The sequence below is a fragment of the Salinibacillus aidingensis genome (genome assembly GCF_055393355.1).
Window position 1 is genome coordinate 456349 of the sequence record NZ_AP043759.1, and the last position, 57671, is coordinate 514019.

Genomic DNA, 57671 nt, shown 5'->3' on the forward strand with positions numbered 1-57671 from the left:
ATTTTTTTCGCGTGATCTAATCGGTAGGGGAGATAATCCACGGCTATGACCCGTTCTGCCCCTTTCTGCCAGGCAAATTTCTGTGCCATTAAACCGATGGGACCGCATCCCAGGACAATAGCAGTATCTCCTGGCTTCATTCCTGAATTTTCTACACTCCAGTAAGCGGTGGGGAGGACATCGGATAAAAAGAGCAGGGATTCATCCTCCATTTCATTTTCTTCCGGAATGACAAAAGGGGTGAAGTTTCCAAAAGGGACGCGTAAGTATTCAGCCTGACCTCCCGGGTAATTCCCGAACTTTTCGGAGTATCCGAAATAACCGCCACTGTCATAGTGGGGATTGGAGTGATCACATTGGGCAACAAGGCCATCATTGCAGTATTGGCAGTGTCCGCATGCGACAGTAAAAGGGATGACAACACGATCCCCTTTTTTTACCTCAGTAACATCCGGGCCAATTTCCTCTATAATTCCCATAGGCTCGTGTCCGATAATATATCCTTCTGGCATGGGCATGTTTTCCTGATATAAGTGCAGATCCGAACCGCAAATGGCGGTGGAGGTAATGCGGACGATAATATCATCATTCTTCTGGATTTCCGGATCAGGTTCTTTTGTAACGTCTACTTTGTATCTTCCCTGATAGGTTACGGCTTTCATTGCTTATCCCTCCAATCGTTTTAATCCTAGTATTTGTTGAAAAAGAAGGGATATGCAGTTGAATAAAGGCATAAAAAAGACCAAATCATAAAAGGATTTGGTCCAATGCTCCTATCTTTAAATAAGAGAACAAGCTAATTCTAATTTACTTCGCGTATCGGCTCTCGTTTAAATAGTTGTTTTATGTCCGGTTCTTCATTGGGTGAACCTGTTTCAACTGGAAGGGGGACATCTTTATCAAGGCCATATTGAATATGGATGTTTCCTGATAATTTATTTTTACTCTTACCGATGGATTTTGCAACAATGGACCCTTTGATATTGGGCTCAGTGCCGCCACCACCTCTTAAATCAAAATGGGCATTTGGCATATAAATGATTTTAGAGTCAGTCGAAGCGTTTCCGTTCAGATTAAAAGAATCTCCACCGCTGAAGATGTGTCCCAGAATCCCGTTTCTGTTATTTTTCCGGGCTCCGGGTTCCAAATTAATATCGGCATCCTCTGCAAATAGAGAACCATTAATCACCTGGTCTCCTTTAAGGGTTATTTTCTTATCAGAACCTTTAAGGTAGATGTTTAACGATTCAGTAGTTCCATTTGTATTGATGGAACCCCGATCGGATCCATGGTGTCTGCCACGAACGAGATTCAAATCGTCAGTGATAAAAATGTCCAGTTTCCCTGTACCTGAAATTTCGATATCATGACCGTTTAAATCCAGCTGTTCCACGACCAATTGTTTATCTGAGTTCAGGGTATTGATATCAAGGTCACTTTTTAGATTGATTTTAGAGAATGAGTAATTCTGATCAAGGGCAAGCTCTGATTGGTTACGATCAAATTCCCGTTCTTTATAGTCCTGGACAGAAGGAAAGGGCGGCATTTCAAGACTTACATCTTCGTCAAGCTGAATATCTTCAAAGACTTCCCCTTTATGGTTGCTTTCTTTTTTTATATCGACTGTGGCAAGTGTGCCAATATCTCCTTCTATAAACGCATCTCCCGTTAAAGTAAAGGGTTCCACTGTGAATAAGGCCATTTCCTCTGGTATGTAAAACGTACTTTCATTTTTCTCCTGCCAGTTTAACGTGAACACCGTTGCTACTGTTCTTGATTGGTTGCCAATTGTACCTGTAGAAGAAATTTTATATTTACGTTCAGAATGGTTTTCTTCCCTGGCCAAATCTTCAATTTTTACCGTTGCAACAGGCTGCTCCCCAAAAGAAGGCTCAAATGTCTTCAATTCACCGGATATTTTATCATCCAGGATTTTTTCAACCTTATTAAAAAATATTGGTGAGGAGGTGGAATCTTCATAGGCGTCCTGAATATTCAGCTTTAATTGTTTTAGTTTATAATTCATGCCCGCCTCAGCAATGTAATACGTGGCTTGGCTGCTGCGTTCACCTGATGTTCGCTGAAGATTGCCTGCTACCGTTCCTAAGAGGCTGACCCCTAATATTAAGAACACAACAAATACCATTAACACACTGACGAGAGCAGCACCTGTTTCGTTGTGGATGGTTTGTTTTTTGTCATAAACGTTCATTGGCTTCACCTACTCCCTGAGATAAATCACAGTAGAAATGGATACGGAATTTCCATGTGGATTGGGAACGCTGATCAAACGCAGTTCAATTTCACTTCCATTTTGTTTAACCGTAAACTCCCGGATATTCGTTGCCAGCTTACGGTTGTTCTTTTTTAGGATCTGGCCATCAAGTCTGTACGTGGTTTCGTGACCGATATGAATTTGATTATTGGCGATGACCACCTGATCGGGATTTGTGCTTCGAATCTCCTTTGTTATATCCTTGGCCGCATATCTTATATCTGACTGTGTCCTGACTTCTTCGGACTGAGTCTGATATTGATTCACCCCAAATAAATGGACAGCGCCAATAAGTAATAAAATGATGGAAATAATGGCGAGGACGGCAAGTAATTCAACCAGGGTCATGCCCTGTTCATTATGTTTTGTGGAGTTCACCTATTCATTCCTCCATGCGAGAATGGTTTCCATTTGTGCCTCAAGTCGTTTTTTATCCTGGTCATAGACTTTAACCAATACATTATATAAATCATCCATATCTTTTTCGGTCTGATTGATCTCAACTGTAATCCAAAAATGGCTGGTTTGCTTCTCCAAATGAAAGGAGTTTTGTCCATCACTTGCTATCGTGTTTGCGAAATTGTGATCTTTCAATTGGGTAATCCCTTGCGCAATAGAATGATCCTTACTTAATTGATAGAGCTTTTCCATTTGTGTCTGGGCCATATAGGTTGCATCGAGAATTTCCTCTGACGTTTGATTGGTCCTGGCTGACTGGGAGAAAAAAGATAATAGGGAAACCAGTATAATTGACAAAATGACAAAGGATACAAGCACTTCTACGAGGGTAACGCCCTGCTCGTTTATCATCTTGTTCTTAAAGCGTGTATTCATATTCGGTCACAGTCCTTTGTGATATAGATACGAACCGTAAAATCTAACAAAAAAGAGAGTTATCCCTAGGAATAACTCTCTATATCATAAAACATATTTCGACAAAATCAAACAAATTTTATTCGAATCTTTCGTCAATTTTCTTCAGGCTAATGTTGTTGACCATTGGGATGCCTTTTGGAGGACTCAGCATCAATTGTTCGTTGTAGTCGATCTGGAGGCGGGATTTTGTGTAGTCGATGCTGTCCTGGTTCTTTTCGACGTAAACCACATCTTTAAAAAGATCTAAAAAGTCGACTGTATCTAAAAATCCTTCGTCAAATAAACCATCATAGGCATAACGATCATAATCACTCTGGTTATAAGTCCCTCCGCCTTCATCTTTTTTAACGCCTTTAACCTTTCCTTTGACAGCATTTAAGGTAATATTTTGTCCGTATAAACCACCGTTGATTTTCATGTTGGACCATACACCGTAAATTTCCAAGTCAGAATTTGTATAAAAGAAAGCATTCATTTCTCTTGGGTTGTCCTGAAACGAGTTATTGTTTTGAACTTTGAGCTCTCCTTCAGTCATTAAGACGAGCGTTCCACCACTGCTGTTGTCTAAATCTTCAACTGTTGCTTTATCATTTGTAATTACAGTTGATCCATTTCCTGCCATGGTAATACTCTCGGAAATGGTGGCTTCCCCATTTGAGTAAACCACACCATCGAGATTCAAATTCTTCATTTCAAATGCACCGTTTATAAATATAGTGGAGTTAACGGTTAAATCACCACTTAGTTCTGTGCGACTGATAAGTCCCTCATCATCAGAATCATCAGCATCTCCGCATACCTGGCCGATAAGAGGAAGAACAATGCATGGATCTGCATAGTTGTTTACATAAATATCGCCGTGGACAGTCAATTCAGATCCACTTTTCATGATTAAATCGTTATTTACGAATAAATCTCCTTTTACCGTTACTGAACTGCCTGAGTTGATTTGTAAAGTATCATAAAGCGTGTCTCCCTCTTTTACGATATGCTGATTTATAATGGCACCACCAATTTCCAGAACCTCTGTGTCATAATCCCCATCTAAGAACTCATTGTCAAAACGGGATTTAGCCTCCGTTACCAGTTGTTCAACATCAAACGGCTCATCATCCAGTTCCCTTTCTACTAACTGGGGTACCTCCTTGTAAAAATAAGGTGCAATTCCTTCCTGTGTAATAGGATTAGTGAGGGTGTGCTGAGTATTCTCTTTCGTGTACTTAAAAGCATTAGGTATGGTCAGGGTTCCGTCTATAGTCGGATAGCTTGTTTCCGCAGCGTAATCGTCACTGGATCTTATGAAATTACTTTTATTAGAAGAGTGAAACTCATCGCCTACATATAAATCCCCTTTGATATAAGATGCACCATTAAGGGATAGATTGCCTGGTGTAACGGATGCATACTTAAATACCTCTGCCAAAGTTGATATTGTATATTCAGTTGTGTATTTTGTGTCTCCTTCAGATGCAGTAATGGTCACATTCATAACTGCATTGCCTGAACCACTCAGATCATTGCTTATCATATTATCGTTTACTTCCACTGGATATTTGGTTTTCAGTTCATTTAATGTGTCTTCAATTTCCTGTACTACGCTTGACCTGTGAACAGAGGAATCATTTAATCCCTGTATCTCTTTCTCTAACCATGCTGTTGCTTCCTTGATAATATTTTCAGCGGCAACCTTTTCTTCTATATTGTTTTCCGCAACGGCAACAAATTTATTTGATTGTAAGACTTTAGCCATTAAAACAGTGGAAAGTAAGGTTAAAAATAAAAAAATCATCAGGACAGACACCAGAACATATCCGCTTTCACGATTCCCCTTATTCAACATCAATTTTCCCCTCCTGTGGAGTAAATCAGGTTAACGTCCTTTGTAACGTGCGTTTTTTCTTGATGCTGAACGGTAAAACGAAGATGAGAATTTTTATTTTGATTGATAAGCTCTGGCTCAGTGATTTGGTAGGATTCAGAATTGATACGTTTGCCATCGATATAAATATTTTCGTTTTGATATTTAAATTCTGCCTCAGCGTTTGTTTGCTTTACCTTACCTGATTCATCAATTGTGGACTTTTGTTTTAAGACTTTAAATTGCAGTGGCTTATCGCTTGAAATATTCACACTATCCGTATTTACAAAGAACTGATTTAACTGTTCGGTAATCAGGATGACTTCGTTACGGATATCGGTAGCTGTACTGGTTCTTTCATCGGCTTTAAGCATAGAAGAGGTAAAACTGTAAACCCCTATAAGAACGATACTGGAAAGAGCTAACACAGCCAGGACTTCCACCAGCGTAACTCCTCGTTCATTCCTCATATCGAGCATGCACCACCTTCACTGGGGGAGACGGCTCCTTCACTTTTAACATATCTTTTCATCTCATAGTGATCATTAATATCACTGTTTCGATTTTCTATTTCAACAGATAAAATAACGACGCGATTTTTTAAGGAATGTTCAGAGATGGTCAGTGATGCTTCTAACCCATTTAGGGCTGGTTGTTCTTCCGACGGGATATTCAGGATGGCTTTGATATCGACAAGGTGGTCCTCTCCAAGACAGTTATGAAGTTCCTTAAAGCTTAATTGTTTATACTCGTTGAGAATGTTATTAGCTATGTAGGCGTTCGATAGTTTCTGCTCGGAAGCGTTGGAGTACTTTGTCCCATTAATGAAAAAACTTCCGACAGATAGAAGGATGATAGAAAGGATGACAATGCCGGCTAAAACTTCTACTAATGTTAAGCCCTTTTCTTCTTTCAGTGGCATAGGTATTCAGCTCCATTCGTATGTGCATTTATTCAACACAGGTTTTCTCTATTCAGTCTGTGTTTTCTTAGATGAACATGATGGAACAAAAAATCTTGTCTGAAAACGAGATTAGGAGTAAATCAGGAGTTCGTTTGTTTCGGAAATGGATAACAGAAATAGACTATTTAAGGATAAATATTACAATTCTTGATATGATGTTACCATATATTCAAAAATTTTTGAATATTCTGCAATAAAAATTAAAAAATAGTGGGGAAAGGTTGTTTTTTAAGCTGAACAATAGTACTATAATAGTTAAAAAATATAAATTATGTAAAAACTTCCTAAAAAACTACTAATCCAACCTCATTCTGCAAGAGTAAATCACTAGTTTATATCTACCACAAACTAGAAAAATTAAACATTCTTCAAAGAATTTCCCTAATTTGTACAAGAACTTTACTGTATAATGTATTATGAAGTCGGTAATTATCATTAAGTATTTGAACATGTATAGGACTTTAGATGGTGTTTGGAGGTATGCATGTGGCCATTAAAAGAAATATGCGTTTAGGTGATCTGTTAGTTGAAAGTGAAATTATTACACAGGAACAGCTTGATCAGGCACTGGAGGAAAAAACACAAAATCAGAAGCTGGGAGATATCCTGGTACAAAAGGGCTATGTAACGGAACTTCAGCTGATTGAAGTTCTGGAGTTTCAATTAGGGATACCAAGAGTAACCCTTTACAATTACCCCTTTGACACATCCCTGTTCAGAATGGTTTCCAAGGAATTTGCCAAACGTCATCTAGTTATGCCTTTGAAAAAAGAAGGAAATAAGCTGTATGTTGCCATGGCTGATCCAATGGACTACTTTGTCATTAATGATTTACGCCTTTCAACAGGATTCAGTATTGAGCCATTAATAGCGACAAAGGATGAGATTATCCGTAACATCAGTAAGTATTATGATGTGGATGATCTAACCGGAATTCCGGCACAGTTGGAGACAGAGCCTGAGGACCAGGAGGATATAGAGGACGAAGATTCACCTATCGTCCATTTTGTGAATCAGATTCTGCAACAGGCAGCCGTGCAGCGGGCCAGTGATATACATATTGACTGTATGGAAACCAAAGTACTGGTACGTTTTCGGGTGGATGGTGCACTCCGCACCGAAAGAAGTCTTCCTAAACATGTTCAAGGCTCCTTAATTACAAGAATTAAAATTATGGCAAACCTTGATATTACGGAGCACCGCGTTCCTCAGGATGGAAGAACCAAGCTCAGTCTTGATCACCGTGAAATGGACTTGCGGATTAGTACCCTTCCGACGGTATATGGGGAGAAAGTTGTTATTCGTCTGCTGGATTTAAGCATGGCACAGAATGATATCAGCCAAATCGGGTTTGAAGAGGAAAATCTTGATAAGTTTAAAAAGCTGATCCAGCAGCCTCACGGGATTGTTCTGTTAACAGGTCCGACCGGTTCGGGTAAATCATCGACTATGTATTCGGCACTTAGCCAATTAAATGATGAAGAAATCAACATCATTACCATTGAAGACCCTGTAGAGTATCAGGTAGAAGGGATTAACCAGATTCAAGTCAATCCGAATGTAGGCCTGACCTTTGCCAGAGGACTGCGAGCCATTTTACGCCAGGACCCTAATATTATCATGATTGGGGAAATTCGGGACCGGGAAACCGCAGATATGGCTGTTCGTGCTTCGATTACCGGTCACCTGGTATTCAGTACACTGCATACCAATGATTCCCTCGGTACGATCAACCGCCTGAAGGACATGGGGGTTGAAGTATTTTTACTTGCCTCCTCCTTAAATGGAGTTGTCTCTCAAAGGCTTGTCCGCAAGATCTGCCGGGACTGTTCCATGGAAAGAGAGGCAACCGTCCGGGAACAGCAGATTTTTTCAAAGTATGGCTATTCCATGGACAAGGTGTATTATGGCAAAGGCTGTTCGACCTGTAATATGACAGGCTATAAAGGACGTACAGCCATTCATGAAGTGCTTGAAATTGATGATGAGATCAAGCAGGCGCTTTTAAATGATGAATCATCTATGAAAATCAGAGAAATAGCCGTCAAAAATGGCTTAAAGTTTTTAGTGGAAGATGGTTTGGAAAAAGTGAAAAATGGAGTTACTACTACAGAAGAAATTCTCCGGGTAGCTCTGGATTAGGAGGTCTACCGTGAGTTACAGCCTAGATGATTTACTGCAAAAGGCAAATCAGGAATTTGCATCAGATGTGCATCTGACTGTTGGCCTTCCACCTGTATTTCGTGTACATGGGAAGTTGAAAATCACAGAAGAACGGCCTTATACAGCACAGGATTTAGCGGTCGTTACCCAATCCATGTTTACCGACTCCCTTAAGAGGCAGTTTCAGCAGGATGGGGAGGTTGATTTTTCCTATGAAGTAGAGGGAGTACTGAGGTGCAGAGTGAATGCGTACAAGCAGCGGGAAGGGATTTCCATTGCCATTCGTCTGATACCCGGCAAAATTCCCACTATTGAGGAATTACGTTTACCATCCATTTTAGAAAAAATTGTGTCCAAGCCTCAGGGACTCATCCTAGTGACCGGTCCAACAGGCAGTGGGAAAACAACAACACTGGCATCTATGATTGATTCCATTAATCAGCACGCACAGAAGCATATCATTACGCTGGAGGATCCCATCGAGTATATTCATTATCATAAAAAATCGATTGTGGATCAGCGGCAAATTGGGCAGGATACTCAAAACTTTGCAACAGGATTGCGTGCTTCGCTGCGGCAGGATCCGGATGTCATCTTCGTTGGAGAAATGCGGGATTTAGAAACCATTTCGACTGCAATTACAGCGGCGGAAACCGGACATTTAGTCCTGGGTACATTGCATACAAATAGTGCGCCCAGTACAATTGAACGGATCGTCGATGTTTTTCCCGCAGCTCAGCAGGGCCAGATTCGCTATCAGCTTTCATCTGTGCTGAAGGCTATCATTTCCCAGCGTTTGTTCCCATTAAAATCCGGGAATGGTCGAATTGCTGCAACAGAAATTATGGTTCAGAATTCAGCGGTCAGCAGTCTGATTCGCAATCAAAAGATTCATCAGTTGCCCAATATTATGCAGACATCACGAGATGCAGGCATGCACACCTTAGAGATGAACATTCAATCCTTGTTAAAAAGACAGCTTGTCGCTTATGAAAGCGTACAAGGTTATCTAGGGGAGAATCGCTATGGCTCAACAATTTAGTTATGTGGCTCGTGATCGGCAGGGGAACAAAAAATCAGGTGTTATACAGGCAGAAACGAAGCAATCCGTTCGCTCCATTTTGCGGGAGCGTGGATTACGGGCTTTAGAGGTTCAGGAGAAAAAACAGACCATATGGAATACCGATATTTACATTGGCAATCCTGTTAAGCTCTCTGATTTTGTCATCTTCTTACGGCAATTTGCCACCTTAATCAAAGCAGGGGTCACCATTGTGGATTCGGTCAGAATTTTAATTGAACAGACCGAAAGCAAGGTGTTAAGGAAAACACTGGCCCAGGTTGAAAATGATTTAAGGGAAGGGAACTCCTTATCTGCATCATTTCAGAAGCACACGAAAGTTTTTTCCGCTTTGTTTACCAATATGATTCACGCGGGAGAGGTAAGTGGCTCCCTGGAAGAAACGCTGGAAGAAATGGCAGATTACTTTGAGAAACAGCATAAGACGAAGGAAAAAGTGAAATCGGCATTATCCTATCCGATCGTTGTCGGTTTGCTGGCTACAGGTGTTGTCATTTTTCTATTAATAAGCATTGTTCCAACATTCGTTAATATGTTCGATCAATTCGGGGGAGAGGTACCGGCCATTACTCAGTTTGTTATCGCGACAAGTGACTGGATGGTTCAATACTGGTACATTCTTGTTTTGCTATTATTAGCTTTTATCGTATCCATATTATTGATTAGACAAAATAAGGAAACGAAAATTTACCTGGATTCTATTCTGTTAAAGCTGCCGATATTTGGGAAGTTGATGAGAAAATCTATCCTGGCGCGCATGTCGAGAACGTTAAGCTCACTGCTGAAAAACTCAGTTCCTATTCTCGAAGCCATGCGCTTAACGGAAAAAGTCATCGAGAACCAGGTCATAGCTAAAGTACTGCGGGAATCCAGGACAACCCTGGAGCGGGGCAGGTCGTTATCGGACCCGATGGCAGACCACTGGGCATTCCCGCCGCTTGTAACCCAAATGATTACCGTCGGCGAACAAACCGGATCGTTAGACCAGATGCTTGGCCGCATCGCCGACTTTTACGAATCAGAAGTTGAAACCGCAACCGACCAGATGAAGTCATTAATTGAACCACTGATGATTATATTGCTCGCAGGAGTGGTCGGTTTTATTGTATTGTCCATTATGGTACCGATGTTCGAGATGTTTCAAAACGTTAACTAATTCGGTTACGATTGTGAGTCCACACGCTCACAGATTAAATAAAAATAAGGGGGAAATACCTGTATGTTAAAAAAGACGTTGAAGAAGGAAAAAGGTTTTACGCTGATTGAGCTATTGGCGGTTATTGTGATTATTGCGATTATTGCAGCAATTGCGATACCGGCGATTGGGAATATTATTCAGAATTCAAGGGAAGATGGTGTGAAGTCTGATGCGTTACAAATATTAGAGGCAGCACAGTTGTATAAGATGGAAGTTAATCCTGCCTCAGCAGATGATGGAACTGATACAACGGTTAAGGCTTCAGAGTTAGAAACACAAGGCTACCTTGAACTAAGTAATGATGATTTTAATGATGCAGAAGTTAATTTATCAGCTCAACCTATCACAATAACAGTTGATGTTCAGGCTGGAAATACTACACTAAGTTTTGACGGTGCTACAAAACAGGAGATTAATGACGATGAAAGTGGGGACGATGCTACAACAATTCCGAATAATACTAATGGATAAATTATTTTATAGTGTGGCTTATTTTTATAAGCTGCACTTCCCCAAATCTAAACCAGAGGACTGAAAACATTGTGGCTAATCTACCTGTACCTATTTATTCTCGGACTCATTTTAGGCTCATTCTTTAATGTAGTCGGTTTACGTGTACCCGAAAAGCAATCGATAGTAAGACCGAGATCAGCCTGTCCCCATTGCCATCACACATTAACCTGGAAGGAATTAATCCCTGTCCTGTCCTATGTGTGGCAGAAGGGGAAATGCTCAAGCTGTTCACAAAAAATCTCACCCATTTACCCGGCCATAGAACTTCTTAGTGGGGGATTATTGGCTTTTTCTTTTTATATCTTTGGATTTGATCCGGAAATTATCGTAGCTTTTACACTCATTTCACTTTTATTAATCATCACCGTCAGCGATTTGGCATACATGCTTATTCCCAATAAAGTACTTATCATTTTTATTATTCTTCTAGGAATTGAACGAGCATTCATTCATTTACATACATGGTACGATCCCTTGCTCGGTTTTCTTACAGGGTTTGTGCTTCTGCTGTTGATCGCTCTGGTAAGTAAAGGCGGAATGGGTGGAGGAGATATTAAATTATTTGCCGTTTTAGGTGTCGCCCTTGGATTCTCAAATCTGCTTGTGGCTATCTTTCTTTCTTCATTAATAGGGGCTGTAGTCGGGCTGATTGGAATAGCGGCAGGAAAGGTGCAACGGAAAAAGCCCGTTCCTTTTGGGCCCTTCATTATGGCAGGAAGCCTGATTGCCTATTTTTATGGCAGTCGTCTTATCGATTGGTACTTCTGTTTCTTTCTACAATATTAATAGAATTAGGTGAAGGATATGGTGTTAGGCAAAAACAAAAAAATCGCGAATATTGAGATTCAGGATTACGTCATTCGCTATGCTGAGATCAAAAGCAGCAACCCCCTTGTGCTCACCCAGTGTAAAGAGCATTATATTCCAAGTGGTGTCATTGAGAATGGTCAGATTATTAATGATGAAGCATTTGCGAAGGTTCTGAAGCAATGTATGGAAAAATGGCAGTTGAAGAACAAACAAATCCGGTTTATAGTGCCTGATTCCTCGGTTATTATCCGCACCGTAGATGTATCCCCTGAGATTGCCGATGATGAACTTACGGGTCACATATATTTTGAACTGGGACACAGCATTCATTTGCCCTTTGATAATCCGATTGTTGAAGCCGTATCGCTCGGCGTTCAGGAGGGAGTCAAAAAGGTTCTGATTGTTGCTTCATCGGAGGAGACAGTGGATATGTACTATGATTATTTCAAGGATGAAAACACAGATCCGGTTGTTGCTGATGTTTCCTCCCTTTGTCAATATAGGCTTTTCCATCATTTTAAGAAAACGAATGAAGAGGATATTTTCATGCTGGCTCAGTTTAATGTAAAGTCTGTCACGAACAGTATTTTTGAACAGCATAAGCCGGTGTTTATGCAGGAAGTGGATGTTTCCTACCCTGAGGATACATGGAAGGTTACACCTGTGAATCAGGACGAGCCGTTAACCCGGGAGCATTTTGATTCCGAAAAGGTTCACGCCGCATTTGAGGAAATCTATACCGAAATGGAACGCTTGCGGCGATTTTATCAATATTCCCTGCATAACGGGGATCAGGAGGTTACCCGTATCTTACTGACAGGTGATCATCCGTACTTGGAAGATTTGTTCCATGAGGTGAAGGACAGGCTAAATATTCCGATTGATATTTTATCGCCGGAGGATGTTCAGGGATCCAAAGATATGAAGATGGGCAGTTCGTTTTATAATGTTATAGGTCTGGCTTTGAAAGAGGGTATGTGATGTTAGTCGAAATCAATTTACTCCAAAAACGTGAACAAAAAAGCAAAGGATTTCAGTGGTTTGTCATCAGTATGATAGGCCTTATTGTTCTTTTAATTGCTGTTGTTTTTCTTTTAACGACTCTTATAAAAAACGATATTGAACGTACCGAATCTGCTCTAAGTGAAATGAAAACCATTCGGGCAGATCTGCAGGGGGAAATGAGTAACTCTGGTTATCAGGATTTACAATCACTTGAGTCTTCGGTTACGAGTTTGAGCAGTTATCCCATTGATAGTGATTTAATCATTACACAACTCAGTGAGCTGTTGCCTGAAAACGGATATTTTGATTCCTATGAGTATACGGGTGACCGTGTGGTATTACAGGTACTGGTTCAGGAGGATGTGGATGCATCCCATTACCTCTATCATTTAAATCAACAGGATTGGATCACCTCCGCAAGTCTTTCAATCGTAAGCAGTGATGAGGCCCAGCTGGACGGAGGCGGCGGAACTGCAGCTAACGGCCTTGACCAGCCACCCTCTTATTTAGCTCAATATGACATTGTCCTCAAACGGGATTCTTTAAGGGAGGGGAGCGAATGAGTTCATTATCAAGAACGAAAAGACTTGTCGCCATTCTATTAATCGGGATTTTCCTTATTGGAGTGGTGTGGGCATACCTTTTCCAAATTCGTCCATTACAGGGAGAGCAGAGAGAGACGCAGGACTCCCTTGAACATGAGACGAGGCTGATGGAAACACTGGAGAGCCGGCTTGAAGAGGTAGAGAATATGGATCTTACCGCTGACTCTGTTGAATTACAGCGTCAGCTACCCTTAAAACCCTTTTATGAGCAGGTATTTTCGATTATTTATGATGCCCAGTCAGAAACAGGCAGCGTGGTGTCAAGCTATGATATCAGCTCCAATGGTACGGCAGAACTCCCGGTTGAAGGTGCGGGTGAAAACCTGCAGGGCATTACCTTTCATCTTGAAGTTCAGTCCCCATCCTATGATGATATGATTGGGTTTATCGACTTTCTGGAAAACAGTGAACGGATTTTATCTGTTGACCAATTTACATTTTCCAGTCCCGGGGAGCAGGATGAGGCAATCCAGTATCAACTGGTCATAAATACGTTCTATCGTGAAGGACTCGATGGACTCCGTGGAACTCAGCCATCAATCGATATTCCGGAAAGTGCTGCTAAACAAAATCCTTTACAGTAAGGATGAGACTGATTTTTAATGCCAGACGAAGCATTGAAAATCAGTCTTTTCGTGGAATGTGTGCTTTAGTGCTTTAAAGCATGTGGGGACAGTCCCAACCTTTGGGAACAATTTGCTTTTTCTCAGCCTTCTGAAGGGAACATTGAATTTCAATTGAAGATACATGCATATTATCATGAAGGATTAGATGGTCTAAGAAATCAACAGCCGGAAGTATCGATTCCAGCTCCGGCTAATTAAGAAGATGAATGGTAATGGCTGATGAGATTTCATCATTGCTGTTATTGAAATCCATAATTGGAAGTGGGGATTGTCGTTGCGCCGGTTTTGGTATTCGTTTTTACCTCTGCTCATATTTGCTGCCTTAGCACTTTTTTATGAATATCAGGGAAATCGTCTATCAGCCCTCATGTTAGGTATATATAGTCTATTTTTCCTGGTTTATTTTTTTATTCCTCTCGTTAAACAACCACTAATCATGTATATGGTCATGTCATTTCTTATCGTTGGTTTAGGATGGCAAAATGGTGCTGTTTTAAATCCATATTTTATGCTCAATGGATTTTTTTTAGTCATCAATAGTATCATAGATTTGTCTTTGAAGTCATTTCGAATCTATTTTTTCTTTCAATTGGGATTGGCGATGCTGTCATTTTATTTACATAATCAGTTTCATATAGCATGGATTCTATTAGCCATAGCCATAAGCTATCCTGTCTTAAAGTGGAATGAAATACAGATAGAGAAGGCAGAACAGCAGGAGATGTACGAAAAGCTGGTCAGTGAGTACCGTAAATTAAAAAGGCAGACTCATGAATCTGAGCGGGCGGCAAGGCTGGAGGAGCGAACGAAAATTGCTCGGAATATCCACGATTCAGTTGGTCATAAGTTAACGGCGTTGCTCATGAGACTGCAGGTGCTTATGATGCAGGAAAGAAGACCGGAATACGAGGAACTAAAGCAGTTGGCTTCTGATAGTTTGGAAGAAACCAGACATGCGGTGAAGACCCTCCAGGCCGAGGAGACAGAGGGCATCTCTTCTGTGTTGCAGCTGATTCGTAAATTGGAAGCAGAAAGTCATATTCACTTAGATTTCACATTAAAACAGGGAGTTCTGTCTGCACATTTAACAAATGACCAGAATATTGCATTGTATCGGGTTTTACAGGAGTCATTAACCAATGCTATGCGACATGCGTATTCACGTGAAATACGGGTTGTGCTGGCATTAAATGCGGCAGAGGATTTGGCCTTCACAGTTAAAAATAGAGTGCATGAAGATAAACCTTGGGAATGGGGATTTGGTTTAAAGAATATGAAAAAGCGAGTGGAAGAACTGGACGGTCAATTACATGTTTACCAGAATGATAACGAATTTGTTGTGGCTGGGACTTTGCCGTTGAGGGAGGAGAACATGGATGCGTTATAACGTATTGCTGGTGGAAGATCAGAGTATTGTCCGTAGTGGGTTGAAAATGATGATTGAACAGGACGAGTCACTGGTAGTAACTGCCGAGGCTGAAAATGGGGAAGCAGCACTTCGGAAAATGGATGAGCATATGATTGATTTAGTGATTATGGATATTCGTCTGCCAGTGATGAACGGAATTGAGGCAACTCATCATATTAAAAAACGCTATCCAAATGTTTATGTATTAATGTTGACGACCTTCAATGATGAGGAATATGCAGAGCAGTCTCTAAGGGAGGGAGCTGACGGGTTTTTGCTAAAAACGGCTGAACCAGAAAAATTACTACAGGCAATACATAGCTGTTTAAATGGCGGGATGACTATCCATGATGAAGTGGCAGCCAAAATGATGCCACGTCTGCTGAAAAAATCTACAATTGAACCCCGCGAACTTCCCCTATCTCCGAGGGAACTTGCCATTACCCGCCTTGTAGGGGAGGGCAAAACAAATAAAGAAATTGCCAATGAACTCTATTTATCGGTCGGAACGGTTAAAAATCATATCACCCAATCCCTTCATAAGCTCGAACTGAGAGACCGGACGCAGCTCGCCATTTTCGCCGTAAAGAACGATTTGGCTTAGGATTGCTTTACCGCTTTAAAGCATGTGGGGACAGTCCCTGTGTTATAATAGAAGTGTACGCATTAGTACTAAAGTAAGGTGACGATCATGAGTAGTCTAAAGAAACTGCTTCTCATTATTGGCGGGACTCTTTCTCTTGCTTTAGGGGTTATAGGGATTGTGCTACCATTAATACCAACCACACCTCTGCTATTACTGGCAGCAGCCTGTTATGTCCGAAGTTCGGAAAGGCTTTACTTATGGCTGATAAATAATAAATGGTTTGGTCCATATATTCGGGATTATCGTGCCGGAAAAGGAATTCCATTAAAGGCGAAAATCATGGGTGTTTCATTAATATGGATCTCAATTGGTTATACAGTCATTTTTGTGGTGCCCTTAATCGCTGTAAAAATATTACTTGTCCTCATTGCCGGTTATTTCACCTGGTTTATATTACATATTAAAACACGAGTTAAAGAGTTTTAGGAGGAAAAGAGCTTGCACAAATATACGAGAACAGGAAATATCATCTTTTGGATTGGAATTGTTATTTTCATAATTGGGGCAGCTATGCACGAAAATATCACAGGTGCCCCGGAGCCTTATACATCCTACGCGAGACCTGTGATGATACTAAGTGTTATTGTCATACTGCTGACCAATTTTTTCAGGAATGATAAGAAAAAATAATGGCTGAAGAGAAATAGGCCTGGATGCATGATATCCAGGCCTTCCTTATGTCCACTTTACTAAATTTGAGAACAGATGAAGTTCGCCCCGTTACAGATAAATAACCTCTATTCATCTCAAGCCACTAAAATCAGACAAATGTCGTCCTTCTCCTATTCAATTTTTCATAATATATCCAACTAACTGTCAGAACCATCACCTTGATTATCTTCTCACGTTGGGATTCCCACATAACTTGCCTACATGACCTCCGTCACATCTCAGGGTCACAATTAGTGACTGCAGGATGATGCGGAGGGTTTTTAAGTTCTATATGATAAGAATAAATAGGGCTGGTTAAACGTTTTAAAATCAGGAGGGAAGTTTTATGCTGGAAGCTTTAGATTTAAAAAAGCAGTTTATGAAGACCAAGGCTGTAGATGGTGTGAATTTATTTATTGAACAGGGCGAAATTGTCGGGCTGCTTGGTCCAAATGGGGCAGGCAAGTCGACCACCATTTCGATCATCTCTTCGCTGCTTTCTCCAACAAGTGGGGATGTTCGCTTTTTTAATGAAAGTATTATTAAACAGCCGCAGTATTTACGGAAACATCTTGGGGTTGTTCCTCAGGAAATTGCATTATATGAAAATCTGACTGCAATGGAAAACCTGCAATTTTTCGGAAAAATTTATCGTCTTTCTTCTGATGTGATGAGTACAAAAATTAAGGAAGTGCTGGAGATTATCGGACTTCAGGAGAAACAACATGATCTTGTGAAGACTTTTTCTGGTGGGATGAAAAGGCGATTAAATATTGGTGTGGCCTTGCTGCATGAACCGAAGCTGATTTTTATGGATGAGCCAACGGTGGGGATTGATCCACAATCAAGAAAATATATTTTAGATACCGTTAAACGGTTAAATCGGGAGCAGAACCTAACCATTCTTTATACGAGTCACTATATGGAGGAAGCGGAGTACTTATGCGATCGGATTTATATTATGGATCAAGGTCATATTATTGCCTCTGGAAATAAAAACGAAATTAAAGGGATTCTGTCAGCTGAGCAAACGGTTGTGATTGAGGTCGAAACAATGGAGGAGACCTTTTTAAACACGTTGAAGGACCATCCTTCTGTGAGGCAAATCGATAATCAGGATAAATCAGTCAGTGTGATTGTTCCTCGTGAGATTGATTTTTTTCAAACCATTATAAATATAGCCAATGAAAACGGGACAATCTTAAAATCTGTTCAAATTCAACCCCCGTCATTGGAAGATGTATTTCTTCATCTAACAGGAAAGGGCTTACGGGATTAGGAGGGGTTTATATGTTGTTTGCGTTTATGAAAAAACAGCTGCTTTTAATGATCAGGGACAGGACCAATTTCACACTTTTACTCGTAATGCCTATTATTCTTGTTTTTATCATTAATTTTGCGATTGGCGATTTAATGACGGAAGATACACCTGAGATTGATGCAAAAGTAGCCATCGTAGAGCATACAAGTGAGGAATCTCAATTAAATCAAATCAAAGAAGAAATAAATGAGATGTCCATTCCTGAAGATGCCAGAAATGATATGGTCCAAGGAATCACTGAGTTTCAACCGATTCAGATATTAAAACAAGACGTCCTGGGTGGTCCTAAGCATCAGGAAATGGTGGATGTTAAGGAAATCGGTGTGGAAGAAATGAATACTGCAAAAGTAAACAAACAATACGCAGCTATTATTGAAGTTCCGGAGAATTTTTCTTATAGACTTGTGAAATCTATTTTTTTAGGTGAAGGAGAACCACCAGAATTGTCATTATATGTGAATCAGGAGGAAGAATTAGCAGGTCAGGTTATAGAAGATTTACTGGTAGCCTATCAGGAACAATTACAGACTTCGACGATTTTAGAGCAAAATGGACTTGGTGAATTAAGGATTACCTCTCAGGATGTGAAAGGGGAAACAGTGGCTATATCAGGGATGAATCCTATTACGAATACGACCTATTATGTAGTGGGTATGAGTGTGATGTTTGTTTTATATATTGCCTCTACAATGGGTGCATATGCTTACGAGGAAAAAAGAGATCATTTATTTAATAGGATTCTCATAGCAAATGTTTCTAGATGGGTTTACTTTTTAAGTATATTCATCTCCAGTTCATTTACAGGGTTTATTCAATTAATGATATTGTTTAGTGTCTCCGTTACGATTTTTGATGTTACTTTACCGAACTTTCCCTCATTTTTGGCAACATCAATTTTATTAAGCTTTTCGGTTGGAGGTATTGCGTCACTTTTAACTTCTATCAATTATCGCCTTAACTCAGATCAGGCATCTGCCATTTTTGGAAGCGCAATTGTTACGTTATTTGCCTTTTTTGGTGGGAGCTTTTTCCCTATAGGAGGAGATGTGATAAATACTCTCGGAAAGTTAACACCAAATGGATCTGGGCTGACAGCTTTTTTGTCTGCATTTCAAGGGTATGGAATGGAGGATATTAGCGGCTATTTGTTTTATCTGGGCGGACTTACACTTGTGACTCTCGTAATGGCTGTTGTTATTTTTCCGAAAAGGGGGAAGGCGGTATGAAGGGGATTCTGTATGCACAATTCAAACTACTATTACGGAGACCGTCCACATTTCTTTTAATGACAGGGGTAAGTATATTATTTGCGTTATTTTTTGGTCTCAGCTCATTTGGTCAAGCCAATCTGCCTGTGTATAGTGATATGTCTAAGGAAAATACAGAGCTGGTGATGAATCATCTTGAAGAAGCGGATACTCAGAGTTTTGAAATGGTAGAAAAAGAGGAGTTGTATAAAAGCATTCGTGAGGGAAATGCAGAAGCAGGATTACATCTATACGAAGATCACTATGAAGTTGTCATTGCATCAGAAACGCCTGCAAAGGTCATCCTCGAACAGAATATCCAGAAGGCTTTTGCATATTACTTGCAGGATAAAAAGATTGCTTCGGCTGATGGTAACCAGACAAAGGTGATGGAGCAGCTTGAGGCACCTATGTTCTCTATTGAAACGAGCACTTTGGCGGATGAAGATAGCTTTGCATATGATGCCGAGCTCCAGGCGATATTCGGAATGACCGTCTTTTTTGTTATATATACAGTAGCTTATAATGTCATTCAAATTTTAGTGGCAAAACAACAAAAGATTTGGGACCGATTTATTTTGTCGCCCGTTAAGAAATGGGAGATGTATGCAGGGATTTTAAGCTATGCCTTTATTCTTGGCTATATTCAGGTTGTAATGGTATTTAGCATCATGAAATTCGGGTTTGATGTAAATTTTTACGGTAGTTTTCCGGAGACTCTGATTCTGCTGATTCCCTATGTGTTAGCCATTGTCTCTTTATCGTTATTGATTGCTGCCATCTCGAAAAACTATCAAACGTTTAACGCTATTACCTCACTGACAGCGGTTAGCATGGCAATGGTTGGAGGATCCTACTGGCCAATTGAAATTGTAAGCAACAAAGGTATGCTGGCACTGTCTCATATCGATCCTGTCACATATATAATGGATGCCCTGAAATCCGTTACCATCTACGGACAGACTCTGAGCGAGACAATGTTCCCGGTAAGCATCCTCCTACTGATGACCGTCATCATAATGGGAATCGGCCTAAATCTGATGGAAAGAAAATAATTAAGCTAGGGACAGTCCCCACATTCACTAACGCGTTAACGCTTTAAAGGATGTGGGGACAGTCCCGCCCTCTTATTGAAAAATTCTAAAAAATTGGTAAAATGGAGAAAAACGGAAAGGGGATGAGTGTTTGTATCAGGATGAGTTAATTGCTCCGCAGAAATATAATATTGTGTCGGAATTTGAGTGTTTTGCTGATGATCCAGCCCGATTGGCGATCAAGTGGGAGGATGATCAGGGACAGACAGCTGAGATTACATATAAGAAACTGATTCAAAATGCCAATAAAATTGGAAACGCTTTCTTGAATCTGGGGCTTCAGAAGGGGGACAAAATTCTTGTTATGGTCCCTAAGAGAATTGAAGCTTACCAGATTTATATTGCTGCTTTAAAAATTGGGGTTGTGGTGATCCCCAGTTCGGAAATGCTCCGGGCGAAAGACATTGAGTATCGGCTGAGTCACGGGGAAGCAAAGGCTGTCATCAGCTATTATCCATTTACCGATGAATTTGATCAAGTAAGCAGCATTAACAATGTGAAGAAGCTCGTTGTTGGACAGGAGAAGGAAGGCTGGGTATTGCTGGATTCATTAATGGATGCTGAGAGTGATCAGCTGGAAATCGCGAACACTTCACGGGATGACATGTCCTTTCTCTCTTATACATCAGGCACAACCGGCAATCCAAAAGGCGTTGTACATACCCATGGGTGGGGCTATGCCCATTTGAAAACAGCGGCGAGCAACTGGCTTAGCATTGAAGAGAACGACACAGTTTGGGCGACAGCAGGACCTGGATGGGCCAAGTGGCTCTGGAGTCCATTCCTGTCAGTATTAGGATCAGGGGCGACTGGTTTTGTTTATGCCGGGAAATTTGACCCGCAAAAATATTTACAGCTACTCGATCAGTATGAAGTCAATGTGTTATGCTGCACACCAACAGAATACCGGCTTATGGCCAAAGTTGATAATCTCTCAGACTATCATTTAACTCACCTTCACAGCGCAGTCTCTGCAGGTGAGCCCTTAAATCGTGAAGTCATTGATACCTTCCGAAGCCATTTTGATGTGACTGTCAGGGACGGCTATGGCCAGACGGAAAATACTCTCTTGGTCGGTGTTACGAAGCGTATGGAGGTTAAACCAGGTTCGATGGGCAAGCCTACACCTGGCAATCTGGTTGAAATCATTGATGAAAATGGCGAACCGGTCAAACCGGGGCAGGTAGGGGATATTGCCGTCCATCTGGATACACCTGCTTTATTTAAGCACTACTATAAAGAGCCTGAAAAAACAAAGGCATCAAGGCGTGGAGACTACTATTTGACAGGTGATCAGGCATCCAAAGATGAGGACGGTTACTTCTGGTTTGAAGGTCGCAGCGATGATATTATCATAAGTTCGGGCTATACAATTGGGCCTTTCGAGGTTGAGGATGCCCTGGTGAAGCATCCATCAGTACAGGAGTGTGCAGTTGTAGCAAGCCCTGATCCTGATCGTGGGGCTGTTGTCAAAGCGTTTGTGGTTTTAAAAGGAGAGGTTCCTGCTGATGAAGAAGCACTCATAAAACAACTGCAGGATCATGTGAAAAAGCAGACGGCGCCTTATAAATATCCACGCAAAATTGAGTTTATTGAGGAACTGCCTAAAACCACTTCAGGGAAAATTCGCCGCATAGAGCTGCGCAAACGGGAACAAACTGTCTAAACATAAGTAAACCTCCAGGATACCTGGGGGTTTCTTTTGGTTTATGAGTTCTTAAAGTAGTTAATGGTATGTAAATCCTTAACATGACTTGATTTTAAATCATAGCCGATATGTGTGTTAGCCGGATCCATAGCCATCCCTGATTTTTTTGTCAGCCACATCCATAACGTTTTTGACTCTTCATCATCAAAATAAAAGGTGACCTCATAATCGTGCGTTCGGATATCCATTACACCATTTAATTTTTCCGCTTCCTGAAACGCCTGCTTCAGCATTTGAATTTCTTCCTCATCAGTCGTTGTATAAGTCTTTTGATCGTCCGTCTTCTTCACCACTACTTTTTCAATGGGATGATGAGGCAATAAGTTTGAAGAGCTGCAGCCGGATATTAGAAGAAAAAAGATGCCAATTCCACCCAGAACCTTTCTCATGACGTTTCCCTCCCTGTATAAATAGACGATTTTAAGGTGGAAAATGTTTCAAATTTTTGTATAAAAATTTAATGGAAGGATTACAGACCTCTCGTATGTAATATATAAATAGACACAAAATTTTTCCTGTTAGGGGGATTCGAACATGGCAATCGTTCGTTTTGGGATTTTAAGTACAGCAGGAATTGCACAAAAACAACTCATTCCTGCCATCAGTCGAGCAGAGAATGCGGAAGTCCGGGCCATAGCAAGCGGCAGTGATTCGGGAAAGGCCATGGATGTGGCTTCTCAGCTTCACATTCCTAAAGTCCATGAAAGCTATGAGGCTTTATTAGATGATCCGGAAATTGATGCGGTATATATTCCTGTACCTAACCATTTACATAAGGAGTGGGTAATCAAGGCGGCGGAAAAAGGAAAGCATGTCCTATCTGAAAAGCCAGCTGCCATTAATGCTGTTGAAACAAAAGAATTAGTGGAGGCCTGCGAAAAAAACGGGGTCAAATATATGGAAGGCTTCATGTATCAGTTTCATAGTCAACATGATCGGGTGAAGGAAATCATCGCTTCAGGGGAAATTGGAGAGGTGCAGCTGATGAAGGCGAGCTTTTCTTTTTTGCTGGATAAGCCAGAAGGAAATATTCGTATGGATCCAACCAAAGGGGGCGGCAGTATTTATGATATCGGCTGCTACTGTATTCATTCCATTCGCCACATCTTAGAAGATGAGCCTGAAAGTGTCCACGTGGAGGCGGATGTTGACCCTGAGTTTGGGGTGGATACGTCGGCATACGGAATTTTTCATATGAAAAGCGGGATAAAGGCGGTATTTGATTGCAGCTTTAAAATGCCTTTTCGTTCCAAATATGAGGTAGTAGGTACAGAGGGAATCATTACGGTACCTCGTGCTTATCGACCAGATAATTATAATCATAAGGGAATTGTCAGAGTTGAAAAAGAAGGAGAAGTTCGGGAAGAGACACTTATTAAGGATCAGTATAAGGCAGAAGTAGAGCATTTTTCACAGGCGGTTCTGGAGGACGGGGAGCCGTTCTATACAGGGAGGGATACCATTCGTAATATGGAGGCTATTGACAGGTGTTATTCCTTTGTAAATTAAGGTTTCGCGAAGACTAAGGAGGCGAAAAAATGAACTATCGTCAATTGGGAAATACAGATTTAAAGGTTAGTGAATTAAGCTTCGGAACCTGGGCGATAGGTGGAGCATGGGGAAAAACGTCAGATAAGGAAGCCCTGCAGGCACTGGATGTTGCAATGGATGCTGGAGTCAACTTTTTTGATACAGCGGATGTTTATGGCGATGGCCACAGTGAAGAATTACTGGCTAAGGCAACAAAAGGGAAGGAAGACCGTATCCACATTGCTTCCAAATTTTGCAGAGCAGGCGATATTCATGACCCGGACAACTATTCGGAAGAGCAGGTGCGTACCTATTTGGAAAATACGTTGAAGCGACTGAACCGTGAACGCCTGGATCTTTATCAGATTCATTGCCCGCCAATGGAGATATTAAAGGATGGTAAAGTATTTGAGGTGCTTGATAAGCTGCAGGAGAAAGGGAAAATCAGGTACTACGGTGTCAGTGTGGAAACCGTAGAAGAAGGACTGCTCTGTCTGGAAAATCCAAATGTGCGTACGCTTCAGGTAATTTTTAATATTTTCCGGCAAAAGCCTTTAGAAGAACTGCTGCCTAAAGCCAAGAAGCAGGGTGTCGGGATTCTGGCACGAGTTCCCCTGGCCAGTGGTCTGCTGACGGGTAAATTTACCAAAAATCATCAATTTGAATCGGATGATCACCGCCGATTTAATCAGAACGGAGAAGAGTTTAATGTCGGGGAAACCTTTGCCGGTCTGGAATTTGCAAAAGGTGTGGAACTGAGTGAGAAGCTCAGCTGGATTGCGAATAACCGGGAAAATATGACCAGAGCAGCTTTACGGTGGATATTGGATCAGAATGAAATTTCCTGCGTCATCCCGGGGTTCAAAAACATAAAACAGGTGGAGGATAACCTCGGAGCTTTATCTGTTCCATCTTTTAGTACGGATGAGGCGAATCAGTTGAAGGAATTTTATCGGAATGAGGTTCATCCCCATATACGCGGGGCTTATTGATGGAAGGGGAGCTTAACGCTTTCCTTCTTATTTTTCTATAAAAAGGAGTGACCACGTTGTTTCTTGTATATTTGCTTCTTTTCTTTGCCTTGATTGTTTCTATTGGTTTTCTTTTTGACCGGAAGCATAAGGTGAAGGATCCACAGAAAATGAAGGAACAGGATCAGAGTCGTGATCGTGCACTGGCTGAGACAGAACGACAGACGATGAATAAGACGTTTCAGGATCACAGTCATTGGTAGGGACGTTTTTTTAGACCAGAAAGGAGCATTCCCATTCAGGGGATGCTCCTTTTTTTGCCTGGAGCCACAGCTGAACAAACGGAGCTTCCGCCTTTGTTCCGCGTATCATTTGTCGATAGCTTGTTAGTATTTAGAATGTTTTGACAATTTTTGTCAATAAGCTTGATTTTTTAATTTTAGCTTATTATTGTAGTTAATAAGATTGACTTATAATTACAAAATTTAACAATACACCCACGAATTTTACTACATTTTCAATAATCATATTCTGCAGGGAACCACTGAAATATTCCTCTATGAAAATACTTCAGACACAAATTCAATTGATAGTAAAAGTTATGAAGAATCATGGAACACATTGTTTTTTAAAACGATTAGAAAATAGTGTAACCATTAAAAAGGGAGGAACCTTGATGAAAAATTATAATTACAAACGGAAGCTTAAGAGGTTAAATGACGTAAAAATGCAGAGAACCAAAAAGATGATTGCTTCATCAGCCGTTGCTACATATTTGGTTGTGGGGACCCCGGGAGCCCCATTAGGGAATCTGTTAATTGATCCCAGCTACACGGTTGAAGCAGCAAGCCTGTCCGATGTGAAATTATTAAACGATGTTTCTGTTGATGCTAAGTTAACGGAGCAATCGTCATCCTACACTCTTTCTTTAGGAATGACGGGAACAGGAGCGGCGGATGCTGAAATTTTAACTCCAAATCGAACGGTTGTATTTTATGCACCTGAATTGGCAGGGAAACTGACAGCAGATGGTACTGCCGATGTATCTGTAGAGATTTTACCAATTGCGATGGAAGACTTACCAGCTTTAGATTCTGCTATCAGTGATCTAACCGCGAATTTAAATAAGTTAACTAAGGGTCTGGAATCCGGGATTGATGGAGCGGTTAATGACACGCCTATAGCTAATCTGGTTAAAGTTAATGGTTTAAAAGAGCTGAATAAAGCTATTGATAATTTTAATCATTTAGATGAATCTTTAAATGGTTTGTCAAAATACCAGGATTCAGTGTCTGCTACTGTAAACCCTGATGGAACAGTTGTTGTTGAATTCTCTGATGGATTAGGAAACCATCTGGCGCCATTAATACAGGATGTCGTAAAATCAGCTGTTCAGGATGTTCTGAAAGCAGTGGATAATATAGACGTTGAATTGCTAAGCGGAGACCCAACAGGAATGTTGAGTGGTTCATTAAATGGATTTGTTATCGATCCAATTGTTGAACCTTTAATTGGAGCTGTAACGAAAAGCGCAAACGACGTTGTTGATCAATTATTAAGTAATACCACAGTTATTACAAACGAATTGGCAGGAGCACAAGTGATTGGAAACACCACTGTAAATGTTGATGTAAGTGTGGAAAAACCAGCAGGAGTTGATGGAAGTACAAAAGTATTTGCAGCAGGCTTAACCGACTCGACTATTGATGTCCCATTACTTAGTAGTTTGTCTGATAGTACAGAAGTTACATTTAATGAAGATGATGATACGGACGCCGACGCCGATGCGGACGCTGACGCGGATGCCGATGCTGACGCGGATGCGGACGCTGACGCGGATGCCGATGCTGACGCGGATGCGGATGCAGATGCGGACGCCGATGCAGATGCGGACGCCGATGCAGATGCGGACGCCGATGCCGATGCGGACGCCGATGCAGACGCCGATGCGGATGCTGACACGGATGCGGATGCCGATGCGGATGCTGACGCGGATGCGGATGCGGACGCCGATGCAGACACCGGCACGGATATTAGCCAAGATGTTACAGGAGATACAGAGCTTCCGGATACAGCAACAGGCATGTGGACGACAGGTTTAATAGGTGCGGGTGCTGTTCTTGCTGGTATTCTTGCCCGACTTTTTGCCAGACGTAAGAGTTCATGATGAGAAGCAAATGCCTTCCGGGTATTTGCTTCTTACCTTTAAATCGTACCGGGGGTTATGGATATGGAATCTGTAAAGCCTAGTGAAAAGAAACAATCCTTTCGTGATCAGGCTGACCGTTTATATATGTATATTCGAACATCCGATTTTTATCATGAGCTTGTTCATTATCCGTCCGTGCATGTATTTCTCACCGTGGGCTTTCAACACCGTCGTGCTACAGTTTTACATGTCAATAAAACAGGATTTGAAGAAACATGGAAAGCACTCGTTAAACAAGCGGAAGGCTCTATTCATCAAACGCCTGATTACTTGAAGGCCGATATTGTTACGCATAAGAAACCTATCGACATCCTTTCATTCATTGATTTAATAACGAAAACCAAAAAGAATTATTTCCGTTTTGGCGTTAGTTTGGACAGGAGTTTCCGACAGGCCTTCCTTGAACAGGAAGTAAACGGAAATGCCATGATTCAGTTTGATTCCAGGAAGAAGCGTGGATATTTAAAAGAGGTAAACATACAGAACTACATCAAAAAACACCGGCCTGACATGAAGCCTGTTGATTTCAGGAAGGTGACGAACCTTTATTTATTTTCAACAAAAGGTTTTTTTATGGATGACAAACGCTGTTATGAGTTAAAGGATACCTGGCTTGACAATGGGCGCAGAGATACTGGACTGGATGGTGACGAAATTCATGAGCTGGTTACGTCCGGACAAACGTATTTAACGTCTTTAAATCAGGATAATGGCAAATTTATTTACGGTTATTTTGCATGCTTTGATAAAGAAATTCATTTTTATAATATGTTACGTCATGCCAGTACGGTATATTCCATGATTGAAGCTTATGAATTTAACTCAACAGCGGAGGCTGAAAACGCCATAAAACGTGCGCTGCAATTTCTGAAAACAGAGGGGATATATTTTGCTGACAAACAAAGGGCCTATGTCGTGGATGGCCCGAATTCAAAAAACAAAGAAATTAAATTAGGTGCAAACGCTGCTGCCATTTTAGCCCTTACAAAGTATACAGAGGTGTTTGGTGACGATCGATATATGGAACTGGCCCAATCCCTTGCCAAAGGAATGCGGTCCCTGCAAAACGAGGATGGAAGCTTTGTACATGTACTGCAATACCCGTCTCTGACCATAAAAGAGAAATTCCGTATTGTCTATTATGATGGGGAAGCTGCTCTTGCTTTCATGCGGCTGTACAAACTTGATAAGGACCCTCAGTGGCTGGCGGCTGTAGAAAAAGCCTTTGATTATTTTATACATAATCAATATTGGAAGCACCATGACCATTGGCTAAGCTACTGCACAAATGATTTAACCATCTATCGCCCTGAGGAAAGGTACTTTGAGTTTGGGCTGAAAAATACAAAAGACAAATTGAGTTTTATCGAAAAGCGGGAAACCACATATCCCACGTTTTTAGAACTGACCATAGCTGCATACCAAATGATTAAACGTATGAAAGAACAGGGGTATGATCATTTACTGGACTCTTTTGATGAGGAATATCTGGAGTCTGTGATCCATAAACGTGCCGAATACCAGCGCAATGGGTTTTTTTATCCTGAACTGGCCATCTATTATAAAAATCCAGCCAGAATTACGGGAAGCTTTTTTATCAGACATCATTCTTTTCGTACCCGCATAGATGATATTGAACATTATTTATCAGGTTATATTGCTTACTATCAAACCTTTATGGGTTGAATAAGGGGGGATTCCTATTGAAGTTCCTTAGTAATGTGCTGATTATTACAGGAATCTTATTCATCGGCTATTTCGGCTATCAATTTCTGTCATTCGAAATCGGACAAAATCAGACGCTGGCAGAGGCGCAGGTGCTCATCGACCGTTATCAGCAAATGAATGGCAAATCCGGTGGAGAGGCAAACTTTCAAGCAGACCACATGGATGCGTTTGGTACACTAGAAATTCCGCGTCTGAAAAAAACGATCGGTATTGTAGAAGGGGCAGATGAAGAGGCGCTGGCAAAAGGTGTGGGGCATATGTCACAAACTTCTTTTCCCGGACAGAATGAACAAATTGTATTATCCGGACACAGGGACACCGTTTTTCGCGATTTTGGGGAACTGAATATCGGTGATCAGTTTGTTGTCCATATGCCTTATGGTGACTACACTTATGAAATTCGTAAAACAGAAATTGTCCCGGAAGATGATACATCGGTTGTAGGAAAAGCAGGTAAGGAGGAGCTCGTTGTTTCTACGTGCTATCCGTTTCATTATGTCGGAAATGCCCCGGAACGTTTCGTTGCCTATGCCTATCCGGTTGAAAATAGTAAAAAGTGATAACATGCGGTTTGGAATCGTCTGATGGGGGCAGGGCGAATTTAAGGCCTGCTGCAGTGTTTCGTACACAGAAAACCTTAGATCGAAATCAGCCCTTAAAAATTTATCACGCATTAACTGGCTGTAATACCCCCACTGATGGAAGTTTCCCTTTATAATTCTTTACGTTTTAATATTTCAACTGCAGCAAACAGCATTCCGATGATCAGAACGATGGTTGTGCCAATAGCCCCCCACATTTCTCCGGTTAAAGTGCCTGTAAAAAGATAGGTACTGATGTAGGAAGAAATATGACCGGGGCTCCAGGTTAGGATGTGACCGAATGCACTCGTTAAAAGATTGACAAGAACAATCAGTAAAATGGACAAGAATAGAACCATACCCGGGCTCTTAAACCAGGTATTTACAAGGACCGCAATCGTTATAAAAAATATCAGATAAATCCCATAGATGAGAAATGCAGTCAGAAATTTATCAAAGCCCAAATCCCCGAATAAAATATTTGTATAATACCACCCGGCCAGCAGTCCTGTGAACAGAGATACCAGGACTAATGTTGAAAGGGCCGCCCATTTTGCCGTGACATAGTTGGCAAACTTAACGGGTTTGGACAAAACCAACTCATATACGCCGTTTTTAAGCTCGCCTGCAATCAGTCCCATTGAGATTAAGCCGATAATCAGGATTCCAAGAGAATTCATTTCGTTTATACTTAAAAAGAAGGCTTCAGCTGGAGGAGGAGTAGGGATATTGATTTCGGCTCCTTCTGGCATACCACCTGTCGCATCAATAATCTTTGGTAAATAATACATCGTGATCTGATCCATAATCCCAAAGATGAAAAAGACAATCGGAACCCAGATCCATTTTATATTACGGGCGTATTCCATCATTTCACGTTTATAAATAACCGACCATTTCATCAGGAATTCACCACCTTCATAAACACATCTTCCAATGTTGTTTTCGCCTGCTCAAATTTGGTAAGCGGCCACTCATTTACAGTAACGAGCTGTAATATCTCTTTCCTCGCTTCATCCATGTCACGTACGACAACTTCTACTCCTTGTCCAACCGGGCGTACATGCTGAATGGACGATAGGTTTTCCAGTTCTGATTCCAGATTCTCCGGATAGACAGCAAAATTTAATTGTATTTTTCCGGTTTGATCCAGATGATTCAGTTTTTCCAGTGATCCGTGTTCCACAAGCTCTCCGTTGTGAAGCATCAGCAGTTCATCACTGACTTCCTCTGCGTCATTTAAAATGTGAGTCGAGAACAAAATGGTCGATTCCTTTTTCAGTTCCCGCATAAGGTCCAAAACTTCACGCCTTCCGATCGGATCAAGGGCTGAAACAGGTTCATCAAGGATAATCAGCTTAGGATCATTTATGAGAGCCTGAGCGATTCCCAGACGCTGCTTCATTCCCCCTGAATATTTTTTGATTCTCTGCTTTTTCGCATCCTCCAAACCAACTCTCTTAAGTAATTCATTGGCACGCTCCGTGGCTTCTGCTTTGGTTAAGTAGGAAAGCTGTCCAACGTAAACGAGAAATTCTAATCCACTCATCCAATTATGAAAGGAAGGAAACTGCGGCAGGTAGCCTGTGTATTGACGAATGTCTTCAGATAGGGACTGCTGATCAAAACTGATTTGCCCATCAGTCGGACGGCTAAATCCAGCGAGCATACGAAGCGTCGTCGTCTTCCCGGCGCCATTAGGACCGAGGAGTGCTACACATGTTCCAGGCTGTAATTCAAAGGACACATCGCTGACCACTGTTTTTCCATCAAATGCTTTCGTTAATCCCTGAACATCCATTAACGACATGTCTATTGCCTCCTTCCAAAAACAAAGTAAAGTACAGGTCCCAAGATACTTATAAAAATACAAACAACTGCCCATACCCATTTCGGGCCATTGGTCTCATCAATTCGTATTAAATCAATAAGTGCGACAATCATCAAAATCAATTCCACAATGAGCAGGGGAGCGATTAATGCCCAGTTTATGTCCGGCATGTCACTCATCTCCTTTCTTTACATTTACGTTTTCCCATTTGGATAGGTTTCATAAAGTTATGCAGTTAGCAGTTCAACCCAAAAAAGCTCCCAGTCTAATCCAATTTATGATTGGATTAAACCGGCAGCGATTTGGACTTGTTCCTGATGGCGGGGGTTTATTTGTCCATCCTTGTGGCGAGTGCTGTTTTTAAAATGAATGTCGGTATGCCCGTTGAAATGATTATCTTTTATATATTGAACATCATGGGGCATGGATGTCATGGACCCGGCGATTTTATGACCGTTCACTTCTACCAGCACAGCACGCTCCTTCCAACTGAAAGATCCTCCCCATACTTCTTTAATAATGGCTGTATCTTTAGCAGTTGCGGGCTCAACGTCGGCGTGGTTGGCCCCTATCGTGCGGGTGACATAAAAGGATTTTCCTGTAGCAAAGTCGGTAACCTTTGCTGTTGAATCAATCGTAAAGACGTATTGTGCTTCTGTCCACCAATCTAAAAATTCACCATGTTTTTCGCTGACCGTTGGCTGTACGGCGATTTCATGCACAGGTATACGGAGCTCCTGTCCAATGGATAAAGCTGACTGGGTGGTCAGGTTGTTGGCTCTTAACAGCTCTGCTTGGGGAATGCCGTATTCTTTACTTAAAGCCCAAATGTTATCTCCTGCTTCTACAGTGTGTGTTTTATAGACAATTCGATTTTGCGTAGTTGCTGCCGTTTCATTAAGTCTTAACGTCTGGCCAATGTACAGGGTGTCACTTGTTAAATGGTTAATGGACTTAAGCTCACTCACACTTAAACCAAAACGATTTCCTATAGAGGATAAAGAATCCCCGGACTGTACTGTATAAATGACCGGTCGGTTGGCAGCCTGCTCAGCTTCTGTTTGCGTATTCTGCATATCACTTTCTGTTACAGGGGCGTTATCTGGTATAGTTAAAATCTGTCCTGCCCGAATCGTATCAGAAGTTAGCCCGTTTGCTTCCTTAATAGCGTCTACTGTTGTGTTGTGAAAGGAAGCAATCCCGATGAGTGTGTCTCCGGATTTTACCGTGTAGGTATCCAGTTCGTCATCGGTTAAGACTGGCTGCTTAATTTGTGTTTCAGCACCAGGGATGGTGAGCTCCTGTCCAACACGAATGAGGTCAGATGATAATCCGTTTGTTTGTTTAATTTGATCGACTGTCGTTCCAAACTTTTTCGCAATGAGTGAAAGGGAATCTCCAGCCTGCACAGTATAGTTGACAGTTTGAGCGGACTGAGTAGGACTTTCCGTATCCTGAGCTTTTGGAATCGCCAGTGTTTGTCCAATCACTATTGTATATGAACTCAGACCATTTGCATGTTGGAGCTGATCCACTGAAACTCCGTATTGATTCGCGATCCCGTAGAGCGTTTCTCCGGCCTCAACGGTGTGGGAGGTATCAACCAAAACTGGTCGGGGAGCTGCTTCCTCTTCCGCCTGGATCGAAGTCGGAATCAGCAGGGTCTGACCTGCAAAAATGGTTGGCTCATGTAAATGATTGGCCTTCATAATCACATCAACGTTCGTTTGATGGTCCCTGGCAATACGATAAAGGGTATCACCGGCTTTAACGGTGTAGGATGCTGCCGGAATCGTTAAGGACTGGCCGGCTTTAATCGTATCGCCCGGAAGATTGTTTGCAGCTTTTATATCATCAACATCAATATCGTATTTTTGAGCGATGGAAAAAAGGGTATCCCCGCTTTCGATGGTATAAGTTAAGTTTTGATTTTCCACCTTGGTAATGCTGCTTGCTTCAACAGGGTTTGCAAACATCCCTTGTGTCAGAGGAATGGAGGCAATAATCATGGAACCGAGCATTACCTTAACAACATTTACTCTCAGATTAGGAACCTTTGTCCGTAGATAGTGAATAGCCCCTTTTTTTAAATCTGTTTCCAAATTCGAATCATCCTTGGTTCCTAATTCTTTTGCAAATTCTGTCTGATTTGGTTCAAGATATAAAATGACGTTATAACCATCTTTTGTCTGTTCTAATCTATGGTGTTGAAACATGATGTTCATTCTCCCCTTCTTAAGTGGATGGTACTTTTATTGTTACCACTAATGAAGGGGTTGAAAGGGCTAAAATATTGGAAATGCAGTGGCTGAAAATGGGAAAAATGCAAGAAATTATTCTGGATGTTCAGGCTATTATTAAAAGAGGAATCATAAATAAAGCAGAGGCGGATTGTTTAAATAATTTTGTTTTGATTACGGATGGTGTTTGCACGATCTTAAATAAAAAAGAAACCCTGAAATCAGGGTTTCTTTCAAGTTTATAGATGGAGCATAGCGGGCTCGAACCGCTGACCTCTACACTGCCAGTGTAGCGCTCTCCCAACTGAGCTAATGCCCCGTGTTTTTCAGCGATTATTATTTTAACTTGATTTTTGGAGTTTGTAAAGGATTTAATCATAAAAAATAGCGGCTGATATTGATCAGCCGCAAAATCGAGTCAATGATTGTCAATGGGGACTATATGGTTAAAGGGGAGGAATCTCTTGCCGATCTAAATCGACAAACATAGATCATTGACAATCACTTATTAACATTATTGTCCACATATTCACTGCTTTATACATACAATTTTTAAAAGTTATACACATTATCCACAGATAAATCGTGAGTTATGCACATATTTTTGTTCACAGGAAGGATATTGTTATAAACGCATTCACAACGTTTATACACATTGTGCACAATGCTGTGGAAAACTTTTGTTCACAGGGTATCAGGATTTAGTCCTGTTTTGTTTAAATACTTTGTCTGCCTGTTTAAATTCCCTCTGATATAATACCTGTTGCGTTTTCGAAAGGTTGAAACGCTTTTCTTCGTTTGTTCTTTGCTGTTTACCCATGAATACCACCAGCCTTATAGAAGAATTTGCCTTCCATTAGTAATCTTTCCAAGGGTTAAATAAAATATGTACAGCTTTCCGGTTTAATGCTTTAAAGCATGTGGGGACAGTCCCCAAGATGTGTTATAATGGCCGGAGAGGGGGAAGATGCTTTGGCTAAAATCTCCAAAATTACCACTCAAAAGAAAAGGAAAAATCGCTTTAACATTTTTATAGAGGAAGGTAAGGGTGAATCCTATGCCTTCAGTGTGGATGAGGATATCCTTGTGAAATATGCCTTGCGAAAAGGTATGGAAGTTGATCAGGCAACAATGGAGTCCTTGAAAGCACAGGATGAAATACATAAGTTTTACGGGATGGCTGTAAACCTGCTCAGCTACCGGATACGCTCTGAAAAGGAGCTGACCGATTATTTGCGCAAGAAGGAGGCTGAGGAGGAACAGATACAACAAGTCCTTAACAAACTGAAGCAGGAAGGCTATGTTGACGATCGTGAATTTGCCTATACGTTTGTAAGGTCGAGGATGAATACGTCGAGTAAGGGACCTTTACTTTTAAAAAAGGAATTGCTTGAAAAAGGAATTACCGCCGCTATAGCCGAAGAAGCCATTGCCGTCTATTCACCGGAAACGCAAAGAGAAAAAGTGCTAAAGCTGATTGAAAAAAAGCTTAGTTCGCGTTCGAAAAAATCCTTCCAGCAGCAAATTCAGTCTGTACAGGCCACACTTGTTCAAAAAGGGTTCTCGACTGACGTGATCCGTGATAGCTTACAGGAAGCCAGTGCTACGTATCGCGATCAGGATGCTGAGAAGGAGGCTGTGATGCATCAGGGGCTGAAGCTTTTAGGGAAATATCAGCACAAGGCAGAGGGCTATGAGCTTAAACAGAAAATAAAGGCAGGCCTGTATCGAAAGGGCTTTGAAATGGACAAGATTGAAGCTTTTATCGATGAGCATGTGGAGTCAAAGGCATAACAAAGGGGAGAGATGACAGAATGGAAATGAGATACAGTGATATGACCGTGGAGCAGCTGCGCGAGGAAATTGCAAGACTTACGGAAAAAGCGCAAAAGGCCGAGCAATTAGGCATGGTTAATGAGTATGCAGTCTATGAGCGTAAAATGATGATGGCAAAAGCATATATGATGGATCCTGCAGCCTATGAAGCCGGCGATATTTATGAAATTGAAAATACACCTAATCATTACTTCAAAATTGATTACAGGAATGGAGTTTTTGTCTGGGGAAAGCGAACCGACCGTGAAGGGAACCCCATTGCCATAGATACCGAACAGGAAGCATTACCTATCTCGATGCTGGGGAATTATATGCCACCGGAAAAATAGGGCTGGTGCCTGTCACCACCCGGATAAGCTCGAAAATTGTCGAAAAAACAACCTCTGGCATCTGCTTGAGAGCCAGAGGTCGTTCGACAAATTTCGGGTGGTGACAGGCACCACCACCTCTACGTCCGTTTGCTCACCTGAATGGCGTTGATGATTTCGGTTTGTGTTCGTCTGGTTTCGCCGCCTACCTGGTTGCTGGCATGCTTGACTTTGGCATGCGGTGCCTGGAAGGGTGTGTTTTTCAGATATTTTTGCTTTTTAAAACCCATGCTTATTCCACCTCATTTTCATTTTGTTGAGATGATTTCGCCATTCTCTCCTGTGGATGGGTATTGATGGTCCCATCAGCCCGCTTGGAAGAGAATTTTGCTTTTGCATGTGGTTTTTCCTCGTAACGCTGGATAGGAAAATTCTTAGCTTTATTCCGGACCATTTGCGTTACTCCTTTATAATCGAATTGCACGGTGTCAAAAACCGTGCTTTTATAGTGTTTGTCAGGAAGGCTGTTGTATACGGAACGACTCTTAGGTAATAAGAGGAAGCCCTTATTCCGTAACTCAAATGACTAGTTCGGAACGGGGTGCAGTTTCTTCTGCAGCTTTTCCTCCGAATAAATCCAACCGGTATAGGAATTCTTAATGTTATAATCATGGTCCAGCTTGACAACCGCCACAAATGGATAATGCCCCTTGGAACGATAGCGTAAATCAATGAAGCGTACTTCCGTATAGCGGTCTAATTCTTCAATTTCCCAACGGTAGACAGGTGAAAAGGAGATAAATGCTTTGACATTCCGGTCCTGCAGCGCCTTTTTCATAGCTGGGTGGTCCGGGAGTTTTTTGCGAATAAAGGTATCCACAACTTTAATTTCCCCATTTTCAGCCTGGGCGACATAAAAATGGTCATCGGTGGTTATCGCCAGCTTCCAAAAATTATGCCTAATGGTTGGCGAAGTAACAATCTGCTCCACATCATCAAATTGCTGATTAATTTTGGTTATGATGTCCTGCTTGTCATAGTACCTTTTCAAATAGTACAAAAACAGGACAAAATAGAGAATGAGAAAAGTAAATCCGGGATCAGCATCGAAAATCAGCCAGGCAATAATTCCAATGATATGGAGGGCAAATATATATGGATCAAACGTATTGATCCAGCCGAGTGCTATCCAATTCTGGTTAAACGGCCGGGCTGCCTGAGTCCCATAAGCATTAAAAATATCGACAAATACATGTAAAATCACAGCCAGGAGCGTCCAGAAAAACAAGTGCCAAAAAGCGGTCTCAGGTACGAATGTATGGATGGTCGTTGAAATGGCAGCTCCCCAGGCTAAAACTGCTGGCACGGAATGGGTAATTCCCCGATGGTTTCGAATATACAATGCATTATTTTTAAATTTCAGGATGGTATCAAAGTCAGGAGCATTGGAACCTAAAAGTGTCCCGACTATTATGGATTGAAATACTATGGAATCCTGCTGAACCACAGGATCGAGTGTTGAGAGGCCGCCCAGAGCGACTCCCATCGTGATGTGTGTGGCTGTATCCATCGTATCATCCCTTCAAAGATTTTGTTTTGCAGTAAGGAAGGAGTCATTCATTATGTACGATTATCAATCCCGCGTTGAAGAATTGGATATAGAAGCTTTTCAAACGAATCTAATACAATGGTTTTCGGAAAAACACCGTGATCTTCCCTGGAGGCAGGATCCGACTCCCTATCACGTCTGGGTATCTGAAATTATGCTTCAGCAGACCCGAGTGGACACGGTGATTCCGTATTATCAGCGCTTTATGGAAAAGTTCCCTACACCTGATGCGCTGGCAAAAGCTGATGAACAGGACGTTCTTAAGGTGTGGGAGGGCTTAGGATATTATTCCCGTGCCCGTAATCTTCAAACCGCTGTACAAGAGGTAGTTGAAGAATACAATGGTAAAGTTCCTGATAATCCTAAAGAGCTCGGTAATTTAAAAGGAGTTGGCCCTTACACAAAAGGGGCCATTTTGAGTATCGCCTATCAGCAGCCAGAACCGGCTGTTGATGGAAATGTTATGCGTGTTATATCCCGTATTTTAAGAGTAGAAGAAGACATTGCCAAGCAGAAAACAAGAAAATTGGTTGAAGGTATCATTAGCGATATCATTTCCCGGGAAGATCCGTCGTCGTTTAACCAGGGTCTGATGGAATTAGGTGCATTAGTCTGTAAACCGAAAAATCCTGTTTGTTACGAATGTCCTCTTCAAGATCATTGTCAGGCGTATAAGCATGATTTGCAGGAAACCCTGCCGATTAAGTCATCCAAAAAGAAACAAAAAAGAAAACCATATGCTGTCCTGATAATTAGAAATGAAAAAGGAGAAATCCTTGTGCAAAAAAGGCCTGAAAAAGGGCTTCTGGCCAACCTCTGGCAATTTCCGATGATTTCATTGGAAGAGGTTGATTTCTCCAGCATCATCCAATGGTTCCGGAATGAGTACGGTCTTCAACTTGAGCTTGATCAACAGGTAACGAATATTAAACATGTGTTTTCCCATCTTGTATGGCAGCTGGATGTATATGCAGCTACGGTCAAGGATGGGACACTTGCGCAAGATAAGGGTGTTTTTCTGGATTATAGCGACTTAATACAGCTTCCTTTTCCAGTGTCCCATCAGAAAATGATCCCGTTTATATAAAGAGATAAACGGATCCTTTACAGTAGCCATTTCTTATTTTGCCTCCAATAAGAAATTCCATTCACGTGAGGAATTATTTGGTAACCAGGAATCAGGATATTGGTCTGGGTTATGGTTACATTAAGTAGTGCGGAGGTGATAAGGATGGCTAACAAGAAAACCCAATCTGGCACTAATGTGCAGCATGTAAAACAACAAAACCAACAAGCTGCACAAGGCCAAAGCCAACAGCAAGGTCAACAGCAGTTTGGTGCTGAATTCGCTTCTGAAACGGATGTGCAACGCGTAAAACAACAAAACCAAAAGTCTCAACAAAACAAAAAATAACCCCCAATCCTCGTTGAGACCATGAAGAGCAGAGCACTCCAGATGATGCTGGAGTGCTCTTTTTCGTGGAGTGTATTCTGTTTTCATTTGGCTCGATGTATGGGTATAATATATACAGGACATGCGTTTGAGCGGAGAAAGGGAGATTTTATGATAATTCCCGAGCCGGGTCAGAAAATAGAAATTCAAAGCTATAAGCATAATGGACAGTTGCATCGAGTTTGGGACAAAACAACGGTTTTAAAAGCGAACCACAATGTATTAATTGGCGGAAATGATCGGACCCAGGTGACCGAAAGTGATGGGCGGACATGGATCACCAGGGAACCCGCGATTTGTTATTTCCATGCAAAGTATTGGTTTAATGTCATTGGCATGATTCGTACAGATGGACTTTATTATTATTGTAATTTAGGATCTCCGTTTGCTTTTGACGAAGAAGCGTTAAAATATATTGATTATGATCTGGATATTAAAGTTTTCCCGGATATGACATTCACGCTGCTGGATGAGGATGAATATGAGCAACATAAACAAGAGATGAATTACCCCCAGGTCATTGACTCGATTTTGCAAAACCAGCTTACGATTCTGCAGCGGTGGATTCGACAGCGTAAAGGGCCGTTTGCTCCGGAGTTTGTGGATCAGTGGTACGAGCGCTATTTAACATATTTAACATAAGAAGAAATAAATTATAGTAATGACACGTTTAAGGCCTGCCTGAGTCTTCAGCAGGCTTTCGTTCATGTTTTGGGGGTGCATGCTGCAAGACTTCATAATTTTTTTAAACAAACACAGGATATGCACATGGGAGTGAGCAGTTTTGGGAGTTATTAAACGTTATTTACAGTTCGTAAAACCCTATAAATGGCGATTAATTCTAACCATTTTTATAGGGATATTAAAATTTGGAATACCGCTATTATTACCTTTAATTATAAAATATGTCATCGATGACGTTATCGGTGCTGAGCAATTATCACAGGCTGAAAAAATTGATCAGTTATTAATGATTATGGGTATTGCGTTCTTCGTCTTCCTAATCATTCGCCCGCCGATTGAATACTTCCGCCAGTATTTAGCACAATGGATCGGAAGCAAGATTTTATATGATATTCGGGATAAACTGTTTGACCATATTCAGAAATTAAGTCTGCGCTTCTATTCCCAGACGAAAACCGGTGAGGTCATTTCCAGGGTCATTCATGACGTAGAGCAGACCAAACAGTTTGTAATTACAGGACTAATGAACATCTGGCTGGATATGATGACGATCGCCATTGCGGTTTCCATCATGTTTACGCTCGATGTCTGGTTAACGTTGATATCCATCGTTCTGTTCCCGCTATTCGGTTTTTCCGTAAAGTATTTTTATTCCCGTTTACGCCGACTTACACGGGAAAGATCCCAGGCACTGGCAGAGGTTCAGGGTTATTTGCATGAACGGGTTCAGGGAATGCCTGTCATTCGCAGCTTTGCCCTTGAAGACCATGAACAAAAGCAATTTGATCAACAGAACCATAAACATTTGCAAAAATCCCTGGAGCATACAGCGTGGAACGCAAAGGCCTATACCGCAACTCACACCATCACCGACTTGGCCCCATTATTAGTGGTAGGCCTTGGTGGGTATCTGGTAATCAGCTGGGGCCTTTCCATTGGGACGATGGTTGCTTTCGTTGGGTATATGGACCGGGTGTATAATCCGCTGCGACGCTTAGTTAATTCAGCGACCATCCTTACCCAAGCTCTTGCATCGATGGATCGTGTTTTTGAGTTTCTTGACGAAGAATATGATATTGTCGATAAAAAGGATGCCAAAAAATTAACGAACGTAAATGGAAACATTCAATTTGATCATGTTTCCTTCAAGTATGAAAAGGAAGAGGAAAACGTCCTGAAAGATATTTCCCTGGATGTGAAAGAAGGAGAGACGATTGCATTTGTCGGAATGAGCGGGGGCGGAAAGTCGACGCTCGTCAGTCTGATTCCGCGTTTTTATGACGTTTCGGATGGAAAAATTTTATTGGATGGCAAGGATATCCGGAAATATAAGGTGCGATCCGTACGTGATAATATTGGAATGGTGCTTCAGGATAACATTTTATTTAGTGATTCTGTTGCCATGAATATCCGTATGGGGAACCCGGATGCGACCGATGAAGAGGTAATTGCAGCAGCCAAGGCAGCGAATGCCCATGACTTTATCATGGATCTGTCTGATGGCTATGACACCCTGGTTGGTGAGAGGGGCGTAAAATTATCCGGGGGACAAAAGCAGCGTGTGGCGATTGCCAGAGTGTTTCTGAAAAACCCGCGGCTTCTTATCCTTGATGAAGCAACGTCTGCACTTGATCTGGAAAGTGAACATTTAATTCAGGAAGCACTGGAAAAATTGGCCCATGACCGAACAACCTTTATTGTTGCCCATCGACTGGCGACCATCACTCACGCCGATCGCATTGTTCTGATTGAGGATGGGGAGATTAAAGAAATCGGCAGCCATGAGCAATTAATGGCGAAAAAAGGTCATTATTACGAGTTGTTCCAGGTTCAGCATTTAGACCAAATAGAGACTAGTACCATTTAAATACTATTACAAAAAGGTCATCCATGTTGCCGAAAATGCAGCATGGATTTTTTTATTGCGGCGTAATCTTCCTTAGATTCCCCCTCAATACTTAAAGGAGCAGGGATGTATAGGTGGGAGATAAAGAACGCTAATACCCCGATTCATTCAACTAACAATCAGTATGAGGTGAATAGAACTCCCACTGATTGAGGTTTCACTTTATAGGTCACTGATTGTCTTGCCAAATTGGCTTGATAGGGATCCCTAATAAACAAAACAACCAGAATTCATTCAATGCTCAACCTCCATCACAATTCATTACTTTCCGTTTTAATACTCTCCTGCTTATGATACTGCTGGTAGCTTCCCAGGAGTTTTTTTAAATGTTCCAGCTGATTTTCATAATCCATCAATTTTCCGGCAAGAGGGAGAAACTGCCATGCATCGCTTTTATTTTGTGTAAACGCAATGATATCTTCCAGAAGGGCTGTGATATCCTCTCCCTCATCAGGATGGACAACCTGTTCATCATCTTCCCTTATTTTCCCCATGCACATCATAATAAGTTTTTCGTGGATATGAACGACTTCATCAATTTGCTTTACAATCCGTGTCTTGAGGTCATGGGATAAATGACCAAGTGTCTGATCATAGCGCTGCAGCGTACGTAAAACTTCCAGGGATTTTTTAGCTGTATGAATCAACTGTCGAAATAAGACTTGTTTTCTTGCCTTTGTGTACCGGCGTTTGCGGGAATACGTACGTTCCTCGGAAAATAATAAGTACGTATGATCAAGCTTTGTGATATCTTCAATTAGTTTTTCAATTTCTTCTTTTAAAGCGGGCTGATCGGATAAGTGTCTGGATGAAAGGCGAATCCACTGTAAAATTTCATTGGAGGTCTGCTCGATTTGTTTAAATAATCTTGTTTCATATTTTGGCGGCAGAAAGACAAGGTTAACAAGCAGAGCCGAAAAAATTCCGATAAAAACGGATGACACTCTGGTAACAGCAAATTCTACAAAGGGCATATCGGTGGTTTCCATAATCGCAATAACTGTTACAACTGCAAGCATGACGATTTCCTGTTTCATACCGAAGCCAATACAGATGGCCATAACTAAAATAATCGTAAAGCCAATAATGACCGGATCATTTCCCAGCATTGACACCATAACAATGGCAATAACGGCTCCGAGCAAATTCGCCTCGATTTGCTGCAAAACCTTCTGATAGGACCGGTATATGGAGGGCTGTATGGAAAAAACAGCAGCAATACCGGCAAAAACAGCAGCTGTAAAGTCAAAAAGTAAAGCCGCATACATTGCGATGGACACGGCCAATCCGGTTTTCAACACTCTGGCACCAAATTTCATTGTTCCATTCCTTCCTGAAATAAACCTTTATCACTGATGTATTATAACGCATTTAAGGGAAAACAGAAGAATATCATTGAAAACTTTATGAACGATTTTTCGACAAAATACGAACAATTTATTTATGTGTAGTCATAAAGTGCGAATATAGTCGGAATTTGTCTGTTTTACAGAGATTTTACTGAATATTTACACCTAATTAACGAATGATGTATTGACCAGGAAGGATACGTTGTCTACTATAAAAGAGAAGGGTTTTTAATTGAAAAATAGGAGGGGAATCATGAAGAAATTTGTGTCGAACAAACTTTTAAATGTGCTCATTGTATGGACCATTGTGTTCGCCAACTTTTTCACATTGTTCGGAAATCCAGTGAGTGCGGAAAGTGAACAAGGTGACGACTTATTTATTTCAGAGTATGTTGAAGGGTCGTCCTACAACAAAGCCGTTGAAATTTATAATGGGACAGGACAGGCAGTAGATCTCTCTCAGTATACACTGGAGCTTTACAGCAATGGCAATGAGACACCGAATCAAACCTTGAATTTATCAGGAAGCCTGTCTGCTGGAGATGTTTATGTCGTTGCTCACTCCAGTGCATCAGCCGAGATTTTAAACGTAGCAGATGTAACAGCAGGTGTGATTAATTTTAATGGCAACGATGCGTTTACCCTGACGAAAAATGATACTCCAATTGACATCTTAGGTACCGTTGGACAGGATGGTGATTATGCCAAAGATGTCACCCTTGTACGAAAAGCCTCCATTACATCAGGAAACACCACATACACAGAAACAGAATGGAATTCCCACGGAAAAGACACATTTGAATATTTAGGCAGCCACTCTATGGACGGGGAACCATCAGATCCTGGAGACCCTGGTGATCCTGTTGATCCAGGTGAGTCTGTAAGTATTGAAGAAGCGCGAAGCTTAGCAGTTGGCACTGAAGTAACTGTAGAAGGCGTCGTTACAGCCGATAATGCAGCCATTGGCGGTGGGCAACTATCGACATACATACAGGATGAAACCGCTGGAATCAATGTCTTTAATTTTGATGCTACCGGTTACCCCGTATTGGAAAAAGGGGACCGTGTGCAGCTGACAGGGACGATCGATGAATATCAGGGACTGCTTGAAGTTGTGCCAAACAACAGTGATTCTGTAGAAGTATTAAGCGAAAATCAACCATTGCCTGCACCACAGGAAATTACACTGGCAGATATGCAGGATAGTTCAATCGCCGAACCTTTGGAAGGATCCCGTGTTCAGGTGAATGGCTATATTTCCTCCATTCCTGAAAGCCCTGCAGGCGGGGGATACAATATTTCCTTAATTGATGAAGAATTTAATGGAACCACTTTAAGAGTCATGGAAGGGGCCCTTGATGTATCCCAGCTTGAAGAAGGAACATGGTATGACATTACGGCGATTTTGAGTCAGTATAATTCCTACCAGCTCATTCCGACAGAGGCCGCAGATATTAAAGTAGCTGATGAGCAGCCGGAGCCGCCATCTGCCGCCGGGGAATATACCTCAACCGTGGAATATGTGACAGATGGAGATACCATTCGTCTTGAAACCCCTGTATTAGGTTCGGACCGGGTGCGCTTTGTCAACATCGATACGCCGGAAACCGATATGGGATCAGCAAACGGTGCGCATGGTGAAAATCAGGATGAGCATGGCGAGGCCGCTAAAACCTACCTGCAATCACTACTGCAACCAGGAGATGAAGTGACCTTAAAAATTGGGGATGAGCCTACCGATAATTATGGCCGTCTTTTGGCTCAGGTGATCAATAAGGATGGTATCAATACCAATCTTGAGATGGTTCGGGAAGGCTATGCTGCCACATACTTTCTATGGCCATTTGGAGAAAATGCTCAATATGACACGTATCAGTCAGCCGTGAAAGCAGCAAAGGATGCAGGAAAAGGTATCTGGAATCCGGATAACCCATTAATTGAGCTTCCTTTTGAATACCGGGCGATTTTAGAAGGTGGCGACTTTGATAAATTTGTTGGAAATTCAGATACCAGAGAATATGTGGAACCTACTGAATTTGAGCAGGTTCCGGTGCATAAGCGGATCTTTTTCTGGAGCGAAAGTGATGCGATTGAAGCCGGTTATACTGCGGCAGATGATAGTGGAGGAGAGCCGGTAAATCCAGGAGAGACCGTTTCTGTACAGTTCTTAGGCTTAAATGATTTGCACGGAAAAATTGATCAGGAATATGAACTGGACATAGATGGTGATGGCCAAATGGATGGAATGTTTGGCCGGATGGATTATGTTGCCAGCTATTTAGAAGAGCGAGAGCAGGAAAATCCGAATACGTTAAAAGTACATGCCGGTGATATGATCGGAGCAAGCTCCCCTGTGTCTGCGCTTTATCAGGATGAGCCAACCGTGGAAATTATGGAGGAAATGGGCTTTGATGTTGGTACGGTCGGCAACCACGAATTTGACGAAGGTACAGAAGAGCTCATGCGAATGGTGAATGGTGGAGATCATCCTGAAGGAACAGAAAACTATGATGGTATGAACTTTGATGTCCTTTGTGCCAACTGTGTCGATAAAAATACCGGTGAAACCATCCTTCCGCCATATGCCGTGAAAGAAGTAGCCGGACAGCAAATTGGCTTTATCGGTGTAACCACTCAGGAAACACCGGAAATGGTGATGCCGGATGGGATTCAGAATATGGACTTTACGGACGAGCAGGAGGCGATTGATCAGGCAGTTGATGAGTTAACCTCTCAGGGGATTGAATCGATTGTCGTACTATCCCACGTTCCCGGCAGCCAGTCTGGTGAAGCATCAGCAACCGGTGCAGTCGCAGATTTAGCGAGATCCATTGATGATGAAGTCGATATGATTTTTGCTGCTCATAATCATCAGGTCGTAAATGGAGTGGTTGATGACAAACTTATCGTACAGGCGTATGAGTATGGAAAAGCATTTGCGGATATTGACCTTGAAATTGACACGGAAACCGGCGATATTGTCGACAAGCAGGCGGAAATTGTATATACCGATCAAAGCAAGCTGGAGCCTGATACGGAAGTTGCCTCGATTTTAGATAAGTATTCTACTCTTATTGAAGAAAAAATGAATGAGGTCCTTGGTTATAATGCCTATGATCTAACGGGTGATTACTCCAACGATGGAGATCATGGTTTAGGAAATTTTCTTGCTGACGGCATGAAATGGGCCATGGACAGTGACTTTGCAATGATGAACGGTGGCGGAATCCGTGATGATTTATTAGCCGGCGAAGTGACCTGGGGAGATCTGTTTAACATTCAGCCGTTTGGAAATGTCTTAATGAAATTTGACATTAAGGGTGAGGATCTCTATCCGATTCTGAATGCACAGCTGTCTTCCCAGTACGGTCCGGATTACAGTATCAGCGGATTCCACTATACATGGGACCCTGAAACCACTGAGGTCGTGGACATTACACTGCCAGATGGAACACCAATTGATGAAAACAAAACCTATACATTAACAGTAAATAATTATATGGGCACCTCCCAGGGAGAGAAATACCGTCCTATTGGCGAGCTCGGACAAAATCCGGTCATGGGCCCTGAAGATATTGAAGCTACGGTAGACTTCATGAATCACTTAAATACAACAGAGGAAGATCCTCTGAATTATCATCCTGATGGGGAAGGCAGAATTACAGAAGGAAGCGCCATTGATTATCAGGATGTTACAATGGCTGAAGCCCGTGATGCAGCTGTTGGCAGTGGGGTCATTCTGGAAGGAATCGTGACCTATGTGGACGGAAATAACTTTTACGTTCAGGATGAAACCGGTGGAATGGTCGTTCGTTCAGCTAATTTAGAAGCAGAAGCGGGCGATAAAATTCAGGCTAAAGGGGTAACCAGTGAGTATTACGGACTTCTTCAGGTTGTGACAGAGGATGCGGAAGTAACAGAAACCAATGCTGGTGAACCTGAAGCTGTAACCGTTCAGGCAGCTGATGTTGGTGAAGCTGTTGAAGGACAGCTGGTAGAACTCGAATACGTGACAACCCAATCGGTAAATGAATTCAATGAATATCAGGCTGAAGATGTTTCAGGCGAAGTTGTACTGGCAGATGAAGAGAATCTATTAGCAGAAGGCCAGAACTATAAGAGTTTAATAGGAGTTGTCACTTACAGTTTCGGGGGGTACAAAGTTATTCCGCGTAAACCGGAAGATGTTACGAAACTTTTCTTCGTTCATGAAGATGGAGCTGTAGAAGATGCTGCTGAAACTCTGGTTGAATCCAGTAATCTACTGGGGCTGGACAGAGTTAAAGAATTACTAAAGGAACAGCTGACAGAAGTCGTAGAAACAAAAGGAAATACAAAACAGCACATTAAATCAGTGGTCCATCATGTTTCCAAGTCTCTAAGCAAAATTGAACAGGGCAAAGGAAATCGTGCTGTTGAGCTGAAGAAGATTGAGCGTGAGTTGAATAAATGGTTTTAAAATGAACTCCATGCGGGTGGGGAGCCCGTATGGAGTTTTTACTGGATTGTAAATCAAATCCAGGAATCATTTGGTGTTTTGTCGCAAGATTTATCTGGAATTAATTAAAGATTAAGCTCTGCCCCATATTTCAGTGAAACGGCCAAAGCAATCATTTATCACGCATTAACTGGCCGTAATACCCCCCACTTCAAGTTCTGAGGTTACCCCAGCAAGACAAAGTGGGGGATAAACGGCCAGTAAAATCCTGATAAGTTCAACTAACCATCAGTGGGGGATGGAGAACCCCCCCACTGATGGTTAGTTGAACTTTATAAAAAATTTATTGACAATTTAATTACCAATCTGTTATAGTTATCTCAAGTTAAAATTAAACGAATTCGAGATATTATATTTTAATATTTTTTGCATAAGTATCTCGAATTAATAATAATGAAAATGGGAGGAATTTAAAATGGCAAAGTACGCAGTTGATCAGGCACATTCTGAAATTGGCTTTGAAGTCAAACACATGATGGTTTCAAAAGTAAAGGGAGTTTTTGAATCTTACACGGCAGAGGTGGAAGCTGACGATTTATCAGATCTAACAACCGCTGATATTTCATTCAAATTTGATGTGGCAAGCATTAACACCCGTAATGAGGACCGTGATAACCACTTGAAATCTCAAGACTTCTTTGATGTGGAAAAACACCCAACGATTGAATTTACGTCAACAAACATCACGAAAGACGGCGATGATTACAAAGTGGCTGGAGACTTAACCATTACTGGTGTTACAAAGCCTGTAACCTTTGATGTTGAATTTGGTGGACAGGGAACAGATCCATGGGGCGGAACAGTTTACGGTTTTGAAGCAGAAGGAAAAATTGACCGTGAAGATTTTGACCTGACATGGAATGCACCACTGGAAACCGGCGGCGTTCTCGTTGGTAAAGAGATTAAAATCAAACTGGAATTAGAGTTAAACCCGGCAGAATAATAAAGGTTCAAATATAAATTCTAAGCAGTTCAGTTTTGGAGTACAAATATTGAGGCAGTAATAAAAATGAGCATCTAATGACAATATAATTGATGCTCATTTTTTACGTTATACGAACAGTTAACATGAAAATACATATCGAAATGATGCCTGAAATGCAGGTGTATTTACAGGAATGAATTTTAATGCAGGGTACGAATTCGCGTGTGCTATTTTAAGCAGATACTTTCACTTACTAATCATTTCTCTAATAGGAGAACGAAGCTAATATCCGTATGTTTCTCCTTCTTTTAAATTTAAGGTGCGATTGTTAATTTCTATAGTGCTATCATTCTTCCATTCCACTTCAACATGCTCTTCTGTATCACGATAATAAATTCGTTTTTTAAACCAAAGTGGTCCATTTAATTCTCCTCTTATTCCAAATGAACCAGCCGCCCCCGCATCATAACGATAAAAATCAATGGAGTAATTGCCATCAGGAGATTGTACTGTTTTAATGTGTTCATTCGCTCCAAATGAAGAAGCGAATAACGATAACATAATCGCCAGAAAAAGAATGATAGACAATAAAATTGAGTTAATTACAGTTAACCAGCTTCTGGTTTTCGTTCGCCAATTTCTTTTATCTTTAAAACCAGTAATTCCTAAAATCAAAGCTAACAAACTAAACATAAACAAAATATAATTTGGAGGGGCAATCAACCAAGTATGACTAAGATTAGAATATAATGAGTAGACAGCCAATCCTAAACAAACAAGGATTAAATAAAAAGAGCCTAAGCTGTATCCCTTTTTCACAAAGTTCTCCCCCTGTCTTTCTTCTTGCATTCTCCTGTCAGTTAGTTGTATGAGCATGTCTGTCCTCAAGTATATTATAAAATTAACATAAAATATAATATCCTTTTCAATAACAATTTTAACCGAAAAGTATCTTTGAGTAATTGGGTATATCATTTCTAATGTTTTACTGAATGACAGACAAATCATTTCTGAGGTCAAAAAAAGAGCTTTCGCAATGTCTGCGAAAGCCAAATAGTGAAAACTAGAAAGGAAGGGAGTCCTGAGCAAATCAACTGCTCAAGTCTAAAAAGGGTAAGAAATGAACGAAAGAATTTGTCCGGCTTCAGCTCCCAGTTCAAACCCACATAAGTATAAGCTATTACGCTTAACTGGTTACTTCCACCTTTACTGAAGACAAATTTTCTGAATTGTTTATAATGTTAACATAAACATTATGCGAAGGCAAATAAATATTCAAGTAAATGTATGAAAATTCGCAAAAACTCTTTCCTTACCCTCTAACAATGCTATTTTCCAGGGGTTTCATAAATTCATCTCAACCATTTTAGAAAAGGGAATGCATAAAAGATACGCCATTTTAAAAGAAATTATTAAAATCTAACAGTTATTTCAGAGGGAACCCGATTCTATTAAAAACTGGTTCATGCGTAACTTTGGATAAGAGCTATGGTTAAAAAAGTAAGTGACAGTATAAGGAATTTTATCAAGGAGTATTTGATGAAGTTTTCCTCATTTTTCACCCTTTTTTAAACCCAAAACAATTGATATAGATTTATTTAAACCAAGTTCATATCCAAGTAATAATGAAATTATAGAGGATTGTGAAATAATTTCCTGGGAGAAATTCTTGAAATTGTCGGGAATAAGAAGTTTTAAGCAGTTAGATATAGGATTACAAACTGGGATTTTGCGATTAAAAGAAGAATATCAGGATAAAAAAACAGTACAATTAATTGAAAATACTTGTATCAAGGAAGGAATTATAGAGCCTGTTGAAGGCCTATTTCCTCCTCTGGTTATGAACAAATTACTTAAAAGTATAAAAAGACTAGGATATAACTGGATGTGGATAGGTGATGAATTTGGGACAGAAAGAAAATTAGAATATATTGACGATTTTGTTAGCCATAGCGATATGTTAAACAAAGGAAAAAATTTATTTACACATAATCATAATATCTTGATTACTACCCATTGGGATCGTCATTTATCACTATTATGTTCGGATAAAAAAACTGTAGAGTATTTAGTAGAGTCATGTAGCTTAGAAGGTTTTTATTGTAACAAAAGTACACAAATAAATTGGAGTATGCAATAAAGGGAAACTTCCATCAGTGGGGGTATTACGGCCAGTTCATGCGTTATAAATTTGCTAGGGTCTCATTGAGTTTTTCAAATAAAAATTGAAAAGGCCGGGACAGTCCCCAGCCTTTAAAAGGTATATATTCTCAGACAGCCATTTTTTCAAATGCATGGTCAGCAGCTTCCAACGTCTCTTCAATATCTTCATCTGTATGGGCAATGGTGAGGAACCAGGCCTCAAATTTGGATGGAGCTAAGTTAATGCCCTGCTCCAGCATCAGCTTGAAGAATGTTCCGAACTGATCCTGGTTTGTTGCTTCTGCTTGATCGTAATTCTCAACCTTTTCATCCGTGAAGAAAACGGTAAGAGCACCTTTTAATCGATTAATGGTAATCTGTATGCCATGTTTTTCTGCCTGTTCAAGCAGCCCATGTTCAAGTTTTTCTCCTAATCGATCTAATTTTTCATAAACACCTTCTTCTTGAAGAACCTCAAGGCAGGCAATTCCGGAAGCCATAGATGCCGGGTTTCCGGCCATCGTACCGGCCTGATATGCGGGTCCCAGAGGTGCCACTTGTTCCATAATATCTACACGGCCACCATAGGCTCCAATAGGAAGACCGCCGCCAATGATTTTTCCTAAAGCGGTCATGTCCGGTTCAACGTTTAACAACTGCTGAGCGCTTCCGTATGTAAAGCGGAATCCTGTAATGACCTCATCAAAAATAAGCAGGGCGCCAGCATTATGGGTTAATTCTTTCACTTCTTCCAGGAAGCCTTCTTTTGGCTCAACGATTCCGAAGTTACCGACAATCGGCTCTGCCAGGACAGCCGCTACCTGATCGCCCCATTTTTCCAAGGCCTCTTTGAAGGGCTCAATATCATTAAATGGAACCGTGATTACGTCTTCAGCGATGGAAGCAGGAATCCCGGCTGAATCCGGTGTACCCAAAGTTGACGGTCCGGAGCCTGCCGCAACCAGCACTAAATCAGAATGGCCGTGATAGGAGCCGGCAAACTTAATGATCTTATTACGGTTTGTATAGGCACGGGCGACACGGATGGTTGTCATAACAGCCTCTGTTCCTGAGTTTACAAATCGCACCTTCTCCATTGATGGAATAGCCTCTTTCAGCATTTTGGCAAATTTATTTTCCAAGGCGGTTGGAGTACCATATAAAACGCCGTTGTGCGCTGCGTCCGTAATGGCTTCAGCAATATGCGGATGTCCGTGACCAGTGATGATCGGACCATAGGCACCTAAGTAATCAATATACTTATTGCCATCCACATCCCAGAAATGTGCCCCCTTTGCTTTCTCCATAAAGATTGGTGTACCACCACCAACCCCTTTATACGCACGGGAAGGAGAATTCACTCCCCCAACAATATGTTCTTTCGCTTCTTTATATAACTTCTCGGAATTTGTTATATCCATACAAATACCTCCCATTTCGAAAATCCTCTATTATTGTAGCACAAACAGAATTTTGGGACAGTCCCCACATGCTTTAAAGCATGTGGGGACTGTCCCGCTCCGCTTTAAAGCACAAAAGTATTTGTACCTGGAGGAAATATCACGTATTAACTGGCCGTTTATCCCCCACAAGACTAAGTGGGGGATAAACGGCCAGTAAATTCCTGATAAGTTCAACTAACCATCAGTGGGGGTTGGAGAAAACCCCCACTGATGGTTAGTTGAACTTTATAGTAAACTATATATAATGGGAACCTTTTCGTATAAAATGGAGTCTTAGAGATAAAGAAGGAGGGGGAAATGTGTCTGATGAGAAAGATGTGGCCCTGGCTCAGGATGGGGATAAAGAGGCCTTTAGCCGTCTGATTAAACGACATCGGCATTCCATGTATCGGGTTGCAAAAGGGATTTTAAAAGCAGATGCCGATTGTGCAGATGCCATTCAGGAATCGATTATAAAAAGCTATCAATCTATACGTCAGGTCAAAAACGCAAAATCTTTTAAATCCTGGCTGATGCGCATTGTCGTGAACCAGTGCTATGACATGATAAAAAAGCAAAAACGGGTCGTACCTATGGAATCCGTTGAATCCGTCCATCATCATCAAGAAGCAGGTCCAGCCTATGATTTATATGATGAGCTACAACAGTTAAAAAGCAATTATAGAATTGTGATTATGCTTTATTATTATGAGCAGTATTCTATTGAAGAAATTTCTAAGATTTTACGAATCAGGAAAGGCACGGTGAAATCCCGTTTAAACCGCGGGCGTCGAAAGCTTACAGAAATCATAAACCTGAACGAACTGGAAAGGGGGAATGAAAGTGGATGACAAAAAGCTGGATCAGTTGCTTAGAGAACACGCTGAAAGAGTAGAGGAGGAATTACCTTATAGTGTTGAGAAAAGAATCGATCAGACTCTGGAAGACCTCCCTGATTCAGTGCCAGACAAACAACGGGGGTTTTGGTCAGCGTGGATGAGGTATGTATTAACGGGGATTGCAAGCGTGATTTTTGTGGTAATAGCCTTGTCTTATTATCAAATATCAAATACACCAGTTGATAAGACAGCCAATCCTGATGAATCCTCTCAAAAATTTGATAAGACGTTTAGTCATGAGGAGCCTCCTTTTGAACATGAAGAACTGACCGAACAAATGGAAGATCTATTAGCAAAACAATATCCAATTGATGTGACAAATCTTGAAATTACCTTTGCCTTTCCTGTACAGAATCGATGGCTTGTCATGACAAATTTTACAGAAGAAGCACTTTTAACAGAAGTAACTGCTTTATTTGAAGTCAAGCGTTCTCAGCAAGATACCGACGTTAATTTTTTGACAGTAAATAACAAAGTTGATGCCCACTGGTATAATGAAGACCATTATGTAGGGTTCGGGTCGATAAACAGCTTAAACCGGTTCATTGAAAAGGTAAGAATAAAAACAGAGAATCATAAGTTTATCAGTAATATTCATAATAAAAACTATATGTATGTAAGTGCAGAAAAACCGGAAAAAGTAGAGTTCTTAACCTCTGAGGGAACAGTTATCAGGACGTTAGAAACCTTTAACTTTGATGAGCAGTATCCTTTAATTGCCCAAGTAGAAGGACAATATGGATTGTTGGTTGTAGGAAATGATCAAGTAGTAATTTCAGAGTTTCTGGATAAACACGGGATTCGGAATGTGAGCAATTATTCCGTCATGAATTCCCTGAAATCTGCAAATGACAGATTTACCTTTCTGAATTCAGAAAAAGCCCCGGTCTATGTCGTCTTTGATGACAAAGAAATGGTATATAAAACCCATAACCGAAATGATCTAATAAAATTTTTAAAGGAAAACTAACTGCGTCGGGACTGTCCCCAACTCTTTTAAAGCGCTAAAGCGATAAAATTTCTTATTGACATTTTCTTGTTTGGACACTATCATAATAATCAATCAATTCGAACAACGGAAATATTCGGCGTTGATGAAGAGGAGTAGCTTTTGTTGAAGCTTCAGAGAGCTGGTGGCCGCTGCGAACCAGTGCGGAGACATAAGTGAATGGACTTCTGAGCCTCCAAACCGAACTCCGACGTGTGGATAGTAGGCTTTGGCGAAGATCTCATCGTTACAGGAGATAGGCATTGAAGCAGTATTTTGCGTAGATGCTGATAGAGTGAATTGCTGATTTGGCAATTAATAAAGGTGGTACCACGGGTTCCTCGTCCTTTTGGATGGGGAACCCTTTTTGTATGTTAAGGGTTTTTCTATACCACGTTTCTAAAAAGTAAATACCTGAAATCATTGAGTAAGAGGAGTAGGCCTATCCGATTCATCCCAGAGAACCGGGGCACGGTGAGAGCCCGGTATGATAGGATTTGCTGAATGGACTTACGAGAGTCTTCCCGAACGGAAACCGTCAATAAAGTAGGGAAGAACGGCCTTCACCGTTATCCGGATAGGGTATAGGCAATCCTGTGCCCGAAATGAGCGGGATCCTTAAGACATCACTTAAGGTCCAATGCGAGGTGGCACCGCGGTGAATCGTCCTCCAATTGCACAGGTTATATGTGCAGTTGGAGGTTTTTTTATAGTCAAAAGTCATTTGAGCACAGAGTCTTAAGCTGAGAAGAGGAGGTTAGCAGAGATGAGTACACAGGCAGGGGCCAGTTCAGGCCGGAAGATTCAGGTAAAGATAAGGGAAATTAAAGGTGATACACTTACGCCTATTTCCATATTTCACCGGCTGAAGGGTCCGAAGAAATTTTTACTGGAAAGCTCCCTTAAGCATGAAGATGCAGGGCGTTTTTCCATGATTGGCTCTGACCCTTATTTATCAATTAAAGGCACAGGTGAAAAAAGCACGATGCAGCATTTTCATCAGGAGCTTCACACTACACAGGAATATAACGAATCAGCCCTGCGCCTGATCCAGGAGCAGCTGGGCGACATTGAAACTGATGCGCCGATTCCCTTCCACGGTGGGGCAGTTGGCTACGCAGGTTATGATACCGTTCGTCAATTTGAACAAATAGGTAAGGTTCCACCTGACAGCCTGAAGATGCCGGACATTCATTTTCAGTTTTATGAAAAGGCAGTAGTCATGGATCACAAGCTGCAGAAGGTTTACTTAGTCGTCCTGAATTTATCAGGCGCACAGAAAGAAGAGGGAATGGAAGCGGAACTTAACGCAATGGAAGAACAGCTGAAGACTCCTTCACAAAATGAATTTCAGACAAAATCCATAAAAACAGGTGATTTCACAAGCAATGTAACGAAACAGGAATACGAAGAAAAGGTGAAAAGGATTCAGCAGCATATCAGGCAGGGAGACATTTTTCAGGCTGTTTTATCCCAGCGGCTGCAGGCTGAATTTTATGGAGATGCTTTTTCCTTCTACCGCAAACTCCGAACGGAAAATCCATCGCCCTATATGTTTTACATTGATTTTGAAGATTACCTGATCCTTGGAGCGTCACCGGAAAGCCTGATCAAAGTTCAACATCAGCAGGCCATCACCAATCCAATTGCCGGCACGAGAAAACGGGGCCGGACCGAAGAAGAAGATTTAAATTTAGAAAAAGACCTTCTCGCCGATGAGAAAGAGCTGGCAGAGCACCGAATGCTGGTGGATCTCGGACGCAATGACATCGGCAGAGTATCTGAAATAGGTTCTGTAGAAGTTTCAAGGTATATGGAGATTGAGCGCTACCAGCATGTGATGCACATCGTCTCAGAGGTCAAGGGGCAGCTAAGACCGGATGTCAGCAGTCTGGATGCATTAACGGCATGCCTGCCAGCCGGAACGGTATCCGGGGCACCCAAAATCAGGGCCATGCAGATTTTAAATGACCTGGAACCGACCAAACGCGGCCCATACTCAGGTGCCGTTGGCTACATCAATGTAAATGGCGACCTTGACCTGGGGCTGGCCATTCGGACGATGATCATCAAAAATCAAACGGCGTACGTACAGGCCGGAGCCGGTGTTGTTATGGACTCTGTTCCCAAAAATGAATATGAAGAGACACTGCAGAAAGCGAAGGCGCTGTTGGAGGTGGAGCGATGATTCTGTTAATCGATAACTATGATTCCTTTACGTATAACCTGTATCAGTACTTGGGTGAGCACAAAAAGGAGGTCATCGTGCGGCGAAATGACCAGATTACCACCGACGACATTCACCAACTACAGCCGGAAGCTATCGTTCTTTCGCCAGGGCCCGGTTACCCGGAGGATGCAGGAAATTGTATCGAAATCATTCAGACCTTTTATCAGCAAATTCCGATGCTTGGGATCTGTCTGGGCCACCAGGCGATTGGCTCAGCTTTCGGGGCCATAATCACTCCGGCTCAGCAAATGAAACACGGGAAAACTTCATCTCTTAAGCATGAGGGAAAAGGCCTGTTTCAATCGATTACAGTGCCCATCGAAGTGATGCGCTACCACTCTTTGGTCATTGAAAAACAGACGTTACCGGAACCGTTTGAGGTGATGGCAACAGCCATGGATGATGAAGAGATTATGGCTTTTCAGCATCCGGAATACCCACTTTATGCGCTGCAATTTCATCCTGAATCGATTGGGACGGAAGCTGGAAAACAGATGCTTCGTAATTTTCTAAGGGAAGTAAAAACAGGTGTTTAGAAATTCATTTTTGAAAGGGGAAATCGAAAGTGAAAAGCTATCTTGAAGCGTTAGCCAACGGTGAAAATTTAGGTGTATCCGAAATGAGTGAAGCTGCAGGTCTTCTCTTTGAGGACTCTGTTTCAGACAGTGAAATCGCTGCTCTTCTTATGGGGCTGAAAATGAAGGGAGAAACCTCTGAGGAGATCGCTGGATTCGTGGAAGCCCTCCGCCGCCATGCGCTTACGTTTTCAAAAACCTACCCGGGCATTATTGATAACTGCGGGACCGGCGGGGATGGCTCACACAGCTTTAATATCAGTACCACCTCTGCATTTGTCCTGGCAGGAGCAGGTCTTAAAGTTGCGAAACATGGAAATCGCAGTGTCTCCAGTAAAACCGGAAGCGCGGATGTCCTCGATGCACTGGGAGTTGCGCTTGATTTTACCGTGGAAGAGGTTGATGAGCTTTTGGAGGATAATGGAATCTCCTTCTTATTTGCTCCGCATGTTCATCCAAAAATTAAACGCATTATGAAAGTCAGAAAGGATCTGAAAGTGCCTACTGTCTTTAATCTGTTAGGACCACTCATTAATCCTGTTGAGCTTGATACCCAGCTGCTCGGAATCTATCAGCGGGAAGGACTGGAGATGATGGCCCAGGCGCTTCATCACTTAGGACGTAAACGTGCAGTGGTTTTAAATGGAGCAGGATATATGGATGAAGCCTCTCTGGCCGGAGAAAATCATGCCATCCTGTTGGCGGATGGAAAGCTCGAGCGGTTTACCTTTCATCCGGAAGAGCTCGGGTTAAACACGTACCCGCTGGAAGCCATTAAAGGCGGAAATGCTCATGACAATGCAGAGATTTTACTTCGTGTCCTAAAAGGGGAAAAAGGAGCGCCCTATCAAACAGTGCTGTTAAACAGCAGTCTTGCGCTCTTAGCCCATGGAACGGCAGCTGATCTGAAAGAGGGTATCGCACTGGCAGAGGAAAGTATTCAGTCAGGTGCAGCTCTTTCCAAACTAAACTACCTTATTGAATTCAGTCAGAAGCGTAAGAAGGGAGTAAAAGAGGCATGACAACTATACTGGATGATATTTTAAAAGAAAAAGCAAAAGAGGTTCAAAAATTAAAAGACAGTGGAGCCGTTGAGCCGGCGTCAGATACCACTGTCCATTCGCTATACGATTCCTTTATGAACAGTGATCTTTTAAGTGTGATTGGGGAAGTGAAACGGGCTTCCCCATCCAAGGGTGATATCGATAACCAGGTCAATCCTGTTGAGCAGGCCAAGGCTTATGTGGAGGCAGGAGCAAAAGCGATATCGGTCTTAACAGATACCCCGTTTTTTAAAGGGACCATGGATGACCTGGCTCAAATTAGAAAAGCGGTGGACGTCCCGATTTTGTGTAAGGATTTTATTATCGATCCAATACAGATAAGGCGGGCAAAGGCACATGGGGCGGATGTCATTTTACTCATTGCCAGTGCACTGCCAAAGAATGAGCTTGTGTCATTATATAACGAAGCCAGGCGAAACCATTTAGAGGTGCTGTTTGAGGTGCATAATGAAGATGAGTTAACGATTGCGCTTGATATGGATGTGGATATTATAGGGATTAACAACCGGAACCTCAAAACCTTTGACGTGAGTCTTGATGTGACAGAGACCTTAGCTGAAAAAATAAGGGCTGAGGAGACGCTGGTCATCAGCGAAAGCGGAATTAAATCAAAAGGGGATGCAA

Annotated in this window: 57 protein-coding genes, 1 tRNA gene and 2 other annotated features (2 of these 60 only partly in view); of the genes, 38 read left to right on the top strand and 20 right to left on the bottom strand. The window is 41.6% G+C overall.

All coding sequences use genetic code 11. The features are described from left to right. The 7 genes from ACZ5OK_RS02570 to ACZ5OK_RS02600 form a co-directional block, all read right to left on the bottom strand. Positions 1-662 carry the 5' portion of a zinc-dependent alcohol dehydrogenase gene (locus ACZ5OK_RS02570; RefSeq protein ID WP_343842014.1) on the bottom strand. 472 nt of this gene lie to the left of the window's left edge, so the window shows 662 of its 1134 coding nt (coding positions 1-662); it begins with the start codon at positions 660-662; the stop codon falls past the left edge of the window. Between the two features lie 140 nt (positions 663-802). Continuing rightward, entirely contained in the window at positions 803-2212 is a 1410-nt protein-coding gene (locus ACZ5OK_RS02575; protein WP_343842017.1) for a pilus assembly PilX N-terminal domain-containing protein, read from the bottom strand. 9 nt (positions 2213-2221) lie between these two features. Next, entirely contained in the window at positions 2222-2653 is a 432-nt protein-coding gene (locus ACZ5OK_RS02580) for a prepilin-type N-terminal cleavage/methylation domain-containing protein (protein ID WP_343842020.1), read from the bottom strand. Next, positions 2654-3085, bottom strand: a complete 432-nt coding sequence (locus ACZ5OK_RS02585) for a type IV pilus modification PilV family protein (RefSeq protein WP_343842022.1) — start codon at positions 3083-3085, stop codon at positions 2654-2656. Positions 3086-3227: 142 nt separating this feature from the next. After that, positions 3228-4994: a hypothetical protein gene (locus ACZ5OK_RS02590; protein ID WP_464758372.1), complete on the bottom strand. Its 1767-nt coding sequence runs from the start codon at positions 4992-4994 to the stop codon at positions 3228-3230. Continuing rightward, positions 4991-5479, bottom strand: coding sequence for a PulJ/GspJ family protein (locus ACZ5OK_RS02595; RefSeq protein WP_343842025.1), 489 nt, complete (start codon positions 5477-5479; stop codon positions 4991-4993). The genes ACZ5OK_RS02590 and ACZ5OK_RS02595 overlap by 4 nt, the downstream gene beginning before the upstream one ends. Continuing rightward, a complete protein-coding gene (locus ACZ5OK_RS02600; RefSeq protein WP_343842027.1) occupies positions 5476-5931 on the bottom strand; it encodes a type IV pilus modification PilV family protein in 456 nt (151 codons plus the stop codon). The genes ACZ5OK_RS02595 and ACZ5OK_RS02600 overlap by 4 nt, the downstream gene beginning before the upstream one ends. Positions 5932-6477: 546 nt before the next feature. On the opposite strand from ACZ5OK_RS02600, the gene ACZ5OK_RS02605 reads away from it, so the two are divergent. The 16 genes from ACZ5OK_RS02605 to mbcS all read left to right on the top strand — a co-directional run bounded on the left by ACZ5OK_RS02605 (position 6478) and on the right by mbcS (position 22007). Beyond that, positions 6478-8115: a GspE/PulE family protein gene (locus ACZ5OK_RS02605; protein ID WP_343842216.1), complete on the top strand. Its 1638-nt coding sequence runs from the start codon at positions 6478-6480 to the stop codon at positions 8113-8115. 10 nt (positions 8116-8125) lie between these two features. Next, entirely contained in the window at positions 8126-9178 is a 1053-nt protein-coding gene (locus tag ACZ5OK_RS02610) for a type IV pilus twitching motility protein PilT (protein WP_343842030.1), read from the top strand. Next, a complete protein-coding gene (locus tag ACZ5OK_RS02615; RefSeq protein ID WP_343842032.1) occupies positions 9162-10373 on the top strand; it encodes a type II secretion system F family protein in 1212 nt (403 codons plus the stop codon). The genes ACZ5OK_RS02610 and ACZ5OK_RS02615 overlap by 17 nt, the downstream gene beginning before the upstream one ends. Before the next feature lie 63 nt (positions 10374-10436). After that, the gene (locus tag ACZ5OK_RS02620; RefSeq protein ID WP_343842035.1) at positions 10437-10886 is read left to right on the top strand and encodes a prepilin-type N-terminal cleavage/methylation domain-containing protein; all 450 of its coding nucleotides are present in this window, start codon (positions 10437-10439) and stop codon (positions 10884-10886) included. A gap of 69 nt (positions 10887-10955) precedes the next feature. Beyond that, on the top strand, positions 10956-11714 hold the full coding sequence (locus tag ACZ5OK_RS02625; protein ID WP_343842037.1) for a prepilin peptidase: 759 nt from the start codon (positions 10956-10958) through the stop codon (positions 11712-11714). A gap of 18 nt (positions 11715-11732) precedes the next feature. Next, entirely contained in the window at positions 11733-12719 is a 987-nt protein-coding gene (pilM, locus tag ACZ5OK_RS02630) for a type IV pilus biogenesis protein PilM (RefSeq protein WP_464758373.1), read from the top strand. Further along, entirely contained in the window at positions 12719-13306 is a 588-nt protein-coding gene (locus tag ACZ5OK_RS02635) for a PilN domain-containing protein (RefSeq protein ID WP_343842043.1), read from the top strand. The genes pilM and ACZ5OK_RS02635 overlap by 1 nt, the downstream gene beginning before the upstream one ends. Then, positions 13303-13932, top strand: a complete 630-nt coding sequence (locus ACZ5OK_RS02640; RefSeq protein WP_343842046.1) for a hypothetical protein — start codon at positions 13303-13305, stop codon at positions 13930-13932. The genes ACZ5OK_RS02635 and ACZ5OK_RS02640 overlap by 4 nt, the downstream gene beginning before the upstream one ends. A gap of 409 nt (positions 13933-14341) precedes the next feature. Next, positions 14342-15361 carry a sensor histidine kinase gene (locus ACZ5OK_RS02645; protein WP_343842049.1) on the top strand — a complete coding sequence of 340 codons (1020 nt, stop codon included), beginning with the start codon at positions 14342-14344 and terminating at the stop codon, positions 15359-15361. Beyond that, positions 15351-15986, top strand: a complete 636-nt coding sequence (locus tag ACZ5OK_RS02650) for a response regulator transcription factor (RefSeq protein WP_343842052.1) — start codon at positions 15351-15353, stop codon at positions 15984-15986. The genes ACZ5OK_RS02645 and ACZ5OK_RS02650 overlap by 11 nt, the downstream gene beginning before the upstream one ends. Positions 15987-16073: 87 nt before the next feature. Continuing rightward, positions 16074-16454 (top strand): YbaN family protein, encoded by a 381-nt coding sequence (locus ACZ5OK_RS02655; protein ID WP_343842055.1) that lies wholly within the window; start codon positions 16074-16076, stop codon positions 16452-16454. A gap of 12 nt (positions 16455-16466) precedes the next feature. After that, positions 16467-16658 carry a hypothetical protein gene (locus ACZ5OK_RS02660; RefSeq protein WP_343842058.1) on the top strand — a complete coding sequence of 64 codons (192 nt, stop codon included), beginning with the start codon at positions 16467-16469 and terminating at the stop codon, positions 16656-16658. A gap of 367 nt (positions 16659-17025) precedes the next feature. Continuing rightward, positions 17026-17958, top strand: coding sequence for an ABC transporter ATP-binding protein (locus ACZ5OK_RS02665; protein WP_343842060.1), 933 nt, complete (start codon positions 17026-17028; stop codon positions 17956-17958). Between the two features lie 11 nt (positions 17959-17969). Continuing rightward, positions 17970-19226 carry an ABC transporter permease gene (locus ACZ5OK_RS02670; protein WP_343842062.1) on the top strand — a complete coding sequence of 419 codons (1257 nt, stop codon included), beginning with the start codon at positions 17970-17972 and terminating at the stop codon, positions 19224-19226. Then, a complete protein-coding gene (locus ACZ5OK_RS02675) occupies positions 19223-20302 on the top strand; it encodes an ABC transporter permease (RefSeq protein WP_343842065.1) in 1080 nt (359 codons plus the stop codon). The genes ACZ5OK_RS02670 and ACZ5OK_RS02675 overlap by 4 nt, the downstream gene beginning before the upstream one ends. Positions 20303-20432: 130 nt before the next feature. Then, a complete protein-coding gene (gene mbcS, locus ACZ5OK_RS02680; RefSeq protein WP_343842067.1) occupies positions 20433-22007 on the top strand; it encodes an acyl-CoA synthetase MbcS in 1575 nt (524 codons plus the stop codon). A gap of 41 nt (positions 22008-22048) precedes the next feature. Here mbcS and ACZ5OK_RS02685 read toward each other — a convergent pair whose 3' ends face one another. Continuing rightward, entirely contained in the window at positions 22049-22438 is a 390-nt protein-coding gene (locus ACZ5OK_RS02685) for a YhfM domain-containing protein (protein WP_343842069.1), read from the bottom strand. A gap of 145 nt (positions 22439-22583) precedes the next feature. Between ACZ5OK_RS02685 and ACZ5OK_RS02690 the strand changes: the two genes are divergently transcribed. From ACZ5OK_RS02690 to ACZ5OK_RS02715, 6 genes are all read left to right on the top strand, one after another. After that, the gene (locus ACZ5OK_RS02690; protein ID WP_343842071.1) at positions 22584-23558 is read left to right on the top strand and encodes a Gfo/Idh/MocA family protein; all 975 of its coding nucleotides are present in this window, start codon (positions 22584-22586) and stop codon (positions 23556-23558) included. A 29-nt stretch (positions 23559-23587) separates the two neighbouring features. Then, entirely contained in the window at positions 23588-24571 is a 984-nt protein-coding gene (locus ACZ5OK_RS02695; protein WP_343842074.1) for an aldo/keto reductase, read from the top strand. Between the two features lie 56 nt (positions 24572-24627). Then, positions 24628-24813: a hypothetical protein gene (locus ACZ5OK_RS02700; RefSeq protein WP_343842077.1), complete on the top strand. Its 186-nt coding sequence runs from the start codon at positions 24628-24630 to the stop codon at positions 24811-24813. Between the two features lie 413 nt (positions 24814-25226). Further along, on the top strand, positions 25227-26717 hold the full coding sequence (locus ACZ5OK_RS02705) for an adhesive domain-containing protein (protein WP_464758374.1): 1491 nt from the start codon (positions 25227-25229) through the stop codon (positions 26715-26717). Positions 26718-26780: 63 nt separating this feature from the next. Further along, positions 26781-28445 (top strand): hypothetical protein, encoded by a 1665-nt coding sequence (locus ACZ5OK_RS02710; RefSeq protein ID WP_343842083.1) that lies wholly within the window; start codon positions 26781-26783, stop codon positions 28443-28445. A 17-nt stretch (positions 28446-28462) separates the two neighbouring features. Continuing rightward, positions 28463-29047 carry a class D sortase gene (locus tag ACZ5OK_RS02715; protein WP_343842086.1) on the top strand — a complete coding sequence of 195 codons (585 nt, stop codon included), beginning with the start codon at positions 28463-28465 and terminating at the stop codon, positions 29045-29047. 152 nt (positions 29048-29199) lie between these two features. Here ACZ5OK_RS02715 and ACZ5OK_RS02720 read toward each other — a convergent pair whose 3' ends face one another. From ACZ5OK_RS02720 to ACZ5OK_RS02735, 4 genes are all read right to left on the bottom strand, one after another. Beyond that, on the bottom strand, positions 29200-29970 hold the full coding sequence (locus ACZ5OK_RS02720; protein WP_343842088.1) for an ABC transporter permease: 771 nt from the start codon (positions 29968-29970) through the stop codon (positions 29200-29202). After that, a complete protein-coding gene (locus ACZ5OK_RS02725; RefSeq protein ID WP_343842090.1) occupies positions 29970-30878 on the bottom strand; it encodes an ABC transporter ATP-binding protein in 909 nt (302 codons plus the stop codon). Before ACZ5OK_RS02725 ends, ACZ5OK_RS02720 begins: the two co-directional genes overlap by 1 nt. Positions 30879-30880: 2 nt before the next feature. Then, positions 30881-31069, bottom strand: a complete 189-nt coding sequence (locus ACZ5OK_RS02730; RefSeq protein ID WP_343842092.1) for a PLD nuclease N-terminal domain-containing protein — start codon at positions 31067-31069, stop codon at positions 30881-30883. Positions 31070-31174: 105 nt separating this feature from the next. Beyond that, positions 31175-33115: a LysM peptidoglycan-binding domain-containing protein gene (locus ACZ5OK_RS02735; protein WP_343842094.1), complete on the bottom strand. Its 1941-nt coding sequence runs from the start codon at positions 33113-33115 to the stop codon at positions 31175-31177. A 23-nt stretch (positions 33116-33138) separates the two neighbouring features. Between ACZ5OK_RS02735 and ACZ5OK_RS02740 the strand changes: the two genes are divergently transcribed. Then, on the top strand, positions 33139-33384 hold the full coding sequence (locus tag ACZ5OK_RS02740; RefSeq protein ID WP_343842097.1) for a hypothetical protein: 246 nt from the start codon (positions 33139-33141) through the stop codon (positions 33382-33384). A gap of 1 nt (position 33385) precedes the next feature. On the opposite strand, the gene ACZ5OK_RS02745 is transcribed toward ACZ5OK_RS02740, so the two are convergent. Both ACZ5OK_RS02745 and ACZ5OK_RS02750 read right to left on the bottom strand, forming a co-directional pair. After that, positions 33386-33458: transfer RNA gene (locus ACZ5OK_RS02745), tRNA-Ala, on the bottom strand. 375 nt (positions 33459-33833) lie between these two features. Beyond that, complete coding sequence (locus ACZ5OK_RS02750) at positions 33834-33959, bottom strand: YfhE family protein (RefSeq protein WP_162038925.1); 126 nt, start codon at positions 33957-33959, stop codon at positions 33834-33836. Positions 33960-34111: 152 nt separating this feature from the next. On the opposite strand from ACZ5OK_RS02750, the gene recX reads away from it, so the two are divergent. Further along, positions 34112-34933, top strand: a complete 822-nt coding sequence (gene recX / locus ACZ5OK_RS02755; protein WP_343842101.1) for a recombination regulator RecX — start codon at positions 34112-34114, stop codon at positions 34931-34933. A 20-nt stretch (positions 34934-34953) separates the two neighbouring features. Then, positions 34954-35304 (top strand): YfhH family protein, encoded by a 351-nt coding sequence (locus ACZ5OK_RS02760; protein ID WP_044163837.1) that lies wholly within the window; start codon positions 34954-34956, stop codon positions 35302-35304. Positions 35305-35423: 119 nt separating this feature from the next. On the opposite strand, the gene ACZ5OK_RS02765 is transcribed toward ACZ5OK_RS02760, so the two are convergent. From ACZ5OK_RS02765 to ACZ5OK_RS02775, 3 genes are all read right to left on the bottom strand, one after another. Then, the gene (locus ACZ5OK_RS02765; protein WP_343842104.1) at positions 35424-35573 is read right to left on the bottom strand and encodes a YpzG family protein; all 150 of its coding nucleotides are present in this window, start codon (positions 35571-35573) and stop codon (positions 35424-35426) included. 2 nt (positions 35574-35575) lie between these two features. Then, the gene (locus tag ACZ5OK_RS02770) at positions 35576-35737 is read right to left on the bottom strand and encodes a small, acid-soluble spore protein K (protein ID WP_063826227.1); all 162 of its coding nucleotides are present in this window, start codon (positions 35735-35737) and stop codon (positions 35576-35578) included. A 132-nt stretch (positions 35738-35869) separates the two neighbouring features. Continuing rightward, positions 35870-36853 (bottom strand): metal-dependent hydrolase, encoded by a 984-nt coding sequence (locus tag ACZ5OK_RS02775; protein ID WP_343842109.1) that lies wholly within the window; start codon positions 36851-36853, stop codon positions 35870-35872. Between the two features lie 52 nt (positions 36854-36905). Between ACZ5OK_RS02775 and mutY the strand changes: the two genes are divergently transcribed. The 4 genes from mutY (at position 36906) to ACZ5OK_RS02795 (ending at position 40896) form a co-directional block, all read left to right on the top strand. After that, complete coding sequence (mutY, locus tag ACZ5OK_RS02780) at positions 36906-37979, top strand: A/G-specific adenine glycosylase (RefSeq protein WP_343842112.1); 1074 nt, start codon at positions 36906-36908, stop codon at positions 37977-37979. 144 nt (positions 37980-38123) lie between these two features. Beyond that, the gene (locus ACZ5OK_RS02785; RefSeq protein WP_044163831.1) at positions 38124-38306 is read left to right on the top strand and encodes a gamma-type small acid-soluble spore protein; all 183 of its coding nucleotides are present in this window, start codon (positions 38124-38126) and stop codon (positions 38304-38306) included. A 150-nt stretch (positions 38307-38456) separates the two neighbouring features. Then, positions 38457-38987, top strand: coding sequence for a nucleoside tri-diphosphate phosphatase (ntdP, locus tag ACZ5OK_RS02790; protein ID WP_343842118.1), 531 nt, complete (start codon positions 38457-38459; stop codon positions 38985-38987). Positions 38988-39129: 142 nt separating this feature from the next. Next, complete coding sequence (locus ACZ5OK_RS02795) at positions 39130-40896, top strand: ABC transporter ATP-binding protein (RefSeq protein WP_343842119.1); 1767 nt, start codon at positions 39130-39132, stop codon at positions 40894-40896. A gap of 290 nt (positions 40897-41186) precedes the next feature. Here ACZ5OK_RS02795 and ACZ5OK_RS02800 read toward each other — a convergent pair whose 3' ends face one another. Continuing rightward, complete coding sequence (locus ACZ5OK_RS02800; protein WP_343842122.1) at positions 41187-42254, bottom strand: FUSC family protein; 1068 nt, start codon at positions 42252-42254, stop codon at positions 41187-41189. A gap of 283 nt (positions 42255-42537) precedes the next feature. Between ACZ5OK_RS02800 and ACZ5OK_RS02805 the strand changes: the two genes are divergently transcribed. Then, entirely contained in the window at positions 42538-46743 is a 4206-nt protein-coding gene (locus ACZ5OK_RS02805) for a 5'-nucleotidase C-terminal domain-containing protein (protein WP_343842124.1), read from the top strand. Between the two features lie 454 nt (positions 46744-47197). Continuing rightward, complete coding sequence (locus ACZ5OK_RS02810; protein WP_343842127.1) at positions 47198-47725, top strand: YceI family protein; 528 nt, start codon at positions 47198-47200, stop codon at positions 47723-47725. 264 nt (positions 47726-47989) lie between these two features. Here ACZ5OK_RS02810 and ACZ5OK_RS02815 read toward each other — a convergent pair whose 3' ends face one another. Then, complete coding sequence (locus tag ACZ5OK_RS02815) at positions 47990-48526, bottom strand: DUF5412 family protein (protein WP_343842129.1); 537 nt, start codon at positions 48524-48526, stop codon at positions 47990-47992. Between the two features lie 769 nt (positions 48527-49295). Here ACZ5OK_RS02815 and ACZ5OK_RS02820 point away from each other — a divergent pair. After that, positions 49296-49847 (top strand): DUF2711 family protein, encoded by a 552-nt coding sequence (locus ACZ5OK_RS02820; protein WP_343842218.1) that lies wholly within the window; start codon positions 49296-49298, stop codon positions 49845-49847. A 130-nt stretch (positions 49848-49977) separates the two neighbouring features. Here ACZ5OK_RS02820 and ACZ5OK_RS02825 read toward each other — a convergent pair whose 3' ends face one another. Beyond that, positions 49978-51270 carry a glutamate-1-semialdehyde 2,1-aminomutase gene (locus ACZ5OK_RS02825; protein WP_343842132.1) on the bottom strand — a complete coding sequence of 431 codons (1293 nt, stop codon included), beginning with the start codon at positions 51268-51270 and terminating at the stop codon, positions 49978-49980. A gap of 341 nt (positions 51271-51611) precedes the next feature. On the opposite strand from ACZ5OK_RS02825, the gene ACZ5OK_RS02830 reads away from it, so the two are divergent. The 6 genes from ACZ5OK_RS02830 to trpC form a co-directional block, all read left to right on the top strand. Further along, positions 51612-52142 (top strand): sigma-70 family RNA polymerase sigma factor, encoded by a 531-nt coding sequence (locus tag ACZ5OK_RS02830; RefSeq protein WP_343842135.1) that lies wholly within the window; start codon positions 51612-51614, stop codon positions 52140-52142. Then, complete coding sequence (locus ACZ5OK_RS02835) at positions 52135-53160, top strand: hypothetical protein (protein WP_343842138.1); 1026 nt, start codon at positions 52135-52137, stop codon at positions 53158-53160. The genes ACZ5OK_RS02830 and ACZ5OK_RS02835 overlap by 8 nt, the downstream gene beginning before the upstream one ends. A 112-nt stretch (positions 53161-53272) precedes the next feature. Further along, positions 53273-53530 (top strand) — a binding site (T-box leader). 62 nt (positions 53531-53592) lie between these two features. Then, positions 53593-53852: a binding site (T-box leader), on the top strand. 92 nt (positions 53853-53944) lie between these two features. Next, on the top strand, positions 53945-55366 hold the full coding sequence (gene trpE / locus ACZ5OK_RS02840; RefSeq protein ID WP_343842141.1) for an anthranilate synthase component I: 1422 nt from the start codon (positions 53945-53947) through the stop codon (positions 55364-55366). Beyond that, the gene (locus ACZ5OK_RS02845; protein WP_343842143.1) at positions 55363-55944 is read left to right on the top strand and encodes an anthranilate synthase component II; all 582 of its coding nucleotides are present in this window, start codon (positions 55363-55365) and stop codon (positions 55942-55944) included. Before trpE ends, ACZ5OK_RS02845 begins: the two co-directional genes overlap by 4 nt. 29 nt (positions 55945-55973) lie before the next feature. Beyond that, a complete protein-coding gene (trpD, locus tag ACZ5OK_RS02850) occupies positions 55974-57005 on the top strand; it encodes an anthranilate phosphoribosyltransferase (RefSeq protein WP_343842146.1) in 1032 nt (343 codons plus the stop codon). Then, positions 57002-57671 carry the 5' portion of an indole-3-glycerol phosphate synthase TrpC gene (gene trpC, locus ACZ5OK_RS02855; RefSeq protein ID WP_343842149.1) on the top strand. 119 nt of this gene lie beyond the right edge of the window, so 670 of the gene's 789 nt are visible here — the first part of the coding sequence; its start codon is at positions 57002-57004; its stop codon lies beyond the right edge, outside the window. Before trpD ends, trpC begins: the two co-directional genes overlap by 4 nt.

Coding starts and splice junctions, on each gene's coding strand:
- ACZ5OK_RS02575 (WP_343842017.1), bottom strand. CDS start 2,212: ATGAACGTTTATGACAAAAAACAAACCATCCACAACGAAACAGGTGCT.
- ACZ5OK_RS02585 (WP_343842022.1), bottom strand. CDS start 3,085: ATGATAAACGAGCAGGGCGTTACCCTCGTAGAAGTGCTTGTATCCTTT.
- ACZ5OK_RS02595 (WP_343842025.1), bottom strand. CDS start 5,479: ATGAGGAATGAACGAGGAGTTACGCTGGTGGAAGTCCTGGCTGTGTTA.
- ACZ5OK_RS02600 (WP_343842027.1), bottom strand. CDS start 5,931: ATGCCACTGAAAGAAGAAAAGGGCTTAACATTAGTAGAAGTTTTAGCC.
- ACZ5OK_RS02605 (WP_343842216.1), top strand. CDS start 6,478: ATGCGTTTAGGTGATCTGTTAGTTGAAAGTGAAATTATTACACAGGAA.
- ACZ5OK_RS02615 (WP_343842032.1), top strand. CDS start 9,162: ATGGCTCAACAATTTAGTTATGTGGCTCGTGATCGGCAGGGGAACAAA.
- ACZ5OK_RS02620 (WP_343842035.1), top strand. CDS start 10,437: ATGTTAAAAAAGACGTTGAAGAAGGAAAAAGGTTTTACGCTGATTGAG.
- pilM (WP_464758373.1), top strand. CDS start 11,733: ATGGTGTTAGGCAAAAACAAAAAAATCGCGAATATTGAGATTCAGGAT.
- ACZ5OK_RS02635 (WP_343842043.1), top strand. CDS start 12,719: ATGTTAGTCGAAATCAATTTACTCCAAAAACGTGAACAAAAAAGCAAA.
- ACZ5OK_RS02640 (WP_343842046.1), top strand. CDS start 13,303: ATGAGTTCATTATCAAGAACGAAAAGACTTGTCGCCATTCTATTAATC.
- ACZ5OK_RS02645 (WP_343842049.1), top strand. CDS start 14,342: ATGTTAGGTATATATAGTCTATTTTTCCTGGTTTATTTTTTTATTCCT.
- ACZ5OK_RS02650 (WP_343842052.1), top strand. CDS start 15,351: ATGCGTTATAACGTATTGCTGGTGGAAGATCAGAGTATTGTCCGTAGT.
- ACZ5OK_RS02655 (WP_343842055.1), top strand. CDS start 16,074: ATGAGTAGTCTAAAGAAACTGCTTCTCATTATTGGCGGGACTCTTTCT.
- ACZ5OK_RS02665 (WP_343842060.1), top strand. CDS start 17,026: ATGCTGGAAGCTTTAGATTTAAAAAAGCAGTTTATGAAGACCAAGGCT.
- ACZ5OK_RS02670 (WP_343842062.1), top strand. CDS start 17,970: ATGTTGTTTGCGTTTATGAAAAAACAGCTGCTTTTAATGATCAGGGAC.
- ACZ5OK_RS02675 (WP_343842065.1), top strand. CDS start 19,223: ATGAAGGGGATTCTGTATGCACAATTCAAACTACTATTACGGAGACCG.
- ACZ5OK_RS02685 (WP_343842069.1), bottom strand. CDS start 22,438: ATGAGAAAGGTTCTGGGTGGAATTGGCATCTTTTTTCTTCTAATATCC.
- ACZ5OK_RS02690 (WP_343842071.1), top strand. CDS start 22,584: ATGGCAATCGTTCGTTTTGGGATTTTAAGTACAGCAGGAATTGCACAA.
- ACZ5OK_RS02695 (WP_343842074.1), top strand. CDS start 23,588: ATGAACTATCGTCAATTGGGAAATACAGATTTAAAGGTTAGTGAATTA.
- ACZ5OK_RS02705 (WP_464758374.1), top strand. CDS start 25,227: ATGAAAAATTATAATTACAAACGGAAGCTTAAGAGGTTAAATGACGTA.
- ACZ5OK_RS02710 (WP_343842083.1), top strand. CDS start 26,781: ATGGAATCTGTAAAGCCTAGTGAAAAGAAACAATCCTTTCGTGATCAG.
- ACZ5OK_RS02720 (WP_343842088.1), bottom strand. CDS start 29,970: ATGAAATGGTCGGTTATTTATAAACGTGAAATGATGGAATACGCCCGT.
- ACZ5OK_RS02725 (WP_343842090.1), bottom strand. CDS start 30,878: ATGTCGTTAATGGATGTTCAGGGATTAACGAAAGCATTTGATGGAAAA.
- ACZ5OK_RS02730 (WP_343842092.1), bottom strand. CDS start 31,069: ATGCCGGACATAAACTGGGCATTAATCGCTCCCCTGCTCATTGTGGAA.
- ACZ5OK_RS02735 (WP_343842094.1), bottom strand. CDS start 33,115: ATGTTTCAACACCATAGATTAGAACAGACAAAAGATGGTTATAACGTC.
- ACZ5OK_RS02750 (WP_162038925.1), bottom strand. CDS start 33,959: ATGGGTAAACAGCAAAGAACAAACGAAGAAAAGCGTTTCAACCTTTCG.
- ACZ5OK_RS02760 (WP_044163837.1), top strand. CDS start 34,954: ATGGAAATGAGATACAGTGATATGACCGTGGAGCAGCTGCGCGAGGAA.
- ACZ5OK_RS02765 (WP_343842104.1), bottom strand. CDS start 35,573: ATGGGTTTTAAAAAGCAAAAATATCTGAAAAACACACCCTTCCAGGCA.
- ACZ5OK_RS02770 (WP_063826227.1), bottom strand. CDS start 35,737: ATGGTCCGGAATAAAGCTAAGAATTTTCCTATCCAGCGTTACGAGGAA.
- ACZ5OK_RS02775 (WP_343842109.1), bottom strand. CDS start 36,853: ATGGATACAGCCACACACATCACGATGGGAGTCGCTCTGGGCGGCCTC.
- mutY (WP_343842112.1), top strand. CDS start 36,906: ATGTACGATTATCAATCCCGCGTTGAAGAATTGGATATAGAAGCTTTT.
- ACZ5OK_RS02785 (WP_044163831.1), top strand. CDS start 38,124: ATGGCTAACAAGAAAACCCAATCTGGCACTAATGTGCAGCATGTAAAA.
- ntdP (WP_343842118.1), top strand. CDS start 38,457: ATGATAATTCCCGAGCCGGGTCAGAAAATAGAAATTCAAAGCTATAAG.
- ACZ5OK_RS02800 (WP_343842122.1), bottom strand. CDS start 42,254: ATGAAATTTGGTGCCAGAGTGTTGAAAACCGGATTGGCCGTGTCCATC.
- ACZ5OK_RS02805 (WP_343842124.1), top strand. CDS start 42,538: ATGAAGAAATTTGTGTCGAACAAACTTTTAAATGTGCTCATTGTATGG.
- ACZ5OK_RS02810 (WP_343842127.1), top strand. CDS start 47,198: ATGGCAAAGTACGCAGTTGATCAGGCACATTCTGAAATTGGCTTTGAA.
- ACZ5OK_RS02825 (WP_343842132.1), bottom strand. CDS start 51,270: ATGGATATAACAAATTCCGAGAAGTTATATAAAGAAGCGAAAGAACAT.
- trpE (WP_343842141.1), top strand. CDS start 53,945: ATGAGTACACAGGCAGGGGCCAGTTCAGGCCGGAAGATTCAGGTAAAG.
- ACZ5OK_RS02845 (WP_343842143.1), top strand. CDS start 55,363: ATGATTCTGTTAATCGATAACTATGATTCCTTTACGTATAACCTGTAT.